Below are 56,086 nucleotides of genomic sequence, written 5' to 3' on the forward strand. Positions count from 1 at the left end.
TGACCCGGCACGTATTCCCTCTTATGTCATTAGTGGTATTGGTTTTTTAGGTGCCGGTACTATTATTGTTAATGGGATGACAATTCGCGGTTTGACAACTGCTGCGTCAATTTGGACAGTTGCAGGTCTAGGGTTAGTTACCGGCGCTGGTATGTACGCACCCGCAGTAGTAACAACATTTATTATTCTTTTGAGTCTTATTTTTTTAAATAACTTGGAACGGTTATTTAAGAAAGGAAAATCATCGTACCTCATTGAAATAGCGGCAATGCCCGGACTGGAACTCAACAATGTAGTAGCAATTTTTGAGTCACACCATTTGACTATAAAGCACGTCGAAGTCAATCGGACAGAGGATAATCTTCGCAACATATTTATAACAATTGTTGCTGATAAGGGGTTGGATCGTGTTTCCCTTTTCGAGGACATAACAAAACTTGATTATGTTAAAAGTGCTGCTGAACGGCAATAAATTTAAACCTTGTATCATACAGGTTTTTTTAAAAGGATCAGAATCTATAAAATTTGGCGATATAACTTTTACTTGCAAGGTAAGCCACGTTCAGCTCCGACGTACAGGACGTGCTAGCTTAGGTGTTGCGACAGGACGTCGCGTTCTTAGTCTGCAAGGGAATTTGCGCCTTTGTTTATACCATTGATAATCTGCTGTGCTTGAATTAGTTTACATTAAGCTGTTTCTTCAAATGTTTCATCTGACCCAGAATTGTCTATAATAGGAATAGATATCCCTTGCATCTCAGTGTGTATATCGTATAATAAAAGTAAAGTCAAAGATAGTCAAAGTCAAATTAAATAAATGATAGGAAAAATATACGAGTTCACTCATATGGTAAGAGGAGGAGGGTTTATGCGGAACATCTCGGACATCATTGAAGAATACTTAAAGCAGATTCTAGAAACCGCCGGTAAAGATGCGATTGATATAAAACGCAGCGAGCTTGCTGATCGGTTTCAATGTGTTCCGTCACAAATCAATTATGTGATTAAAACACGCTTTACTATGGAAAAAGGATATATAGTAGAGAGTAAACGCGGAGGTGGTGGCTACATCCGTATCATCCGGATTAAGCATCAGGATGGGGCGGACTTAATTGATGATATTATAGGTATGATTAACCCAAGCTGTTCACAGCAGGCGGCGTTTGATGTAATGGAGCGATTGCTGGAGGAAGAGCTTGTTACCAAACGTGAGGTAAAAATTATGCTAAGTGCTATTGAAAGGGAAACACTCGCTTTTCAGCTGCCTTTGCGTGATGAAATTCGCGCGCGGATTATGACTTCAATGCTAACCACTTTAAAATATTTGAATAAATGATAAGGGGGGAACAGTCATGGAATGTCAGGAATGTCACCAACGTCCTGCAACGCTTCACTTCACCCAAGTTATTAATGGTGACAAAACCGAGGTGTATGTATGTGAGGTATGTGCTAAAGAAAAAGGCTACATGACTTATCCAGAGGAAGGATACTCATTACACCATTTGTTGTCAGGACTATTTACTTCAACGAATGAAAACCAGCAAAATACGGCACGACAACAGATGAGTAATTTGCAATGTCCACAATGTGAAATGACACTGTCAGAGTTTAAGCGAGTTGGAAAATTTGGCTGTTCACAATGCTATCAGACATTTGAAGACTATCTTGATCCAATCTTTCGCCGTGTACATAGCGGCAACACAACACATCATGGAAAAATTCCTGCCCGTAAAGGTGGGGATATGCGTATCAGAAAACAGGTTGATGCCTATAGGGATGAATTGCAGCGGTTAATAAAAAATGAAGCGTTTGAGGAGGCCGCGACAGTCCGGGATAAAATTAAAGAGCTAGAAAAGGAAATAGGGGGTGACGAGGCATGACACTGCAGCAGTTTATGAATGAGGCAATCAGCCCATGGATGCGAGAGGATGGACCTGATAGCGATATTGTTTTAAGTAGCAGAATTCGACTAGCACGAAACTTTTCCCAATATTCCTTTCCAATCCTGGCTGATGAGTCTGATTTGGAGCACATCAGTTCCTTTATCAGGGAGGAATATGAGCATCAGTCATTCCAGGATTATCAGGAGTTTTCATTTATACCTATTCAAAAACTGTCGCCAGTGGAGAGACGTGTGCTTGTGGAGAAGCATTTAATTAGTCCACACCTAGCAGAGCAGGATCATTCATCAGCCGTATTGATATCGAAAAATGAACAAGTATCGATTATGGTCAATGAGGAAGATCACCTTCGTCTTCAGCTTTATTATCCTGGTTTTCAGCTTACAAAAGCACTTGAAAAAGTCTTTGAATTAGATGATTGGCTGGAAGAAAAGGTGAACTACGCGTTTGATGAAAAGCGTGGTTACTTAACTGGTTGTCCCACAAATGTCGGAACAGGGATGCGTGCGTCCGTTATGATGCACTTGCCTGCACTAGCGTGGACACAGCAGATTAATCGGATGATACCGGCAATCAATCAACTAGGCCTTGTCGTACGTGGTATTTATGGAGAGGGCAGTGAAGCAAAGGGAAATGTCTTCCAGATATCAAACCAGATCACTCTTGGCAAATCAGAAGAAGATATTGTTGAGGACTTGCAAAGTGTTGCCGGTCAGCTTATTGAGCAGGAGCGTAAAGCAAGAAATAGGATAATGGAACAGTCAGCAAAGCGTCTCGAAGACCGGATATACCGCTCGTATGGGATATTGGCTTATAGCCGTATTATTGAGTCTAAAGAAGCGGCATCCTGTTTATCAGACGTAAGACTTGGTATTGACTTGGGTGTTATTGAGAATGTTTCAAGAAGTATATTGAATGAATTAATGGTGTTGACACAGCCGGGATTCCTGCAGCAGTATGCTAAAAAGTCGCTGGCCCCCAATGAACGTGATGTATTAAGAGCATCCCTTATTCGTGAACGTATACAACTGGAAAATTAGTTAGGAGGAGAAATAACTATGATGTTTGGACGTTTTACAGAACGAGCGCAAAAGGTGCTGGCGCTTTCCCAAGAGGAAGCTGTACGCCTCGGACATAATAATATAGGAACCGAACATATCCTGCTCGGCCTTGTCAGTGAAGGTAACGGAATTGCAGCTAAAGCATTGGAATCGCTAGGCTTAGAGGTCGCCAAAATTCAGGAAGAGGTGGAAAAACTGATCGGTTCCGGGAAACAACCGATGCAGACGGTTCATTACACCCCAAGAGCTAAGAAAGTAGTCGAGTTGTCACAGGATGAAGCACGTAAACTGGGGCATTCCTATGTTGGTACCGAGCATATTTTGCTTGGTCTCATACGTGAAGGTGAAGGTGTTGCGGCACGTGTGCTGAATAATCTTGGTGTCAGCCTGAACAAGGCACGCCAACAAGTACTCCAACTGTTGGGAAGTAATGAATCGCAAGCTGGTCGTCAGGGTCGTGGCGCACAGTCATCAAATGCTAACACACCAACACTCGATTCACTGGCTCGTGATTTGACTGAAAGTGCGAAAGAAGGCAATGTTGACCCTGTTATCGGCCGTAGTAAGGAGATTGAGCGGGTGATAGAGGTTCTTAGTCGCCGCACAAAAAACAATCCGGTCTTAATTGGGGAGCCAGGAGTCGGTAAAACGGCCGTTGCGGAAGGTCTGGCACAACAAATCGTCCAAAATGAAGTACCAGAGATACTGCGGGACAAACGGGTGATGACCCTTGACATGGGTACTGTCGTAGCTGGGACGAAATACCGTGGTGAATTCGAGGACCGACTTAAGAAAGTAATGGAGGAGATACGCCAGGCATCCAATATCATATTATTCATTGACGAATTGCATACATTGATTGGAGCGGGCGGCGCAGAAGGTGCGATTGACGCTTCCAATATACTAAAGCCAGCTTTATCTCGTGGTGAACTACAATGCATTGGCGCTACCACGTTAGATGAATACCGTAAATATATCGAAAAGGATGCAGCACTCGAACGCAGGTTCCAGCCGATTCAAGTCGACGAGCCAACATTGGATGAAACGGAGCAGATTTTACAAGGGTTGCGCGACCGTTATGAAGCACACCACCGTGTAACAATCACTGATGAGGCGATTGAAGCGGCCACCTCATTGTCCGATCGTTATATTACAGACCGTTTTCTGCCTGACAAAGCCATTGACTTAATCGACGAGGCGGGATCTAAAGTTCGTTTGCGTTCCTATGCGATTCCCCCGGATTTAAAAGAGTTGGAGCAGAAGCTCGCGGACGTGCGAAAAGAAAAAGATTCTGCCGTACAGAGCCAAGAGTTTGAGAAAGCTGCTTCTTTGCGTGATTCAGAACAACGGCTTCGTGAAGAACTAGACGAAACAAAGACACAATGGAAAGAAAAGCAAGGACAGGAGTCGTCGGAAGTGCTAGTGGAAGACATAGCGAAAGTTGTTTCGACTTGGACGGGTGTGCCTGTTTCCCGGCTGACAAAGGATGAAAGTGAGCGCCTTCTGAATTTGGAAAAGACACTGCATGATCGGGTCATCGGCCAGGAAGAGGCTGTTGATGCTGTTGCTAAAGCTATCCGTAGGGCACGTGCCGGTTTGAAGGATCCAAAGCGCCCAATTGGCTCGTTCATTTTTCTTGGACCAACTGGTGTAGGGAAAACGGAACTAGCACGAGCACTTGCTGAGTCTATGTTTGCTGATGAGGAGGCCATGATTCGCATAGACATGTCCGAGTACATGGAAAAACATGCGACCAGCCGGCTTGTTGGATCACCTCCAGGATATGTCGGGTATGATGAAGGGGGCCAGCTGACGGAAAAAGTCCGTACGAAGCCGTATTCGGTCGTTTTACTAGACGAAGTGGAAAAGGCCCATCCGGAAGTATTCAACATTCTACTGCAAGTGCTGGAAGATGGAAGGCTGACAGATGCCAAAGGGCGTGTCGTTGATTTCCGCAATACTGTCCTAATCATGACATCTAACGTTGGTGCTAATGAACTGAAGCGAAACAAGTATGTTGGATTCACGCTTGATGATGAAGAGCAGGACTACAAAAATATGAAATCAAAAGTAACCGAAGAACTGAAAAAAGCATTCCGGCCAGAATTCTTGAACCGAATCGATGAGACGATTGTTTTCCATTCGCTAGAACGAAAGCATATGAAATATATTGTGCAGTTAATGGTCAAACAACTGCAAACCAGACTGCAAGAACAAGGTATTGAATTTACACTAACGGATAAGGCAGTTGAAAAGATTGCCGACGAAGGCTTCGATCCTGAATATGGTGCCCGGCCGTTACGCAGATCCATTCAGAAAAATATTGAAGATATGCTGTCGGAAGAATTGTTGAAGGAGACAATCACAAAAGGCGAAAAGGTAAAAATCGGCTTAAATAATAAGGGAGCATTTACTATTCTGTCGTAAACTTTTTAGTGTATAGTCATGGTTTTTCAGCATCCACGTAGGCAAATCACCATTAGTAAAAAACTGGAGGGTCCGTCACCTTCCAGTTTTTTTGCTTAAGAAAGATAGACTTAGGTTGCTACGGACAACGTACCAAATCAGCCACGTCAGCCTTGACGCACAGGATATATTAATGCAGTCGTTGCGACAGGACGTCACGTCTTAGCCTGCGAGTGCACTTGTGCCTTTGATCCATCGAGCGGCTTGAACATAAACATGTTATACTTAGAAGTGTGGAACAAATATGGTAATTTTTTATGTGATTGATAGAAATCTGTAACTTTCATGTAGTGTATTTGGTATATAATAGGGATGTAGCAAAGGAGAACGATAACATTGGCAAAACGTAAAACGAAATATGTATGTCAGGACTGCGGCTATGAATCTGCTAAATGGATGGGTAAGTGCCCCGGGTGCGGGAGCTGGAATACGCTAGTTGAGGAATGGGAAGCATCTTCTGTGAATACAAGACATACAATGGGTGGGGGCGCAAAGCCAGCTAGTAAGCCAGAGAGCATTACATCCGTTGAAACAAAAAAAGAACCGCGTATCACAACATCGATGCGTGAATTCAACCGGGTACTTGGCGGTGGAGTTGTGCCTGGATCATTGGTACTTATTGGTGGGGATCCCGGTATAGGCAAGTCAACATTATTGCTGCAAGTGTCATCCCAGCTCGCAGACAAGCAGTTACCCGTCCTTTATATTTCAGGCGAGGAATCTATGCGACAGACGAAACTACGTGCCGACCGTCTTGACGTCACATCCGATTTACTTTACGTATTATCCGAAACTAATTTATTTGATATTGTCAGTCAAATTGAACAAATCAAGCCCGCTTTTGTTGTGATTGATTCAATTCAAACAGTTTACCGAGAAGAAGTAACAAGTGCACCTGGCAGTGTTTCTCAGGTACGTGAAAGCACGAACGAATTAATGAAGACGGCTAAATCACACGGCATTCCTATTTTTATTGTCGGGCATGTCACGAAGGAAGGGGCAATCGCCGGACCACGGATGCTGGAGCATATGGTCGATGCAGTTCTTTATTTTGAAGGTGAACGGCATCACACCTATCGAATATTGCGCAGTGTTAAAAATCGCTTTGGAAGCACACATGAAATGGGTATTTTTGAGATGAAGGAAGAAGGCCTGCGAGAAGTTATGAATCCTTCTGAAATTTTCCTGGAAGAACGACCTCAAGGTGCGGCTGGTTCTACCGTCGTGGCGTCTATGGAAGGAACCAGACCTGTTCTTGTTGAGATCCAGGCCCTCATTTCTCCAACTAGTTTTGGTAATCCAAGACGGATGGCAACTGGGTTTGATACGAATCGTGTTCCACTTTTGATGGCGGTTTTGGAAAAGCGTGTCGGTCTTTTACTGCAAAATCAGGATGCATATATTAAGGTTGCCGGAGGTGTGAAACTTGATGAGCCCGCCATTGACCTTGCAGTGGCTGTCAGTATTGCATCCAGTTTCCGGAATAAGCCGACAAGGCCGGAAGATATTTTCATTGGAGAAGTTGGACTGACCGGTGAAATAAGGCATGTCTCTCGAATCGAGCAGCGCGTTCAGGAGGCGGCTAAACTTGGGTTTGAGCGTGTCTTCTGTCCTAAGAAAAACCTGGAAGGATGGACCCCTCCTTTATCTATTAAGGCAATTGGGGTAAGTACTGTCAAAGAGGCATTAGAAGAGGGTTTGATGGATTGAATAGCGGGATACAATTGATTGACATTCAACCTATTAAGTGTTAAAATAATACGTTTAAAAATTGACTTGTTTTCACGATTATGCTAGGATTTATCTGAGAATATATATTTTATCCGAACTTATAGCGGTTATTTTATGGAAAATGGGTAATAATAGACAATAGGAGGTGACAGTGGTGCTAAATAAAATCGTTCATTTATTTTTTATTATTAGTGGAGGTACCATTGGATTTTTGTACATCCCGGATATTGTCAATTTGCTGGAATTTACTGATGTGAGCTGGGCAGAATCTCGTTATTTAGGCATGGTTTTAGGTGCAATTATATTATTCGGCCTTTCCTATTTTGTCACGGACTATATTGTTGGCTTTTTAAGATGGATTGAGGAAGCATTGATTAAGATTCCGGTCGGTGACTTGTTGTTTGGTAGTCTTGGGCTGATTGGCGGTTTAGTCATTGCTTATTTGGCTAATATTCCGTTGACGGATATTGACATTTATCTCGTATCACAGGTTTTGCCGCTCTTTATTACAATTTTACTAGGGTATTTTGGTTTTCAGGTTGGATTTAGAAGGCGTGATGAATTAATGAACCTGCTTAACTTCAACCGGAAAGAACGGGAAAAGAAGCAGCCTACAGAAGAAGTGGCTTCCGAGCGAAAACAGCCGAAATCCAAAATTCTTGATACAAGTGTTATTATTGACGGGCGTATTGCGGATATCTGCCAGACGAATTTTTTGGAAGGTACGATTGTTATTCCGCAATTTGTGCTTGGTGAATTGCAGCATATTGCGGATTCATCCGATGTGCTCAAACGAAATCGCGGGCGCCGGGGCCTTGATGTTCTGAACCGGATACAGAAAGAGTTGCCGGTTAACGTAGAAATCTATGAAGGTGATTTTGATGATATTCCAGAGGTTGACAGCAAACTGATCAAATTGGCTAAAGTAATGGACGGAATTGTTGTGACAAATGACTTTAATTTAAATAAAGTCTGTGATTTGCAAGGGGTACCAGTCTTAAATATTAATGACCTGGCAAATGCCGTCAAACCAGTTGTTTTACCGGGTGAGGAATTAAATGTACAAGTGATTAAGGATGGTAAGGAACACAATCAGGGTGTTGCGTATTTGGATGACGGTACAATGATTGTTGTAGAAGAAGGTCACGACTATATTGGAAAGAAAGTAGAAGTGCTAATTACAAGCGTTCTGCAGACATCTGCCGGTCGAATGATCTTTGCTAAACCGAAATTACTTGAAAAAGCACAATAAAAACGGTATAACATAGGGAGAAGAAAAAGTGATAACGAAGAAAGTTATCACTTTTTGTTACGTTTTAACGGCCGAGGTAGTTTGTATATAAAGAAAGGAGTTTCACCATGACAAATCAGGTTCGTGTACGCTATGCACCAAGTCCGACGGGTAATCTACACATTGGTAACGCTCGTACGGCATTGTTTAATTATTTATATGCCAGACATTTTGATGGGGAATTTATTATTCGAATTGAAGATACGGATGCTAAACGAAATGTTGCTGGCGGTGAAGAAAGCCAAATGAAATATTTGCAATGGCTTGGCATCGACTGGGATGAAGGCGCGGATGTCGGCGGTGATTATGGTCCATACCGCCAAATGGAGCGGCTGGACATTTATCAGAAATATGTCGATGAATTGCTGGAAAAAGGTTTAGCTTATAAATGCTACATGACCGAAGAGGAATTAGAGAAAGAACGGGAAGAACAGCGCGCGAAAGGACAAGTCCCGAAATATTCCGGTGCCCATCGCAATCTGACGCAAGAGCAGATAGAACGGTTTGAAAGTGAAGGACGTAAGCCAAGTATTCGCATGCGTGTCCCGGCTAACCAAACGTATACGTTTCGTGACATTGTCCGGGGCAATATCACGTTTGAATCGAGTGACTTTGGTGATTGGGTTATTGTGAAGAAAAATGGTGCACCAACCTATAACTTTGCTGTTGCTATTGATGATCACTTGATGGCGATTACGGATGTCCTGCGCGGTGAGGAGCACATTTCCAACACCCCGAAACAAATGATGGTCTATGAAGCGTTTGGCTGGCAACCGCCAAGATTTGGCCATATGACACTCATCTTGAATGAGGAACGTAAAAAACTAAGTAAGCGTGATGAACATATCATGCAGTTTATCGAGCAGTACCATAACTCGGGGTACCTGCCTGAAGCACTGTTTAACTTCATTACGCTACTTGGCTGGTCCCCGGTCGGTGAAGAAGAAATCTTTAGCAAAGAAAAATTGATTGAGATATTTGACCCTGACCGGTTGTCTACATCCGCGGCTATATTCGACCGCCATAAATTGAAATGGATGAATAACGAATATATAAAATTAGCTGACCTTGACAGGGTTATTGGTCTAGCCATGCCACATTTGATAGAAGCCGGTAAATTGCCGGAAGATATGGATTCACCAACAAGAGAGTGGGCGGAAAAGGTGATAGCCTTGTACCAGGAACAGCTGCATTATGGTGCTGAAATCGTCGAACTGACGGAACTGTTTTTCAGAGAAACGATTAACTATGATGAAACGGCCATGGATGTATTGAAACAGGAGCAGGTTCCGGAAGTGCTGCAAGTATTTACGGACAAGCTCATTCACTTGGATGAATTCGAAAAAGATGCAATCAAGCAGCAAATTAAAGCAACCCAAAAGGAAACCGGTCATCGTGGGAAAAAACTGTTTATGCCAATCCGGGTAGCAACTACTGGACAGGCGCACGGTCCTGAACTACCACTTGCCATCGAGCTATTAGGCAAAGATACCGTTCTGAAGCGTCTTGATCATTTGCTGAAGCAGCTTGGAGCTTAATCGGTTCACAACTGCGTGTAAATGTAATATAGTAATAATACAATTAGAAAAATTCGAGCGTTGACAAGGAGAAGTAAAAAACACCATGCTTGTCCAGAGAGAATCACCACCGGCTGCAAGTGATTCGAAGCATCGTTTTTGAAATGCACCTTGGAGCCCGCTATGGAAATGGTAGTATATAGCGGCGGCTCTCTGCCGTTACCGGAGCCAAGCTGGAAGAATATGGTACTCTTCAAACAGAGTGGGACCGCGCGAACAAGCGTCTCTGTGTCATGATTACACTGGGACGCTTGTTTTTATTTTGTTAAAAACTTGCGGAACAACGCTTTTTAAATATAGACAACGGGAGGAGGAAACAGGACGATGGGGTTGTTTAAGCGGATCAAAGAGGATATGGATGTTGTGTTTGAACAGGATCCAGCCGCGCGCTCATATACGGAAGTGGTGTTGACATATTCGGGTCTACACGCCATCTGGGCACATCGCCTGGCTCATTTCTTTTTTAAACGCCGTTTGTTTTTCATTGCCCGGGCCATATCGCAAATTAGTCGCTTTTTTACCGGTATTGAAATTCATCCCGGTGCCAATATTGGCCGAAAATTTTTTATTGACCATGGAATGGGTGTTGTCATCGGTGAAACATGTGAAATTGGGAATAATGTTACCCTTTTTCAAGGGGTAACGCTCGGAGGCACAGGTAAAGAAAAGGGGAAACGGCATCCTACCATTAAGGATAACGCCATGGTTGCAACTGGTGCCAAAGTGCTCGGCAACATAACTATTGGCAACAGTTCTAAGGTGGGAGCTGGATCGGTCGTGCTGAAGGATGTTCCTGATCATTCCACTGTTGTCGGTGTACCGGGCCGGGTTGTTGTACAAAATGGGGAAAAAGTGAAGAAAAACCTTGATCATCATAAACTGCCGGACCCGGTAGCAGACCGCTGTGAACAACTGCAGAAAGAAATTGATACATTGCGTGAAGAAATAGCAAAGCTAAAGGAAGTGAAACAGTATGACGATAACTATTTATAATACGTTGACAAGGGAAAAGGAAGTATTCAAGCCAATTGAAGAAAACAAGGTGCGCATGTATGTTTGTGGTCCAACAGTCTATAACTATATTCATATTGGAAACGCACGACCTGCTATCGTCTTTGATACGGTCAGACGGTATTTTGAATACAAAGGCTTCCAAGTTGATTACGTTTTAAATTTCACCGATGTTGATGACAAAATTATTAACGCGGCTAATGAACTCGGTGAAGCGGTTCCTGACGTTGCTAACCGTTTCATTGAGGCCTATTTGAATGATGTCGAGGCGTTGGGTGTTAAACAGGCAACTTGGAATCCGCGCGTAACGGAGACAATGGATGATATTATCACGTTTATTCAAAGCTTAATAGATAAAGGGTATGCTTATGAAGTGGATGGTGATGTTTATTTTAAACCACGTTCGTTTGCCGACTACGGTAAGCTGTCTCATCAATCAATTGATGAATTGCGGTCCGGGGCACGCATTCAAGTGGGTGAGAAAAAAGAGGATCCGCTTGATTTTGCCTTGTGGAAAAAGGCGAAGGACGGAGAAATTGCGTGGGATTCTCCATGGGGACAGGGACGCCCTGGCTGGCATATTGAGTGCTCGGCTATGGCGAAGAAATACCTTGGGGAGACCATAGACATTCATGCCGGTGGCCAAGACCTTACTTTCCCGCACCATGAAAATGAAATTGCTCAGTCAGAGTCAATGAACGAAAAGAGTTTTGCCAATTACTGGATGCATAATGGGTATATAAATATTGACAATGAAAAAATGTCCAAATCACTTGGCAACTTTGTTTTAACGAAAGATATTATTGCACAGCACGACCCGCAAGTAATCCGGTTCTTTATGCTGAGTGTTCACTATCGTCACCCAATCAATTTCACCGAAGAGTTGCTGCAAGGGGCGAAGAACAGCCTGGACCGAGTTAAGAATGCATACAGCAATCTGGAGCACCGCAAGCAGGCCAGCATGAACGCCGATAAAATGGCCTCCGATTGGATGGAAACCATCGCTGGACTAAAACAACAGTTTGAAGAAGCAATGGACGATGATTTTAATACGGCAAATGCCGTCGCTGTGTTATTTGATATGACAAAAGAGGCTAATCGCTACCTTGAACAGGAGCATACCTCTGTTCACGTGATCGAAGCATTTCAAGAAAACATGGAAGCACTGCTTGACGTACTGGGTATTCAACTGGAACAGGAAGAAGAGCTGCTAGATGCAGATATTGAAGCACTGTTAGAGGAGCGGAGAGAAGCAAGGAAAAATCGTAACTTTACTCGGGCTGATGAAATACGTGACAATCTTAGAGAGAAAAATATCATTCTGGAAGACACACCACAGGGAACGAGATGGAAGCGGGCAGACAATGAATCTTGATGTGAAACAAATGAAAAGTTTGGCGCTTGCCTATATGGGGGATGCTGTTTATGAAGTTCATGTCAGAAACCATTTGCTAAAAAGCGGTACAATAAAGCCGAATCAGCTCCACAAAGAAGCCGTCACGTTCGTATCTGCCAAAGCCCAAGCGCTGTTGTCCTGTATTGGATTGAGGCTAGTGTGCTTACTGATGAAGAGGAGCGGGTGGTTGCCCGGGGAAGAAACGCCAAGTCCGGGACCATCCCCAAAAATGCCAGTGTGCAGACGTACCGGTATAGTACAGCGTTTGAGGCGCTTATTGGTTATCATTATTTACTTAACAATGAAGACAGGCTAAACGAACTGATGACTGCAGCTGTAGCACATGTAGAAGGGAGTAAAAATCGACAATGAATCAGGAAATGATTATTGGCAAAAATCCTGTTATGGAAGCGCTGAAGGTAGGAAGACCGGTCAACAAAATACTTATCTCGGATCAACTGAACAAATCGCTAGCTAGTAAAATTAACCATCTCGCCAAAGAGGCTGGAACCATTGTACAGAAAGCGCCCAGAACGAAGCTTGACCAGTTGGCTACCGGAACTCACCAAGGTGTTGTCGCTTATGTTGCCTCTTATGCCTATGCCTCACTGGAAGATTTGTTTACTAAGGCAACAGAAAAACATGAAGCACCGTTTTTTATTATTTTGGATCAGTTGGAAGACCCTCATAATCTTGGTTCAATCTTGCGTACGGCTGATGCTGTTGGTGCGCACGGGGTAATCATTCCTAAACGCCGCTCTGTTGGTCTTACCCAGACAGTTGCCAAAACGGCTGCCGGAGCATTGGAACATGTACCGGTCACACGCGTTGTGAATATCGCAAATACGATTGAAGAATTAAAAGAACGGCAGGTTTGGGTTGTTGGAACTGCAGCGGACGGCACGGAGGATTACCGGAAGCTTGATGGGGATCTGCCCATTGCTATTGTGGTAGGAAATGAAGGAAAAGGGATGAGCCGATTGGTGAAGGAAAAATGTGATTGGACCATCAGCCTTCCTATGCACGGACATGTTTCTTCGCTTAATGCTTCAGTTGCCTGTAGTTTGTTATTGTACGAGGTATACCGCAAAAGGTTCCCAGTTGGTGATGATTGATGAATGTGTTAGTTGTTGACGGCTACAATATCATAGGTTCCTGGGGAGAACTAAAACAGTTAAAGCTAAATGATATTGGACAAGCGCGTGACCGGCTAATTGAACTGTTGGCTGACTATCAAGCATTTACCGGCATGCGCGTCATTGTCGTTTTTGATGCCTATTATGTTAAAGGGATTGAGAATAGATATAAAGAATACCAGGTTGAAGTCATCTATACCAAGGAAAATGAGACCGCAGATGAGTGTATCGAGCGGTTAGTGAAAGACCTGAAGAACGTTTTGAATCAAGTTTATGTGGCAACATCCGATTTTGCAGAACAGCGTACCATTTTTGGGCAAGGTGCATTGCGTAAATCAGCACGGGAACTGTATATTGAATTGAATGACATTGACAAAGAAATAACTGAAAAAATAGAAGATAGTAAAAATGAAGGTCGACCGCTTAAAATTCCACTGAAAAAAGATGTTTTGGAGAAATTCGAAAAGTGGCGGCGCGGAAACACGTAGTTGCCCGGACTTGCTGCTTAATTACTGCGGATAACTAAAGTAGTAAATCAGCCAAAACCAGTACTCCGGCGTATAGGACGTACTATTGCCGGCGCCCGAACAGGACGTAGCGTGTTTAGCCTGCAAAGATGCTTGTGCTCTTATGTTCTATGTTGACTATTAGGAAACGCTTACTGTATAATACGTTTAAATTGACCAAAGTGTTGATGGGGGGTTATACTAGGTGAGTGCCGAGCTGATAGAGACAGAAGAAGAAAGCCTGGAAATACTTGAAGATGATGAAATAATTCGTTTGATACACCGTGGGAACAGCCAGGCACTGGATTTTCTTATACATAAATACATTAATTTTGTTCGGGCAAAAGCACGCACTTATTTTATCATCGGTGCAGACAAAGAAGATATCGTTCAAGAAGGCATGATTGGTCTCTATAAGGCCATTCGTGACTTTGATGGGGACAAGCTATCCTCTTTTAAGGCATTTGCCGAACTGTGTGTCACCCGTCAAATCATTACCGCAATCAAAACAGCCACAAGACAAAAGCACACCCCGCTTAACTCATATGTATCGCTTGATAAGCCAATCTATGACGAGGAATCAGATCGGACCTTGCTTGATGTCATCGGAGGAAATGAAGCTATCGATCCACAGGAATTACTAGTGAACAGGGAAGATTTTTTCGATATGGAAGGAAAGCTGTCTGAATTGCTGAGTGCGTTGGAGAAAGAGGTGCTGCACTTGTATTTGGATGGTTGCACTTATCAGGAAATTTCAATTAAGCTAAAACGGCATGTGAAGTCGATTGATAATGCGTTGCAGCGGATCAAAAGGAAACTGGAACAGCTACTGGAGTCAAATGGGACTGGCAGCCATTAAGTCCATTGACACCAGTTCGTGGCCATGCTACATTGATATAGGTGAAAACCCTCCAATGAGGTGAATATAAATGAAACGAAAAGTGGCATTGGCATGTGCCATTTGTTCAAATAGAAATTATACAACAAGCAAGAATGCATCAATCAGTAAACGCCTGGAAATGCAGAAATACTGCAAAACATGCGACAAACATACGCTGCACCGTGAAACAAAATAACGGCGCATTTTTCGGTGGGGTTCTGAATCCGGGGAGGGAAAAGCTGTGAATATCATGAAGTTTTTTAAGAATGTTTCCAGAGAAATGAAAAAAGTAAGCTGGCCAAAGGGTCGTGAATTGACAAGTTATACAATTACGGTTATATCAACCGTTGCCTTTGTGGCTGTATTCTTCGCAATTGTTGACATGGGTATTTCGCAATTTTTGAATTTATTATTTTAACAGATTTGAATAAACAGACTATCATTATGTAATAATGTATATAAAATTTTGATTTTAAAACCCGGCTTGTTGCGGGTTTTTTAATATTGACTGTTTTTAAGCTGAAAGCGGTTCGAAAAAGGACATGAAAACTGATGATAAGGGAGGGAAGGGCAGACTGAATCGCCCTGTATACATGGAAAAAAACTGGTATGTTGTCCACACCTATTCCGGTTATGAGAATAAGGTGAAAACGAATTTGCAAAAACGTGTGGAAACAATGGGCATGGAGGATAAAATCTTTCGTGTGGTTGTACCCGAGGATGAAGAAACAGAAATAAAAAATGGGAAGAAAAAGGTAGTCAAAAAGAAGGTTTTCCCAGGATACGTCTTAACGGAAATGGTTATGACCGACGATTCCTGGTATGTTGTCCGGAACACTCCTGGTGTGACCGGCTTTGTTGGTTCCAGTGGCCACGGAACAAAACCGACACCGATTCTGCCCGATGAGGTAGAAACGCTACTGAAGCGCATGGGTATGAAAGAGACCACTCCGCAGGTAGACTTTGAAATCAAGGAGAATGTTCACATTACTGATGGCCCTTTCACTGATTTCACAGGCACTATTGAACATATTGATACCGACAAACAGAAGGTAAGAGTCCATGTGAACATGTTCGGGCGTGAAACCCCGGTTGAATTGGACTTCACCCAGATTGAAAAGTTGCAGTGACAAAATGGTAACCTATTCTTATAAAATAAATGCATAGAAAATGTTGCATTATTTTATGATTCGTGCTAGAATTTTTTTGTTATCGACGTCCCTCGTATCAGAGCGGATAGGTAATGTTGAGTGGGAGGGGAATCACCCTATTACCACATCACGGACTTTAAGGAGGTGTGTCTCGTGGCTAAAAAAGTAATCAAATTAGTGAAACTGCAAATCGAGGCCGGCAAGGCAAACCCAGCACCACCGGTAGGACCGGCGTTGGGACAGGCCGGAGTAAATATCATGGGATTCTGTAAGGAATTCAACGCGCGTACACAAGACCAGGCCGGTATGATTATCCCGGTAGAAATCACTGTTTTTGAGGACCGTTCGTTTACATTTATTACGAAAACCCCACCTGCAGCTGTATTGCTTAAAAAAGCAGCTGGGATTGAATCCGGATCAGGTGAACCGAACCGTAATCAAGTTGCTTCGGTCAAGCGCGACCAAGTGAAAGAAATTGCAGAAACAAAAATGCCTGATTTGAATGCGGCTGACTTTGAAGCTGCTATCCGTATGGTTGAAGGAACCGCACGTAGTATGGGCATTGCAATTGAAGATTAATTCCGGTACAAACATGAATAGGTACAGGTTGCGATAATAGACATCCATATTCTCGCAACTTTTTTCATGAAGAATGCATGAGCGTGTGTTTGAAAGAAGGGTCGAAGCGGGGTTGGTCAACTTTGTCAACAAACGCTTGAGTGATGGCAAAAGGCTAAGGTCCTCTATTTAAAAATGCCATTTCGGCCTATTTTTGAGCAACTGCTGTCTGCATTTAAGTGGGAGGTCTTACCGCTATAAACCACAACCTGAGGAGGAAGAAATAATGGCAAAAAGAAGTAGAAAGTATCAAGAAGTTGCTGAACTTGTTGATCGTTCAAAAGCATATAACGCAGAAGAAGCTGTTGCATTGCTGAAAGAAACAGCGAAAGCAAATTTTGATGAAACGGTGGAAGCTGCGTTCCGTTTAGGTGTAGACCCTAGAAAAGCCGACCAACAAATCCGTGGCGCTATGGTACTTCCGCATGGAACTGGGAAAACCCAACGCGTATTGGTATTCGCTAAAGGTGAGAAAGCGACTGAAGCTGAGAATGCCGGTGCTGATTACGTTGGTGAGCAAGACTTAATCAGTAGAATTAACCAAGGTTGGTTCGACTTTGATGTAGTTGTCGCTACACCTGATATGATGGCAGAAGTCGGTAAACTTGGACGGGTTCTAGGACCAAAAGGGCTTATGCCAAACCCTAAGACAGGTACAGTCACATTTGAAATCGAAAAAGCAGTTAATGAAATCAAAGCTGGTAAAGTTGAGTACCGCGTTGATAAATCTGCAAACATCCACGTTCCATTTGGAAAGATTTCATTTGATAATGACAAATTGGTTGAGAACTTCGAGGCTATAGCTGATACACTTGCAAAAGCAAAGCCACAGGCATCAAAAGGTATATATATGCGTAACGCTTCCGTCACATCCACGATGGGACCTGGAATCAGAGTCGACGTTGCACCATACCGCTAAAGAGTAACACGAAACGCGATTTAATTTCGTATCGATTAGTTAGGCTATTGACTTTTTATAAGTGGTCAGATATACTATGGTTCGTCATTAATAGAATACGTTGTACCGTAGACAGCAGGTGCGTTTATCGCTTAATTCCCTGCCGAGGTGTTTTGTGAACAAATAGTCTGCTTTAGTCAGGCTGCCATTTGTTATAACGAAGCCTCCATGTCTACATGGGGGCTTTTTTGGTTGGTTCAGGATCGAACGTCTCTATTCCGGATATAAACGGTCGGATGCGGTATAATGAACATTTAATAGGAGGTGGAACGATGTCTAATAGCAATATTATCGAGCAAAAGAAACAGGTTGTGCAGGAAATTGCCGACAAATTTCGTGACAGCCAGTCTACTTTACTAGTGGATTACCGTGGCCTTGATGTTGCTGAGGTAACGGAATTGCGTAAACAGCTGCGTGAAGCAAATGTTGACTTTAAAGTATATAAAAACTCAATGGCACGCCGTGCGGCTGATGCTGTGGAATTGAGTGAGCTGAACGATACGTTTGTTGGACCGACGGCGATTGCATTCAGTAATGATGATGTAGTTGCCCCTGCCAAGATTCTAAATAACTTTGCCAAAGAGCATGAGGCTTTAGAAATCAAAGGTGGCGTCATCGAGGGTGAAATTGCATCCATCGAACAAATTCAAGAGCTTGCAGAACTGCCAAACTACGACGGTATGGTATCCATGCTGCTTAGTGTACTTCAGGCACCGGTACGCAACTTTGCTTATGCAGCAAAAGCTATCGCGGATCAAAGAGAAGAGCAAGGTGCGTAAACAGTTACTGTTAAGTACAGCTATATGACGATAGAAATTATTAAATTAAAATGGAGGAATAACAATGGATAATCAGCAAATTATTGATGCGATTAAAGAAATGTCTGTTTTAGAATTAAACGATCTTGTTAAAGCAATTGAGGAAGAATTCGGCGTAACGGCTGCAGCACCGGTTGCTGTTGCAGGCGGAGATGGCGGCGGAGAAGCTGCTGAAGAACAAACAGAATTCAATGTAGAATTGACCGACGCCGGCGATTCAAAAATCAAAGTTGTTAAAGCAGTCCGTGAAATTACCGGACTTGGTCTTAAAGATGCAAAAGATCTTGTAGACAATGCTCCTAAAGCTGTTAAAGAAGGTGCTTCTAAAGAAGAAGCCGAAGAAATTAAGAGCCAGCTTGAAGAAACAGGTGCAACAATAGAACTTAAGTAATAGTCCCATAAAGAAGCTCGTCGGAGTCACGGCGGGCTTTCTACATATTCATCTCATCTGGTAAATATCACAAAAAGCAGGTGCCCAAATGGCTGATCATTACTTTTCCCACAATCCTCAATCCAAAAGTTCACCGAAGAAATGGAATTACCTATTACGAGGCAAGAATTACACGTTTATAAGCGACCACGGCGTTTTTTCAAGAAATGAAGTTGATTATGGTTCGAAATTATTGCTGGAACATTTTGAAGAGCCGGATATTGCGGGTGATTTTCTCGACTTGGGATGCGGGTATGGCCCAATCGGTATCGCGGTTGCCGACAGCTTTCGAGACAGACATGTTGTTATGTCAGATGTCAACGAACGGGCTATCACACTTGCGAGAAAAAACGCAGCCTGTAACCATATGGAAAACGTAGAAATTGTACTGAGTGATCGACTTGGCAATTTATCTAATCGGCAATTTGCTTCCATTCTGACAAACCCACCGATTCGTGCGGGTAAAAAGGTAGTCCATCAAATGTTTGAAGATAGCAGGAATGCCCTGTTACAGAACGGCAGGCTCTGGGTGGTCATCCAAAAAAAACAAGGCGCTCCATCCGCAATGCAAAGGCTTGAGGACCTTTTTGAGGATGTGAAAGTGGCTACCCGTAGTAAAGGGTATTACGTACTGGTCGCCACAAATGGTTGACCCTAAATGGCATGTGTGGTAAGATAGTAAAATGCTAATATGGGACTTCCTTTGTCAAGTTGTCAAGAGGAATTTTATTTAAAAATTAGACGTATAATTTATCGGTAATCGGAGACAATAATGGAATCGATTATTATTATAGTGGCTGCGGCAATCAATGCGGGTCTCTACTTGCCGATTAGAAGAAGTTTGACACTAGGCAGTTGGTTTAAGTTATTGTCAATACTAATTAAACAGTAGTACGCGTGCTATTGTTATTTTTAGCTATGTGGCAATCATTCGTATTTTAGACAGAAAGTGTTAGGGAGACTTCGTGGAGTCTACAAATAGGTTAAGGTCGGAAGCTGACTGACGCTTTCTTAAAACCGTATTAAAAATGACTGATGGACAAATCAGTTGTTTTTTCAAATATTATAGTCATTTTTCAAGTTATAAGGTAAGAAATCTATGAAAGAAAAATGCTTGATTTGAGGGGTGAAGCAGTTGACAGGTCAACTAGTTCAGTATGGACGGCACCGCCAGCGTAGAAGTTATGCACGCATTAGCGAGGTGTTGGAGCTACCGAATCTAATCGAAATCCAAACCGCTTCCTATCAGTGGTTTTTGGAAGAAGGGATTCGGGAAATGTTTCAGGATATTTCTCCGATAGAGGACTTTGCGGGTAATTTATCACTTGAATTTGTCGATTACAGTCTCGGAGAACCGAAGTATCCTGTGGACGAATCAAAAGAACGGGATGTCACATATAATGCTCCGCTTCGTGTCAAAGTCCGGCTAATCAATAATGAGACCGGTGAAGTGAAAGAACAGGAAGTGTTTATGGGTGACTTTCCGTTGATGACAGATACCGGTACATTTATCATTAATGGAGCTGAACGTGTTATCGTCTCCCAGCTTGTCCGGTCACCGAGTGTCTATTATAGTGAAAAGTATGATAAAAATGGCAAACGTGGTGCGGCTGCGACCGTTATTCCAAATCGAGGAGCATGGCTTGAGTTTGAAACAGATGCTAAAGATGTCGTTTATGTAAGGATAGACCGTACGCGTAAACTACCGATTACGGTGCTTTTGCGTGCGCTAGGCTTTGGTACGGACCAGGAAATTATTGACCTTATTGGTGATAATGAATACCTCAAAAATACGTTGGAAAAAGACAATACGGAAACGACGGAAAAGGCCTTGCTTGAAATCTATGAACGCTTGCGTCCTGGAGAGCCGCCAACAGTTGAAAATGCCAGAAGCCTGCTTGTTTCGCGCTTTTTTGATCCGAAGCGATATGACCTGGCTCATGTTGGCCGCTATAAGGTCAATAAAAAATTGGACATTAAAAACCGTTTGTTCAATCAAGTATTGGCTCAGCCAATCGTCGATCCTGAAACCGGCGAAGTCATTGCACAAAAGGGAGATAAACTTGAACGGCGGTTGCTTGATAAAATCACACCTTATTTGGAAAATGTGGAACATATGACAGGTGAAAAAATCGTTGAACCAAATGAAGGAGTTCTTGACGATTCGATTCGCCTGCAATCGATTAAAATCGTTGACCCGACAGACCCTGATGGTGAACGCCAGTTGGAGGTTATCGGTAATGCGAATGTTGATGACAGCACGAAACATATTACACCGGCAGACATTTTATCAGCAATTAGTTACTTCTTTAACCTGTTGCATCGCGTCGGCGGTACAGATGATATTGACCATTTGGGTAATCGTCGTCTTCGTTCAGTTGGAGAGTTGCTGCAAAATCAGTTTCGGATTGGACTGTCACGGATGGAACGGGTTGTGCGTGAAAGGATGTCCATTCAAGATACATCAAGTATAACGCCGCAGCAGCTAATTAATATCCGGCCTGTCATTGCGTCTATCAAAGAGTTTTTCGGCAGCTCGCAGCTTTCACAGTTTATGGATCAGACAAACCCGTTAGGAGAATTGACTCACAAACGACGTCTGTCTGCTCTTGGTCCCGGCGGATTAACGCGTGAACGTGCCGGGTTCGAGGTACGTGACGTTCACTACTCCCATTACGGTCGTATGTGCCCGATTGAAACGCCGGAAGGACCGAACATCGGTCTGATCAACTCGTTATCCAGTTATGCGAAGGTTAATCAGTTTGGTTTCATTGAGACACCTTATCGTCGCGTTGATCAGGAAACAGGGCAAGTGACAAACGAAACGGACTACCTCACAGCAGATGAGGAAGATAACTATATTGTCGCACAAGCGAACGCCCGATTAAATGATGACGGAACCTTTACTGAAGATGAAGTTATTGCTCGTTTCCGAGGTGAGAACACGGTTGTTCCCCGTGAAAAAATTGATTATATGGACGTTTCACCAAAACAGGTTGTTTCAGCTGCAACAGCATGTGTACCCTTTCTGGAGAACGATGACTCTAACCGAGCTTTGATGGGTGCGAACATGCAGCGTCAAGCAGTACCACTGATGGAACCTGAAGCACCAATTGTAGGGACTGGAATGGAGTATGTTTCCGGCAAGGACTCTGGTGCCGCTATCATTTGCCGTAATGAAGGCATTGTTGAACATGTCGAGGCAAAAGAAGTACGTGTGCGTCGTATTTCGGAAGTCGATGGCAAGGAAGTGAAAGGCGACCTGGACGTTTACCGGATGCAGAAATATATTCGCTCTAACCAAGGAACATGCTACAATCAACGCCCTATTGTCAGTAAAGGTGATCGGGTGACGAAAGGTGAAATTCTTGCTGACGGCCCTTCGATGGAAAACGGCGAATTAGCACTGGGCCGAAATGCACTCGTTGGGTTCATGACATGGGAAGGCTATAACTATGAAGATGCGGTCATTATGAGTGAGCGACTTGTTAAAGACGATGTGTACACATCGATTCATATTGAAGAATATGAATCAGAAGCCCGTGACACAAAACTTGGACCGGAAGAAATAACTCGGGATATCCCGAACGTTGGCGAAGATGCACTAAAAGATCTTAATGAGGATGGGATCATCCGTGTAGGTGCAGAAGTTTCCGATGGGGACATTCTTGTTGGTAAAGTAACACCTAAAGGGGTAACCGAACTATCTGCGGAAGAACGTTTGCTACACGCCATTTTTGGTGAAAAGGCACGCGAGGTCCGCGACACATCATTACGTGTGCCGCACGGAGCAGGTGGTATTGTACTCGATGTAAAGATCTTTAACCGTGAAGATGGAGATGAGTTATCTCCAGGTGTCAACCACCTCGTTCGTGTGTATATCGTTCAAAAGCGGAAGATATCAGAAGGGGATAAGATGGCAGGACGACACGGCAACAAGGGTGTTATCTCAAAAATTCTGCCAGAGGAAGATATGCCGTATCTGCCAGATGGCACCCCGCTTGATATTATGCTGAATCCGCTTGGTGTTCCTTCGCGGATGAACATCGGACAGGTGTTCGAGCTGCATTTGGGAATGGCAGCACGACAGCTTGGTCTGCATATGGCTACACCGGTTTTTGACGGAGCAACCGAGGAAGATGTATGGGAAACGATGGAAGAGGCAGGATTACCGAAGGATGCGAAAACAATCCTTTACGATGGAAGAACGGGCGAGCCGCTTGACAACCGTATTTCAGTGGGTGTTATGTACATGATTAAACTGGCCCACATGGTTGATGACAAATTGCATGCCCGCTCCACTGGCCCATATTCCCTTGTTACCCAGCAGCCATTGGGCGGTAAGGCTCAATTCGGCGGTCAGCGCTTTGGCGAAATGGAAGTCTGGGCACTTGAGGCTTATGGTGCTGCTTACACATTACAAGAAATTCTAACGGTTAAATCTGACGATGTTGTTGGACGTGTTAAAGCATACGAATCAATCGTTAAAGGTGATAACGTAAGCGAACCAGGAGTGCCGGAATCTTTCAAAGTACTCATTAAGGAACTGCAAAGCCTCGGAATGGACGTGAAAATGCTATCCAGTGATGAGTCTGAAATCGAAATGCGCGAACTGGAAGAAGAGGATTCACAGGCAGCAAGCAAATTAAACCTGGAAACTGAAGAAGTAGACAGCTGAGACGAACAGTTATGTGAGGTGAACATTGCCAGTTGGTGAAATTGGAATATTTAACCAACTGGCCTCCATCTTGCTTTTCAGGTTGACTGGAAAATCGGACACTAAAAGGGAGGTAGACCCTTGCTGGATGTAAATAATTTTGAGTATATGAAAATAGGGTTGGCTTCATCGGAAAAAATTCGCTCATGGTCATACGGTGAAGTGAAAAAACCAGAGACAATCAATTATCGCACACTAAAGCCGGAAAAAGACGGGTTATTTTGCGAACGAATTTTTGGACCGCAAAAAGATTGGGAATGCCATTGCGGTAAATATAAACGTGTGCGCTATAAAGGGGTTGTGTGTGATCGATGCGGTGTGGAAGTCACCAAAGCCAAGGTGCGCCGCGAACGTATGGGTCATATTGAATTGGCTGCCCCCGTTTCTCATATTTGGTATTTTAAAGGAATCCCTAGCCGCATGGGACTTGTATTAGACATGTCTCCCCGTGCGCTGGAAGAAGTCATTTACTTTGCTGCATACATTGTTACAGAACCGGGCGACACCCCTTTAGAGAAGAAACAACTATTATCTGAAAAGGAATATCGAGCTTATTATGATAAGTATGGTGCCTCGTTCAAAGCGCAAATAGGGGCAGAGGCCATTCGTAAACTCCTAGAGGATATTGACCTTGACAAAGAAGCTGAAACACTTAAAGAGGAATTGAAAACAGCGCAAGGGCAACGCAGAACCCGTGCAATCAAACGTCTGGAAGTAATTGAGTCATTCCGCAATTCTGGTAATGACGCATCGTGGATGGTCCTTGATGTGTTACCAATCATCCCGCCGGAAATCCGCCCAATGGTTCAACTTGATGGCGGACGTTTCGCAACATCGGATTTAAACGATTTGTATCGTCGGGTCATCAACCGTAATAACCGGCTGAAGCGATTGCTTGACCTTGGTGCTCCGAGCATCATTGTACAGAACGAAAAGCGCATGCTACAGGAGTCGGTTGATGCATTGATTGACAATGGACGCCGTGGACGCCCTGTTACAGGTCCTGGGAATCGTCCGCTAAAGTCTCTTTCCCATATGCTAAAAGGAAAGCAAGGGCGATTTCGCCAAAACTTGCTCGGCAAACGTGTAGACTATTCGGGTCGTTCTGTCATTGTTGTAGGTCCTAGTTTGAAAATGTATCAATGCGGCCTGCCGAAAGAAATGGCACTGGAACTGTTTAAGCCATTTATCATGAAGGAATTGGTTGAAAAAGGCTATTCGCATAACATTAAATCGGCAAAACGCAAGATTGAACGAGTGCATCCGGAAGTATGGGATGTATTGGAAGAAGTCATTAAAGAACACCCGGTACTATTGAACCGTGCACCAACATTGCACCGTCTCGGTATCCAAGCATTTGAACCTGTATTAGTGGAAGGTCGGGCTATTCGCCTGCACCCGCTAGTCTGTACGGCTTATAATGCTGACTTTGACGGAGATCAGATGGCTGTACACGTGCCGCTTTCTGCTGAGGCGCAAGCAGAGGCACGCGTTCTGATGCTTGCTGCGCAGAACATCCTGAACCCGAAAGACGGTAAACCAGTTGTTACGCCATCACAGGATATGGTTTTAGGTAACTATTATTTAACACTTGAACGTGCAGGTGCGGTTGGAGAAGGAAGCCGATTTAAAGATACGGACGAAGCGCTGCTAGCCTACCAAAATGGTTATGTTCACTTACATTCAAGAATTGCAATTAAAGCATCTAGCCTGAACAAAAAATCATTTACTGCAGAACAGCAAGAACAGATGCTATTGACGACCGTTGGTAAACTTATATTCAATGAAATATTGCCAGAGTCCTTCCCGTTCATTAACGAACCGACTAAACACAACTTAGAAATCGAGACGCCGGAAAAATACTTTGTTGAACAGGGAACTGACATAGTGGAGGAAATTAAGAGCCGTGATCTCATATCGCCGTTCAAAAAAGGTATATTAGGCGATGTTATTGCGGAAGTATTTAAAAGGTTTAAGATTACAGAAACATCCAGAATGCTTGACCGTATGAAGGATCTTGGTTTCAGTTACTCAACTAGGGCAGGTATGACAGTCGGTGTATCTGATATTGTTGTACTTGGCGAAAAAGAAGAGATTCTTGATGAGGCACAGAATAATGTTGATAAGGTACTTAAGCAATTTAGACGTGGTCTAATCACGGATGATGAACGATATGATCGTGTTATTGCAATTTGGTCAAAAGCGAAGGACGACATCCAGGAAAGGCTGATGGAATCACTTGATAACCGTAACCCAATCTTTATGATGAGTGATTCAGGAGCCAGGGGTAATGCGTCCAACTTCACACAGCTTGCAGGTATGCGTGGTCTTATGGCCAACCCATCAGGGAAGATCATTGAATTACCGATTAAATCCAGCTTCCGTGAAGGTCTGACAGTACTGGAATACTTTATTTCAACACACGGTGCTCGTAAAGGTTTGGCTGATACGGCGTTAAAAACAGCTGACTCTGGATATTTAACACGACGCCTTGTGGACGTGGCGCAGGATGTCATTATACGTGAAGATAACTGTGGAACGGACCGCGGTCTAACAGTTGCTGCACTGAAAGACGGAACCGAGGTGATCGAGCCACTTATTGACCGTCTGGTTGGACGTACGGCATTTGAAAATGTGCGCCACCCGGAAACAGGTGAGATCTTAGTTGAGAAAAATGAGGTAATGACGGAAGATCAGGCCAAGCAAGTAACTGAAGCTGGCATTGAAGAAGTTATTATCCGTTCGGTATTCACGTGCAATACAAAACATGGTGTCTGCAAGAAATGTTATGGACGCAACCTCGCCACGGGTAATGAAGTAGAAGTTGGCGAAGCAGTTGGTATTATTGCTGCACAATCCATTGGTGAACCTGGTACACAGTTAACCATGCGTACATTCCACACAGGTGGTGTAGCGGGAGATGACATCACACAGGGTCTGCCGCGTATCCAGGAGCTGTTTGAAGCGCGTAATCCGAAAGGGCAGGCAGTCATCAGTGAGGTCTATGGTACTGTTGAGGAAATCAAAGAAGGAAAAGACAAACAGGAAATTGTTGTCCAGGGTGAAGTGGAACAGCGCACATATCCGGTTCCGTATAATGCTCGTATGAAGGTTACCGCCGGTGATGAAGTGATTGCTGGACAAGAACTCACAGAAGGTTCAGTCGATCCGAAAGAGCTGCTAAAAGTGCAAGGTTTCGAAGGCGTGCAGCAGTATCTATTGCGTGAAGTGCAAAAAGTATATCGCATGCAAGGTGTCGAAATTGGTGACAAACACGTAGAAGTAATGGTTCGTCAGATGATGCGTAAGATCCGTGTTGTTGACTCTGGTGACACAAGTGAACTCCCAGGATCATTACTGGAGATTCACCAGTTCAAAGAGGCAAACCGTACAGCACTGCAGGAAGGTGCACAACCAGCTATTGGTAAACCGGTTCTGCTCGGAATTACGAAGGCATCCTTAGAGACAGACTCCTTCTTATCAGCTGCATCCTTCCAGGAAACAACACGTGTACTGACTGATGCCGCCATAAAAGGTAAGCGTGACGAGTTGTTGGGTCTAAAAGAAAATGTCATCATTGGTAAACTGGTTCCTGCGGGTACTGGTATTAACCGTTACCGCAATTTGGAAGCAGAAACAGATGACCCAGAAGAAAATATAGAAGAAAACGAAGAGACAGAAACAGTACGATAATTAATTTGTAAAAAAACCGGAAGCACCCAAAATAAATGGAAAATAACATTGACAATAAAAAAAGAGAATGGTAATATATCCAGGGTGCTTCCGATTACATTGTTGCTTTGGAGGATATGCAAAATGTCTTATGAAAAAGTAACCCGGTTCCAGAAAAACCTGGTGATCGGAACGAAACAAACACTTAAGGCAATTAGAAATGGTGCTGCAAGTGAAGTGTTTATTGCTGATGATGCTGATTGGGAAGTCACACAGAAGGTAGAAAAACTGGCTGAAGAGCTAGAAGTTCCGTACCGTCGTGTCGATTCGAAAAAAAGACTAGGTTCCGCATGCGGAATTGACGTAGATGCATCAGCTGTGGCAGTAAAACAATAGAAGTTTTGGCGACTTTTCGCGAAAGCTTTGTTTTTTGCAAAAAGATGAACCACCTGGATATGTGGTATTACAAACCGCATTTTGGTGGCAATCTGCAAATCATTACTACTTACGTTTGAAAGGAGGAAAACAAGGATGCCTACAATAAATCAACTTGTACGTAAAGGTCGTGTGAATAAACCAAAAAAGTATGACTCACCAGCATTAAACTGGGGGTACAACAGTTTTAAAAAGGGATTCACACAACTTAATTCACCGCAAAAGCGTGGTGTCTGTACACGTGTCGGCACACTCACACCAAAGAAACCAAACTCAGCACTTCGTAAATATGCACGTGTGCGTCTCTCCAATAGTATGGAAGTGACGGCATATATTCCAGGAATTGGTCACAACCTGCAGGAGCACAGTGTTGTCCTTATTCGTGGTGGTCGTGTGAAAGACTTGCCAGGTGTGCGTTATCATATTGTTCGTGGTGCGCTTGATACTGCTGGTGTTGAAGGACGTGCTAAAGGTCGTTCGAAATACGGCACGAAGAAGCCAAAAGCGAAGAAAAAATAGATTGTTAATACAAAAACGGGAAAGGAGGGGGACATATGCCACGTAAAGGACCAGTACCAAAACGCGATGTCTTGCCAGATCCGCTATATAACTCTAAGCTAGTAACTCGTCTGATTAACCAAATTATGATAGACGGTAAGCGAGGTAAAGCACAAAAAATACTATATAAAGCATTTGAGATAGTTTCAGAACGAAGCGGTCAAAATGCAATGGAAATTTTCGAGCAGGCCATGAAGAATGTTATGCCTGTACTGGAGGTTCGTGCACGTCGTGTAGGCGGGTCGAACTATCAGGTGCCAATGGAAGTGCGTCCGGAACGCCGTCAGGCACTAGGACTTCGCTACATTGTTAACTACTCACGTCTCCGTGGAGAAAAGACCATGGAAGAACGTCTAGCAAACGAAGTTCTTGATGCCTCCAACAATACAGGAGCATCTGTTAAACGCCGTGAGGAAATGCATAAAATGGCTGAAGCCAATAAAGCATTTGCACACTACCGCTGGTAATAAAAACTTGATAAAGCTTACAACAGAAAGGAGAAGAATACATGGCCAGAGAGTTCTCCTTGGAAAAGACGCGTAATATCGGTATTATGGCGCATATTGATGCGGGAAAAACCACTACTACCGAGCGTATTCTTTTCTATACAGGACGTATTCACAAAATCGGTGAGACCCACGAAGGCGCATCACAGATGGACTGGATGGAACAAGAGCAGGAACGTGGAATTACAATCACATCTGCTGCTACAACAGCCCAGTGGAAAAACCACCGTATAAATATTATTGATACGCCAGGTCACGTGGACTTCACCGTCGAAGTTGAACGTTCACTGCGTGTGCTTGATGGGGCGGTCACTGTACTTGACGCCCAATCAGGTGTTGAACCCCAGACCGAAACAGTGTGGCGGCAGGCGACAACTTATGGTGTGCCACGAGTTGTCTTTGTTAATAAGATGGACAAAGTTGGCGCGGACTTCATGTACTCAACAAATACACTTAAAGAACGCCTAGGTGCCAATGCGCGTGCGGTGCAACTACCTATCGGTGCTGAAGATAATTTCGAGGGTATTATTGACTTGGTGACGATGCAGGCGTTCTACTACGAGGATGAATTGGGAACACGTGCAGAGGCTCGTGAAATTCCTGATGACTACAAAGAAAAAGCTAAAGAATTACGCGCAGAGCTGGTGGAATCTGTAGCAGAACTTGACGAAGATTTAATGATGCAATACCTTGAAGGTGAAGAAATCTCCAACGAGCAGCTTAAACAAGCTATTCGTACTGCGACGTTGAACGTTGAATTCTATCCTGTTTACTGCGGTTCAGCATTTAAGAATAAAGGTGTTCAACTGGTGTTGGACGGTGTGATTGATTATCTTCCTGCACCAACGGATGTGCCTCCAATTGAAGGTTTTGATCCTGAAACTGAGGAAGAGACAACACGCCCATCAGACGACAGTGCACCTTTCTCTGCACTTGCATTTAAGGTCATGTCAGATCCGTATGTAGGTAAGTTGACATTCTTCAGAGTATATTCAGGTACACTTGATTCCGGCTCATACGTTAAAAACTCCGTGAAGGATAAGCGTGAACGTGTCGGTCGAATTTTGCAAATGCACGCAAATTCGCGTAAAGAAATCAAAACGGTTTATGCAGGTGAAATTGCTGCAGGAGTTGGACTTAAGGATACCGCTACAGGTGAAACACTTTGTGATGAAAAAGATCTTGTTGTCCTTGAGTCAATGGAATTTCCAGATCCGGTTATTTCCGTTGCTATCGAGCCAAAAACAAAGGCAGACCAAGATAAAATGGCGATTGCACTCGGCAAGCTAGCTGAGGAAGACCCGACGTTCAAAACGGAAACTGACGTAGAAACAGGTCAGACAATTATATCTGGCATGGGTGAATTACATCTTGACGTTATCGTTAATCGACTGAAGGTTGAGTTTAAAGTGGAAGCACAAGTTGGTGCACCGCAAGTGGCCTATCGTGAAACATTCCGCTCTTCAGCAGAAGTTGAAGGGAAATTCATCCGTCAGTCCGGTGGTAGAGGTCAGTACGGCCACGTATTGGTCGAATTCGAACCGAACGAAGAAGGCGCAGGATTTGAATTCGAAAATAAAATCGTTGGCGGTGTTATACCACGGGAATACATCCCATCTGTTGAAGCGGGGATCCGTGAAGCTATGGAAAATGGCGTCCTAGCTGGTTACCCAATGATTGACATCAAGGCAAGATTGTTTGATGGTAGCTACCATGACGTCGACTCGAATGAAATGGCATTTAAGATTGCGGGATCCATGGCACTTAAGGAAGCTAAGAGTAAGTGTAAGCCAGTTTTACTTGAGCCAATGATGAAGGTAGAAGTGGTTATCCCTGAGGAATATATGGGAGACATTATGGGTGATGTAACATCCCGCCGCGGACGTGTGGAAGGAATGGAGCCACGCGGACCTGCGCAGCTTGTTAGAGGGTTTGTACCGCTCGCTGAAATGTTCGGGTATGCAACATCTCTACGTTCCAACACACAAGGTCGAGGAACATTTACCATGCACTTTGACCATTACGAGGAAGTACCGAAGAGCATTTCCGAAGAGATTATTAAGAAAAACATGGGAGAATAATTGATTTTTCCTGTCAACTGACGTATAACATTTATAGAAGGCTAAGGGCGAGCGTGATCGCTTCCCCTTGCTTGATATAAATTATAATAATTATTTTTATTTATTAAAGGAGGAACTATACATGTCTAAAGAAAAATTTGACCGCTCAAAAAGTCACGTTAATATTGGAACGATTGGCCACGTTGACCATGGTAAAACAACACTGACTGCAGCCATTACAACAACAATGCATCAAAAATCAGGTAAAGGCGCAGCAATGGCATTTGACCAAATTGACCATGCTCCAGAAGAAAAAGAACGTGGAATTACAATCGCTACATCCCACGTTGAATATGAAACAGAAGGTCGTCACTATGCTCACGTTGACTGCCCGGGCCACGCTGACTATGTTAAAAATATGATCACTGGTGCTGCGCAAATGGACGGAGCTATCCTGGTAGTATCTGCTGCTGATGGTCCAATGCCACAAACGCGTGAACATATTCTGCTTTCACGTAACGTTGGTGTTCCGGCGATTGTTGTATTCCTTAACAAAGTTGATATGGTTGACGACGAGGAACTTCTTGAACTTGTTGAAATGGAAGTACGTGACCTGTTAACAGAATATGACTTCCCTGGAGACGATATTCCAGTAGTTAAAGGTTCAGCTTTGAAAGCTCTTGAAGGTGATGAAGAGCATCAGGAAAAAATCATGGAACTGATGTCAGCGATTGATGAGTACATCCCAACACCAGAGCGTGACCATGATAAGGCGTTTATGATGCCAGTTGAGGACGTATTCTCCATCACTGGACGCGGTACTGTTGCTACTGGTCGTGTTGAACGCGGTACAGTTAAAGTAGGGGACGATGTTGAAATTGTAGGCCTTGCTGAAGAATCAAGAAAAACAACAGTTACAGGTGTGGAAATGTTCCGTAAGCTTCTTGACTATGCTGAAGCAGGTGACAATATTGGTGCGCTTCTGCGCGGTGTATCACGTGAAGACATCAACCGCGGTCAAGTTTTGGCTAAACCGGGTTCCATCACACCACATACAAAGTTTAAAGCAGAAGTTTATGTACTGTCCAAAGATGAAGGTGGCCGTCATACACCGTTCTTTGCTAACTATCGTCCGCAGTTTTACTTCCGTACGACGGACGTAACTGGTGTTATCCAACTTCCAGAAGGAGTAGAAATGGTAATGCCTGGTGACAACGTTGAAATGCAGGTTGAGCTGATTTCTCCAATTGCCATTGAAGACGGTACACGTTTCTCCATCCGTGAAGGTGGACGTACGGTAGGATCTGGTGTTGTTACAACAATCCAGGAGTAATTAAATAAGAAGAAAACAGGCAGCGAGGCGCCGCGCTGTCTGTTTTTTGATATCAAGGATTTTATAGATTTAGGTTGCACAGGAAACTAAGGTACCCAATCAACCACGCCTAGTTCCGTCATACAGGGCGTTGCGTCCTTATCCTGCAAGCATGCTTGCGTTCTCGTTATAAAGGCCAAAAAGAATCATGGATCTGTATGATTTTATTAACATAGAAGACTTAGCGTTGTGACACATACTTTTTAAGGAAATCCATATAAAACCCTTGCAAATGGACTACTAAGTTTGTATAATACATAGATGTGCGCAATTAATTGATGGAGAAATCAATGGTTGCTAAACTCATCACTATTTATTATAATACTAATGTTCGTCAAAAAGTGATGAAGTGGAAGGTTGTTGATACACCCGGCCCCTTTGCCATGGCGGGTGGTCAAGAAATTTTCATGGAGCTTGTCTATTTAAAATGGACGTAAAGGAGGGAAAATAATGGCAAAAGAAAAGATTCGAATTCGGTTAAAAGCTTATGATCATCGCATTTTAGATCAATCCGCTGAAAAGATCGTGGATACTGCAAAGCGATCAGGGGCGAATGTTTCCGGGCCAATACCATTACCTACAGAAAGATCTGTTTACACGGTATTGCGCGCAACACATAAGTTTAAAGATGCTCGTGAACAGTTTGAAATGCGTACGCATAAACGTTTAATCGACATCGTGAGCCCAACACCACAGACAGTTGACTCACTTATGCGACTCGACTTACCGTCTGGTGTTGATATTGAAATTAAATTATAATTAATTGACTTATTATAGGAGGTGTAACGGATGACGAAAGGAATCTTAGGCCGCAAAATCGGCATGACTCAGCTCTTCTCAGAAGAAGGTGAACTGACACCGGTGACGGTCATTCAAGCAGAGCCAAACGTAGTTCTTCAAAAACGTACAATGGAAAACGATGGCTACGAAGCAGTACAACTCGGTTTTGCCGACAAAAAGGAATCACGTTCAACGAAGGCGGAGAAAGGTCATGCTGAAAAAGCAAGTACAACTCCTAAGCGCTACGTTCGTGAAATCCGTAACGCAAACCCTGATGAATATGACGTTGGTCAGGAGCTTGGCGTTGATATTTTTGCTGCGGGAGACATGATTGATGTAACTGGTATCACGAAAGGGAAAGGGTTCCAAGGTGCAATTAAGCGACATGGACAACAACGTGGTCCGGAAACGCACGGTTCCCATTATCATAGAGGTCCAGGTACATTGGGTGATATCAACTCCATGCACGTGTTTAAAGGTAAGAAACTTCCTGGTCAGATGGGTGGAAAGCAAGTGACTATCCAGAACCTTGAAGTGGTAAACGTGGATACTGAACGTAACCTTCTGCTGGTTAAAGGCAACATTCCAGGTGCAAAAAAGTCATTCGTAAAAGTAACGAATGCATTGAAGGCTAATTAATCATAGAAACGAAAGGAGGATATGTCATGCCTAAAGTAGCACTATTAAAACAAGATGGGTCTCAAGCCGGAGACATCAATTTGAACGACGCCGTTTTCGGTATTGAGCCAAACACACATGTGTTGCACGAGGCGGTTGTGATGCAGCGTGCGTCAATGCGTCAAGGAACACACAAGGTAAAGAATCGCTCGGAAGTACGAGGCGGAGGTAGCAAACCATGGCGCCAAAAAGGTACGGGCCGTGCACGTCAAGGTTCAATTCGCTCACCACAATGGGTAGGCGGAGGAACAGTATTTGGTCCGACCCCACGTAGCTACAGTTATAAATTGCCGAAAAAAGTACGTCGTTTAGCACTAAGGTCAGCACTGTCATCGAAGGTGAAAGAAGACAATTTGTTTGTTTTAGATAACATTGCCATCGATGCACCGAAGACTAAAGAGGTTAAGAATATGCTTGCTGCACTTGATGCGGACACAAAAGCGCTAATTGTAACAGAGGAAGAAGACGTTAACGTTGCCCGCTCGGCAAATAATCTTCCAAATGTCCATGTGCTTACGGTGAAAGAAGTGAATGTATTAGATTTACTGCAGCATGATAAGCTGATTATAACGAAGGATGCAGCTGAAAAAGCAGGGGAGGTGCTTGCACAATGAAAGATTCACGTGATATTATAAAGCGCCCTGTCATCACAGAAGAATCTGCTGATTTAATGTCGGAAAAGAAATACACATTCGAAGTGAATTCGAAGGCTAATAAAACGGAGATTAAAGAAGCTGTTGAATCTATTTTTAACGTCAAAGTAGATAAAATAAATACAATGAATGTTAAAGGTAAATTCAAACGGATGGGCCGTTATGGTGGCTATCGTCCGGACCGTAAAAAAGCTATTGTGCAGCTTTCAGAAGACAGTGAAGAACTGGACTTCTTTGAAGGCTAAATAACAAACAAGTGAAGGAGGGAAAAAGATGGCGATTAAAAAGTTTAAACCAACTTCAAACGGCAGGCGGAATATGTCTGCATCTGATTTTTCGGAAATAACGACTGACACTCCGGAAAAAACCCTGTTAAGCCCATTGTATAAACGCGGCGGACGTAACAACCAGGGGAAAATGACAGTTCGTCATCAAGGCGGCGGCCACAAGCGCCAATACCGTATCATTGACTTCAAACGTGATAAAGATGGCATTCAAGGACGAGTTGCCACGGTTGAATATGACCCGAACCGTTCAGCTAATATAGCATTGATTCATTATGCAGACGGTGAAAAGCGCTATATCTTGGCACCGAAAGGTATTAAAGTTGGACAGGAGATCATATCCGGTCAAGATGCTGACATTAAACTAGGCAACGCACTGCCATTAGCTAATATCCCTGTCGGTACGATTATTCATAACATTGAATTGAAGCCAGGCCGCGGAGGCCAATTGGTACGCTCTGCTGGAGCGGATGCACAAGTACTCGGTCGCGAAGGTAAATATACACTAGTACGCCTGGCATCGGCTGAAGTTCGTTTGGTATTGTCCACTTGCCGTGCTACAATCGGTCAAGTAGGAAATATTGAAAATGAACTTGTTCGTGTTGGTAAAGCAGGACGCTCACGCTGGCTTGGTAAACGCCCTACCGTCCGAGGATCTGTTATGAACCCGAACGATCACCCACACGGCGGTGGTGAAGGACGTGCACCAATCGGTTTGAAATCACCAGTATCACCTTGGGGCAAACCAACAATCGGTTATAAGACACGTAAGCGTAATAAGCCTTCAGATAAGTATATTGTTCGCAAACGCAAAAAATAACCGGAACTTGAGACGGCAATAGAAAGTACTGCCATCTATCCGTGAAAGGAGGTTTATCCATGGGTCGTAGCTTGAAGAAAGGACCTTTTGCAGATGACCATCTCTTGAAAAAAGTCGAGAATTTAAATGAATCTAATAAAAAACAAGTCATTAAGACTTGGTCCCGTCGTTCCACTATTTTCCCACATTTTGTAGGGCATACGATTGCTGTATACGACGGTCGTAAACATGTGCCTGTCTATGTTACAGAAGACATGGTCGGTCATAAACTGGGTGAATTCGCGCCAAGCCGTACGTTTAAAGGGCATTCTGGCGATGATAGGAAAACAAAACGCTAATGAGAGGAGGCACTCTACATGCAAGCAAAAGCCGTAGCGAAATCTGTTCGTATTGCTCCTCGTAAAGTTCGTTTAGTCATAGATTTGATTCGAGGAAAAGAAATCGGCGAAGCAATTGCTATTTTGCGTCACACACAACGTGGAGCTTCACCGGTTGTGGAGAAGGTTTTGAACTCTGCAGTTGCAAATGCGGAGCATAATTACGAAATGGAAGCCGATAATTTGATGATATCTGAAGCTTTTGTTGATGAAGGTGTCACATTGAAAAGATTCCGTCCGCGTGCACAGGGACGCGCAAGCCAAATCAATAAACGCACTAGCCACGTTACAATCGTGGTAACAGAAAAGAAGGAGGGGTAGTCAGTGGGTCAAAAAGTTAATCCAAATGGCCTTCGCGTTGGCGTCATCCGTGACTGGGAGTCAAAATGGTATGCCGGCAGCGAATATGCAGACTTACTTCACGAAGATATTAAAATCAGAGAATATCTTGAAAACCGTCTGAGAACAGCTGCTGTTTCCCATATTGATATTGAACGTGCAGCAAATCGCGTGAATGTAACAATTCACACCGGGAAGCCTGGAATGGTTATCGGAAAAGGCGGTTCTGAAGTTGAAGCTTTGCGTAAATCTTTGAACAGCCTGACAGGCAAACGTGTTCACATTAATATCGTTGAAATCAAAAAGGTTGACTTAAATGCAACGCTTGTTGCCGAAAATATTGCTCGTCAACTTGAGAACCGTATTTCGTTCCGTCGTGCGCAGAAGCAAACGATTCAGCGCGCTATGCGTGGCGGAGCAAAAGGTATAAAAACACAAGTGTCCGGACGTCTCGGCGGAGCTGATATTGCCCGCGCGGAACATTATAGTGAAGGAACGGTTCCATTGCACACACTGCGTGCCGACATAGATTATGGTACAGCGGAAGCAGACACCACTTACGGTAAATTGGGTGTTAAAGTGTGGATCTATCGTGGAGAAGTCCTTCCAACGAAAACAGAAAACTAAGGAAGGGGGACATGCATAATGTTAATGCCTAAACGTGTTAAATACCGCAAACAGCACCGTGGCCGTATGAAAGGTCAAGCAAAGGGTGGGAAGACAGTAGCCTTTGGTGAATATGGCCTGCAGGCTGTTGAACCGACTTGGATTACTAGCCGTCAAATCGAAGCTGCTCGTATCGCGATGACTCGCTACATGAAACGTGGCGGTAAAGTATGGATTAAAATATTTCCTGATAAGCCATATACTGCAAAGCCCCTTGAGGTACGTATGGGTTCCGGTAAAGGTGCTCCCGAAGGCTGGGTAGCAGTAGTGAAGCCTGGGAAAATTATGTTTGAAATAGCAGGTGTATCCGAAGAGGTTGCGCGTGAAGCGTTGCGGCTTGCTTCTCATAAACTGCCGATTAAAACTAAATTCGTAAAACGTGAAGAAATTGGTGGTGAATCAAATGAAAGCTAATGAAATTAGGGAACTAACCACTGCCGAAATTGAACAAAAAGTAAAGTCGTTAAAAGAAGAACTCTTTAATTTACGCTTTCAGCTCGCAACAGGTCAACTAGAAAACACTGCGCGCATTCGTCAAGTGAAGAAGTCAATTGCCCGCATGAAAACTGTTGTACGCCAGCGTGAACTAAGCATCAATAATTAACCTGAGAGGAGGTTGCCTTGATATGAGTGAGCGTAATAACCGGAAAGTTTACACAGGCCGTGTCGTATCCGATAAGATGGACAAAACTATCACTGTGTTAGTTGAGACTTACAAGTTCCATCAGCTCTATGGCAAACGTGTTAAGTATTCCAAAAAGTTTAAAACACATGATGAAAATAACCAAGCTAAAAATGGCGACGTTGTTCAGATCATGGAAACCCGTCCGCTGTCAGCTACGAAACGTTTCCGTCTGGTTGAAATCGTTGAAGAAGCGGTCATTATATAAATAAGTTCGCTCGGAAGGTATCCGAAGGGAGGTCACAGCGATATGATTCAACAAGAAACTAATTTAAAAGTTGCAGATAACTCTGGTGCTCGCGAAGTAAAAGCCATCAAAGTTTTGGGCGGATCGGGCCGCAAGACAGCCAACATTGGTGATGTAATTGTTTGCACGGTGAAACACGCTACACCAGGAGGCGTTGTCAAAAAAGGCGAAATTGTTAAAGCAGTTATCGTTCGTTCAAAGTCCGGAGTGCGCCGTAATGATGGATCTTATATTCGTTTTGATGAAAATGCTGCCGTAATTGTGCGTGATGACAAGGGCCCTCGAGGCACTCGTATTTTTGGACCGGTTGCGCGCGAATTGCGCGAGGCAAAATTCATGAAAATCGTATCTCTTGCTCCGGAAGTATTGTAAGAAAAAGAAAAGCCTTGCCAAGGAGGTGCGTAAAGCATGCATGTGAAAAAAGGTGACAAAGTAAAAGTTATTTCCGGCAAAGACAGTGGAAAAGAAGGAACGATATTAGAAGCGTATCCGAAAAAAGAACGTGTACTGGTGGAAGGTATTAACATGATTAAGAAACATGCAAAACCTTCACAGGATAACCCACAGGGCGGGATTCTGAACCAGGAAGCTGCTATCCATGTTTCCAATGTAATGCCAATCGATCCAAAAACCGGCGAGCCAACACGGGTTGGTTATGAATCACGTGATGGGAAAAAGGTTCGTATCGCTAAAAAGTCCGGTGAAGCATTAGATAAATAGATCGCAGGTGAAAGGAGGGCTCTCGTGATGAATGAATTAAAACGACAATATCAGGATGAAATTATGCCATCTTTGATGAATAAATTTGAATATGATTCCGTAATGGAAGTACCTCAGATCGAAAAGATTGTTGTCAACATGGGTGTTGGCGATGCTGTTCAAAACACGAAAGTATTGGACAATGCTGTAGAGGAACTTGCGCTCATTTCCGGTCAAAAACCGGTAGTTACACGTGCTAGAAAATCAATAGCTGGCTTCCGTTTACGTGAGGGAATGCCGATTGGTGCAAAAGTTACGTTAAGAGGCGAACGGATGTATGAATTTCTGCAAAAACTAATTGCGGTTTCACTTCCACGCGTTCGCGACTTTCGCGGAATATCCAAAAAAGCTTTTGATGGCCGTGGCAACTACACGCTTGGTATTAAAGAACAGCTGATTTTCCCGGAAATCAATTACGATAAAGTAAGCAAAGTACGTGGTATGGATGTTGTTATTGTAACTACATCCAATACGGATGAAGAGGCACGTGAATTGCTGACTCAGCTCGGCATGCCTTTCCAGAAATAAGCCAAGGGCTAATCTTAAGGAGGGAAAATTGTGGCTAAAAAATCAATGATTGCGAAACAAAAGCGTCCACAAAAGTTTAAAGTACGTGAATATACTCGTTGTGAACGCTGTGGCCGCCCACATTCAGTAATTCGCAAATTTAAACTATGCCGTATATGTTTCCGTGAACTTGCCTATAAAGGCCAAATTCCAGGCGTCAAAAAAGCAAGCTGGTAAACCCGATTTGGGAAGGAGGTAATGTAGTAATGGTTATGACAGATCCAATCGCAGATATGCTGACCCGCGTCCGTAACGCCAATATGGTGCGGCATGAAAAATTAGAGCTTCCGGCTTCTAAAATCAAACAGGAGATTGCTGATATCCTTAAGCGTGAGGGCTTTGTTCGTGATTACGAGTTCGTTGAAGACAATAAGCAAGGTATCCTTCGTATTTTCCTAAAATACGGTGCTAAAGATGAACGAGTGATTACCGGCCTCAAACGGATAAGTAAACCAGGTCTGCGTGTTTACGCAAAAGCTGATGAGGTACCTCGTGTACTTAATGGCCTTGGTGTCGCAATCGTATCAACATCAAACGGAGTATTGACAGACAAAGAAGCACGCACACAGGCTGTCGGTGGAGAAGTGCTTGCATATGTCTGGTAACATTGACTTTTAAGACAGGAGGTGTATGGAATGTCTCGTATAGGACTGAAACCACTCGAAATCCCAGAGGGTGTCGAAGTGAATCTTGATGGAAACACTGTTACAGTAAAAGGCCCCAAAGGTGAATTAACAAGAAATATTCACTCGGACATGAAAGTTGTTATTAACGATAATGTACTAACTGTTGAACGTCCAAGTGAGCACAAAGAACACCGTGCATTGCATGGTACGACTCGCAGCCTGATCGCCAATATGGTTGCTGGTGTTCACCAAGGCTTTGAGAAGGCGTTGGAGATCAATGGTGTCGGTTATCGTGCTCAAAAACAGGGCGATAAGATAATTGTCAACGCTGGGTATTCACACCCGGTTGAAGTTGAGCCAGTGGAAGGCATTGAAGTTGATGTGCCGCAAAACACAAGAGTTGTTATCAAAGGCATTGACAAGGAACTCGTTGGCGCTGTTGCCGCAAAAATCAGAGCGATCCGACCGCCTGAACCATATAAAGGCAAAGGTATTCGCTATGAAGGCGAATATGTACGCCAAAAAGAAGGTAAAACTGCTAAGTAAGGTTAGTTAGGGAGCAGAAAGGAGTGACCCGGATGATCACAAAACCTGACAAAAACGATTTGCGCAAAAAGAGGCATGCGCGTGTCCGAAAGAATGTTTCTGGTACAGATGAGCGCCCTCGTCTTAATGTGTACCGTTCAAATAAGCATATTTATGCACAGTTGATTGATGATACTGCAGGCATCACAGTAGCAAGTGCTTCCACTAATGATAACAATCTGAATCTGGAAGCTACTAGCAACGTTGAAGCGGCTAAAGAAGTAGGTAAATTGGTTGCTAAACGTGCTCAGGATAAAGGCTATCACTCTGTAGTTTTTGACCGTGGTGGATACCTTTATCATGGTCGTGTAAAAGCATTGGCTGATGCTGCCCGTGAAACTGGGCTTGAATTTTAATCGTGTAATAAAGGAGGGACATGAATGAATACTAGCATCGATCCAAACAAATTAGATCTTGAAGAGCGTGTTGTTACGATAAACCGTGTAGCAAAAGTAGTAAAAGGTGGACGTAACTTCCGTTTTGCAGCACTTGTTGTTGTTGGAGATAAAAATGGTCATGTAGGCTTTGGAACAGGAAAAGCTAAAGAAGTTCCGGAAGCAATTAAAAAAGCAGTAGATGATGCCAAAAAGAATCTAATTGAGGTGCCAATCGTCGGTACAACTATTCCACACCAGATTCATGGAATATATGGGTCCGGTAATGTGTTAATGAAACCAGCTGCGGAAGGTACGGGAGTTATCTCAGGTGGTCCAGTGCGTGCGATTCTGGAGCTTGCAGGTGTAGGTGATATCTTGACAAAATCACTCGGTTCCAACACACCTATTAATATGATTCGCGCAACGCTCAATGGTTTATCAAATCTAAAAACAGCAGAAAATGTAGCTAAACTTCGCGGTAAATCTGTAGAAGAACTGTTAGGGTAAGGAGGGAGAAGCTATGTCCAAACAATTAGAAATTACCCTCATGCGCAGTGTTATTGGCCGGACGGAAGCACAGCGCCAGACGGTCAATTCCTTAGGTCTGAAGAAAATCCGCCAATCCGTGGTACGTGAAGATACACCAGCCGTACGTGGTATGATTGATAAAGTATCTCACTTAGTAACTGTTAAAGAAGTTTAAAATCATAAGCGTAAGAGGAGGTGCACATATGAAACTTCATGAATTAAAGTCATCAGAAGGAGCTCGTAAAAGGCGAAACCGCGTCGGACGAGGAATGTCCTCCGGTAACGGAAAGACCTCCGGCAGAGGCCATAAAGGGCAAAAAGCGCGGGAAGGAAGCAGCACCCGTCCTGGCTTCGAGGGTGGTCAAATGCCTTTGTTCCAGCGTCTGCCTAAACGTGGTTTCACGAATATCCACCGTAAGGAATTCGCGATTGTAAACCTAGATGCTTTAAATCGTTTTGAAGAGGGCACAGAGATTACACCTGAGCTGTTACTTGAAGAAGGTGTCGTCAGCAAACCGAAATCTGGCATTAAAGTGCTTGGAAAAGGTAATGTTGAAAAGCAATTCACTGTAAAAGCTCATAAGTTCTCTGCTTCAGCGAAAGAAGCAATCGAGGCAGCGGGCGGTAAAACAGAGGTGGTTTAATGTTCCGTACAATCTCCAACTTTATGCGCATTGGTGATATCAGACGGAAAATCATATTCACATTGCTGATGCTGATTGTTTTCCGCCTTGGTACATTTATTCCGGTGCCGTATACGGATAAAGAAGCTATCGACTTCATGAATCAGCAGAATGTTTTCGGCTTTTTGAACACATTCGGTGGTGGAGCATTAAAGAACTTTTCCATTTTTGCGATGGGAATTATGCCTTATATTACCGCTTCGATCATCATGCAGCTGTTACAGATGGATGTTGTGCCAAAGTTTACGGAGTGGAAGAAGCAAGGAGAAATGGGACGTAAAAAGTTGGCTCAGATCACTCGCTACGGTACTGTAGCGTTGGCATTTGTTCAAGCAATTGCCATGTCTATTGGTTTCAACGCAATGGCAGGTGGGATGTTGATTAGCAATCCAAGTATATGGAAGTTTCTTATCATCGCCATCGTATTGACAAGTGGAACAACCTTTTTGATGTGGCTTGGTGAACAGATCACAGCAAATGGAGTTGGAAACGGGATTTCCATTTTGATTTTTGCCGGTATTGTGGCAGCTGTTCCAAATGGCGTGAACCAGTTGTATAGTCAGTATTTCGTTGATGCAGGTGATGAATTATTTATTAATATAGTAATTGTTGCGCTAATAGCATTAGTAGTGGTGGCAGTTACTGTAGGGGTAATTTTCATTCAACAGGCTTTGCGTAAAATACCGATTCAATACGCCAAAAAACTTGTTAACCGTTCACCTGTGGGTGGTCACTCGACACATTTGCCATTGAAAGTGAATGCCGCTGGAGTTATTCCGGTTATCTTCTCCATTGCATTTATTGTTGCGCCACGAACGGTTGCCGGCCTTTTTGAGGGTAATGATATTGCTGCAACCGTAGAATCTATTTTTGATTACACGCAGCCAATTGGTATGGTCATTTATATTGCCTTGATCATCGCGTTTACGTATTTTTACACATTTGTTCAAGTCAATCCTGAGCAGATGGCAGAGAACCTGCAGAAACAAGGTGGATATATACCGGGGATACGCCCTGGCAAGAACACGGAGACTTATCTTACACGTGTCATGTATCGCTTAACATTTGTTGGTTCCATTTTCTTGGCTGCTGTTGCTGTATTGCCAATCGTTTTGGGCGGGCTTGCTAATTTGCCGCAAGCCGTACGAATTGGTGGCACAAGCTTATTGATTGTTGTAGGTGTTGCTCTGCAGACAATGAAACAACTGGAAAGCCAACTAGTGAAGCGGCATTACAAAGGTTTCATTAAGTGATGCTGCAAATGAGAGCGAGGGGAAATTGATGAATTTAATACTGATGGGTTTGCCCGGTGCTGGAAAAGGTACACAGGCAGAAAAGATAAACGAACGGTATAACATCCCTCATATTTCAACAGGAGATATGTTCCGCTTAGCGATTAAAGAAGGAACGGAATTAGGTCAGAAGGCGAAAGCATATATGGATCAAGGTGAACTTGTTCCTGATGACGTAACAATAGGAATTGTCAAAGAGCGTTTGCAGAAAGATGACTGTAAAGATGGTTTCTTGCTGGATGGTTTTCCTAGAACGATTGCACAAGCGGAAGGATTGGAATCTCTGTTATCGGATATGAAGGAATCCATTGACTATGTGTTGCATGTTAGCGTTCCGGAAGAAAAACTGATAGAGCGACTCACAGGCCGCAGAATCTGTCCGGAATGCGGTACAACTTATCATGTCATCTACAACCCTCCTGAACAGGAAGGCCTGTGTGACAAGGATGGTTCCCAATTAATACAGCGTGAAGATGATCAGGCTGAAACAGTCAAGAACCGTCTGAAAGTAAACATGGAACAGGCGAAACCGTTACTGGACTATTATGAGGCAAAAGGATATCTTGTAGGCATTAACGGTGACCAGGATATCAATCAAGTATTCAGCGATATTCAAGCAGCGATAGAAAAGAGATAAGTATTTCTGCCGGTTTCCAGCATATGTTGGATATGTTTTACGATAGACGTTATAATGAATCCTGTAGTATAGACAGCGATAATTATACCGCTATTGCCGGATAGTTTATCATAATAAAACCTAAACGAAGGTGATCGTTGTTGAACGAAGATGGTTCGATTCCGCGAATAGGTCAAGTTGTTCGTATTGTGCAAGGACGTGAGGCAGGTCAATATGCGGTAGTATTGAAACTGATTGATGACCGTTTTGTCTTGCTGGCAGACGGAGAAAAACGCAAATATGATCGGCCAAAGAAAAAGAATTTGTATCATATTGAAGCAATGGATTATATTTCTCCGGAAGTCCAAAACAGCCTTCTAGAAACCGGTCGTGTCACAAATGGTAAATTGCGATTTGCCATAACGAAATTTATCAATGAAGTGACTGATTTGAAGAAGGGAGACAAGCACGATGGCTAAAGACGATGTTATTGAAGTGGAAGGTACCGTAACAGAAACATTGCCAAATGCGATGTTTAATGTGGAACTTGAAAACGGTCATACGGTGTTAGCCCATGTTTCTGGGAAAATCCGTATGCATTTCATCCGCATCTTACCTGGTGATAAGGTAACGGTAGAACTTTCACCGTATGATTTAACTAAAGGACGAATTACGTACCGTTATAAATAGGCGACATGAGCTCCGTTATTAAAGGAGGTAAAGCTGATGAAAGTAAGAGCATCTGTAAAGCCGATTTGCGAAAAATGTAAGATTATTAAACGAAAAGGCAAAGTAATGGTGATTTGCGATAATCCGAAACACAAACAGAAACAAGGCTAAATAATAAGGAGGTGCAAAACTTATGGCACGTATTGCAGGTATTGATATTCCACGTGATAAACGTGTTGTCATTTCACTGACATATATTCACGGAGTCGGTAAAAGTACTGCACAGGAAATCCTGAAAGAAGCAGGTGTATCCGAAAACACACGCGTTCGTGACCTGACAGAAGATGAACTGTCGAGCATTCGTCAAGTAATCGGTGACTACACTGTTGAGGGTGATCTTCGCCGTGAAACATCGCTGAATATAAAACGTCTCATCGAAATTGGTTCCTACAGAGGCGTTAGACATCGCCGTGGGTTGCCATTGCGCGGGCAGAAAACGAAAAATAATTCCCGTACACGCAAAGGACCACGCCGTACGATGGCCAATAAGAAAAAGTAACGTAAAGGAGGTTTATAATTATGGCTCGCAAACCAACTACACGCAAACGTCGTGTGAAAAAGAATATTGACACTGGTGTAGCACATATCCGTTCGACATTCAATAATACCATTGTAACGATTACGGATATCAAAGGTAATTCTATCGGATGGAGTTCTGCCGGTGCACTAGGCTTTAAAGGTTCCCGTAAATCAACCCCATTTGCTGCACAGATGGCTGCAGAAACAGCTGCAAAAACGGCAGTAGAAAATGGCATGAAGTCACTGGAAGTAACCGTTAAAGGTCAGGTGCAGGCCGTGAAGCTGCAATCCGTTCATTACAGGCAGCCGGATTGGAAGTTACAGCAATTCGTGATGTAACACCCGTTCCCCATAATGGCTGCCGCCCGCCAAAACGTCGTCGTGTATAATTATACCGTATAGAATTTGTCACACTGTCTATAATGGGTTATGATAGCTAAAAGTGTATCGTCGGGAATTTATTTTCTTGATTAATCCTAGTACTGCAAGACAGAGACAAACATGTACGAAAAGTCTTTAGCGCAGAAACGCCAACTGCCTATTTGGGGAATTTCGGTTAGGCAATGTCACCTGTCTAACCGGGGTTTCGACGTTTTAAAGGAGGGTTTTATAGAATGATCGAAATAGAAAAACCGGGTATAGAAACGGTAGAGATCGCCGATGATGCTACATTTGGGAAGTTCGTCGCCGAACCGCTTGAACGTGGATATGGTACTACTCTAGGAAACTCCTTGCGTCGTATCCTGCTATCCTCACTTCCGGGTGCTGCTGTTACATCGGTTCAGATTGATGGCGCTCAGCATGAATTTTCCACTGTTCATGGAGTTGTGGAAGATGTGACATCGATTATTTTGAACTTGAAAAAGCTTGCACTGAAAATATACTCTGATGATGAAAAAACATTAGAGATTGATGTGCAGGGTGAAGGGAAAGTTACGGCTGCAGACTTAACTTACGACAGTGATGTAGAAGTGTTGAATCCTGATCTGCATATCGCAACGATCAACGGTAATGAATCGCTGCATATGAAAATTACAGCGGAACGTGGCCGCGGTTATCGCCCGGCTGAGGCAAACAAATATGACGAACAGCCAATTGGTGTCATCCCAGTAGATTCTATATTTACGCCGGTATCACGCGTAACCTATCAGGTCGAGAACACCCGTGTAGGGCAAGTAACAAACTATGATAAACTGACGCTGGATGTATGGACGGATGGAAGCATTCGCCCTGAAGAAGCCGTCTCTTTAGGTGCGAAGGTCTTCAACGAACATTTAAACATCTTTATCGGACTGACTGATGAAGCACAAAAGGCAGAAATCATGGTTGAGAAAGAAGAAGACCAAAAAGAAAAAGTCATGGAAATGACAATAGAAGAACTTGATTTGTCCGTAAGATCCTACAACTGTCTGAAACGCGCCGGAATAAATACGGTTCAGGAACTTGCGAATAAATCTGAAGAAGACATGATGAAAGTCCGCAACCTAGGTCGTAAATCACTGGAAGAAGTAAAAGTGAAATTGACCGATTTAGGCTTGGGTTTACGTGATGATGACTGATTAGCATAAGACATCTTAAGACTTTCAGTGATAAGGAGGGATACCATGGCCAGAAAATTAGGTCGCACAACAGATCATCGGATGGCAATGCTGCGCAATCTAGCATCTGATTTAATCATCCATGAACGTATTGAAACAACGGAAGCTAGAGCAAAAGATTTAAGGTCAGCCGTGGAAAAAATGATTACACTTGGTAAGCGCGGTGATCTTCATGCACGTCGTCAGGCAGCAGCTTTTCTGTATGATCAGGAAGCAAATGAAGACGAAAAGGTTATTCAAAAACTTTTTAATGACGTCGCTGCACGCTATGAAGACAGACAGGGCGGCTATACACGAGTGCTTAAGCTAGGTCCTCGTCAAGGTGATGGAGCTAAGATGGCAATCATCGAACTAGTTTAATGAAGCTGTACGCTAAGGGCAGGACAGAATCTCTTCCAAGAGGTGAATCCAAGCCCTTTTTTTGTAGGGACATATGGGAAATACCTGTCCCACTAGAGGGCATTGATCATCGGGGTAGAGGAGGCGTGGCAATATGCGAAAAAGATTAGTTGAGTTTAGAAATGTATCGTTCAGGTACGGAGATGAGCAGCCTTGGGTACTGAAGAACTGTTCGTTTGTCATTTATGAAAATGAGTCAGTTGCCATCATCGGCCATAATGGGTCGGGAAAGTCAACCATTGCGAAACTGATGAATGGTCTGCTTTTTCCACAAGAAGGGGAAATTATCATTAATGGACAGCATGTGAATAATGAGACGGTTTGGGAAGTTCGCAAAGATGTTGGTATGGTCTTTCAAAATCCAGACAACCAATTTGTTGGGACAACCGTTCAGGATGATGTGGCTTTTGGCATGGAAAATCGGGGCATTCCACGTGCTGAAATGGCAAAACGGATAGATGATACTTTAATAGCTGTTGGTATGCAGCAACACCGAATGACCGAGCCACATAAATTATCCGGCGGACAAAAACAACGAGTGGCCATTGCTGGCGTTTTGGCTATTTTTCCTAGTGTTCTTATCATGGATGAAGCCACCGCAATGCTTGATCCCAAGGGTCGAAAAGAGATCATGCAAACAGTTTCAGATGTGCAAAAAGAGCGCCATCTTTCCCTAATCACGATTACCCATGACTTGGAGGAAGTCGTGCAAACAGAGCGTGTCATCGTGATGAATGAGGGAGAAGTTTGGGACGAGTCAACACCGAGGGGGATTTTTGCCAAGAAAGAGAAACTGCAGCGCATTGGTCTGGACGTTCCATTTGTTGCGACCCTGTCTGATGAACTTCGTAAAGCAGGTGTCCCGATTGAGAATGAACCACTAAACCACGACGAACTGCTGGAGGAACTATGGATATTACATTCAACCATGTGAGCTACATTTATCAAGCGAATACCCCTTTTGCCCATAAGGCAGTTGACAATTTATCCTTTCATATCCCATCAGGTTCATTCACAGCAGTCATCGGGCATACAGGTTCAGGTAAGTCAACGCTGATTCAGCATTTAAACGGTTTAATCCGTCCTAGTCAGGGAGAAGTAACAATCGGTTCTTACCGACTGACGCATAGTGAAAAGCCAAGTCACATGAAAGAATTGCGCAGCCGCGTAGGTGTTGTATTTCAATATCCTGAACATCAACTGTTTGAGGAAACGGTCAAAAAGGATATTGCATTCGGACCGGAAAATTTCGGTGTACAAAAAGATGAAATTGAGAAACGAATCCGCGCGATCACACCGGGAGTAGGGCTCTCGGATGAGTTACTGGAGCGCTCACCGTTTGACTTGAGTGGCGGACAAATGCGTCGGGTGGCAATCGCCGGTGTACTAGCAACAAAACCGGAAGTACTCGTATTGGATGAGCCGACAGCAGGACTTGACCCACGCGGGCAACGAGAGATGATGGATATGTTCTATGACCTGCACAAGCAACAGGGACTGACAACCATCCTTGTAACCCATAGTATGGAAGATGCCGTTAAATATGCCGACCAGGTGATTATTTTAAATAAGGGCAGCAAATATATGGAAGGAAGTCCGGTAGATGTGCTGACAAAGAAAGAGGCGCTCTACCAAGTCGGGCTTGATGTACCGGAAATGGTGCAATTTTTGAACGCATTTGCAGCGAAGTTCGGTGAAAACATACCATTCAACCGCCAGTCAGTTACTGCTATTGCTGGCGAAATCATAAAAAGTCTGAAGGGGGATGACCGGAATGAGTAATGGATTGATTATCGGTCAGTATGTTCCCGGTAAATCCCTTGTTCACCGGCTTGACCCCCGGACGAAAATTACGGTCATTTTCTTTTTTGTGTTTATTGTATTTCTTGCTAATTCGGTTATAAGTTATGGTTTACTGACGATTTTTGCATTAACAAGTATGTTTGTAACAAGCATTCCTATTCGGTTTATTTTAAAAGGGTTGACACCGGTATGGTTTTTAATTGTGTTTACGTTCATTTTGCACCTTATTGTCACCAATGAAGGAACCGTTCTTATAGATGTTCTTGGGTTTAAGATTTATTCTGGCGCACTTATACAAGGTTTTGCAATCTCTATGCGGTTTTTTCTCCTGATTCTAGTCACTTCTCTGCTGACACTGACAACGACACCGATTGAAATAACGGACGCAATCGAGGATATGCTGCACCCCTTGAAAAAGTTGCGCTTCCCGGTTCATGAGCTGGCTTTGATGATGTCGATTTCACTGCGGTTTATTCCAACGCTCATGCAGGAAACGGAAAAAATATCAAAGGCACAGGCGTCGCGCGGTGTCGACTTCCGTACCGGTCCAATTAAAGAACGGATCAAAGCGGTAGTTCCGCTGTTGGTTCCACTGTTTGTCAGTGCGTTTAAACGGGCGGAAGAGTTGGCAATGGCGATGGAAGCTCGCGGATATCAGGGCGGAGAAGGAAGAACGAAACTGCGAGAATTGAAATTGGAGAAAAAGGACTTTATTATATTTGTCTTATTTATCGCAGTTGTCGTCGCGTTATTTGCAACAAGGAATTAGAACAAAGGTGCTTGCGTCTTTGTTCTAAAAGTCTTCCCAAAGTTTATACTTTCTGATGCTACTAGGAAAAGGGGCTGGAACGAACATGACGAAAATTCTTTGTGAAATCAGCTATGATGGAACACGCTTCTCAGGCTATCAAATACAGCCCCGGGTCCGAACGGTTCAAGGTGAACTAGAGAAGGCTCTAATGAAAATTCATAAGGGAACACACATTGAAATCCATGGCTCGGGTCGTACCGATAAAGGGGTTCATGCCAAGGCACAGATGGCTCACTTTGAATCCCCGTACAACTTGACACCAACTGAATGGAAACGAGCCATTAACTCATTGATGCCTTCTGATATACATGTGAATGAGACAGCGGAAGTACCGGATGCCTTTCATGCCCGATTTGACGTGATAGAAAAAGAATATCGCTATTATATATACAATGAACGGGAGAAAGATGTGTTTAAACAAAACTATGTATACCAGTTTCCCTTTGCTTTAGATATCAGAGCGATGCAGCAGGCCGGAAAACAATTTGTCGGCTCGCATGATTTCACCACGTTTTCCTCTGCTAAAGCAGCGGTAAAAGGGAGTAAAGTCCGGACGTTATATGAGGTATCCTGCCACCGGGATGGAAGTCAGATTGAGATTGTTTTGCGGGGGGATGGATTCTTATATAATATGGTCCGAATTATAGCCGGCACGCTTTTAGAAGTCGGTCGCAGCAAAATGGAACCCGGTGACATAGACTGTCTGTTTGCCAAGAAAGACCGGCAGCTGGCAGGCGATACACTACCGCCACAAGGTTTGTATTTGTGGAATGTAAGATATAATGAAAAAATAATAGGAGATAAGATGAATACAGTATTACCCAGGTAATAACATGTTGCTTTCATGGATAATATGTCTTTTAAAAGACTGCGTTCAAACCTTGACTTTTATGCAGTTCTGGTATATCATGATTTGTGGCATTTTATTTTGAACCACGATTAGCCCCGGAAACTAATTGTGATGAAATATAAAAACGTACGACTGAAACAAATGTTTACAATGGAGGGAAACGACCATGCGGACAACTTTCATGGCGAATGAACAAACACTCGAACGCAAATGGCTTGTTGTGGATGCTGAAGGCAAGCGTCTCGGCCGTTTGGCAAGTGAAGTTGCTTCTATCCTGCGCGGAAAGCATAAGCCAACTTATACACCACACGCTGACACTGGTGACCATGTCATCATTATTAATGCAGAAAAAATTGAATTGACCGGTAAAAAATTGACGGATAAAATGTATTACCGTCACTCTAACCATCCAGGCGGATTAAAGGCACGTTCAGCAAACGTAATGCGTACAAGCTACCCTGAGAGGATGCTGGAGACAACGATTAAAGGCATGCTTCCAAAAGGTCCATTGGGTCGTAGAATGGGCAAAAAATTGCACGTATACAGAGGTTCTGAACATAAACATCAAGCACAACAACCGGAAGCTTACGAACTTCGCGGATAATTAAGAGGAGGTAAAATAAATGGCACAAGTACAATATTACGGCACTGGCCGTCGTAAGAAATCAACTGCACGTGTGCGCCTGGTTCCTGGGAATGGTCGGGTTGTCATTAACAAACGTGATGCAGATGATTATTTTCCATATGAAACACAACGTCTTATTTTAAAACAGCCTTTAGCAGCTACAGAAACAGAAGGTACGTATGATGTCTTGGTAAATGTTAACGGTGGCGGCTTCACCGGCCAAGCTGGAGCGATTCGCCATGGCGTTGCCCGTGCCCTTCTGCAAGCGGACCCGGAATACCGTGCAACATTGAAGCGAGAAGGTTACCTTACACGTGATGCACGTGCGACAGAACGTAAGAAATACGGTCTTAGAGGCGCTCGTCGTTCACCACAGTTCTCGAAGCGTTAATGTTAATATGATTGTTTACGAAACTCTCTTTTCATTATTTCGAAAAGAGAGTTTTTTAATGGTTTCCTACTAAAAACGTATCTGAAAACTATTTTCTTTTCGTGAATTTGCCTGTATCATAAAATTAGCTGAAAATATAACGGAAAGGAGATGCATAAACAATGATTAAACAATTATCCACAACCAAAGATGCTGATGCCATTTTTGCGCTGTCACAATTTGCTTTTCAGTATACGCTATCAGCAGAAGCATTTGAACATAAGAAACAAGAAGCCGAACGGCACATCATTTGGGGGTGGATGTCAGATGATGAATTAGCGGCAAAAGTGCATCTCATTCCACTATCCTGCTATATTAATGGTAAACCATTTGCCATGGGAGGTGTTAGTTCAGTTGCGACGTGGCCGGAATATCGTAGGCAAGGATTGGTAAGAAAGTTACTGCACCACGCATTAACCTATATGCGTCAAAATGGGCAGACATTGTCTTTTCTCCACCCATTTTCGTATGCCTTCTACAGGAAATATGGCTGGGAGCATGCCTTCTCACAAAAGCAGTATAGTCTCCCTGTAACAAGCTTGAAACGGAAGTGGGACACAACCGGTTGCGTGCGTCGTATTGATTGGGATATCCATCTCTTACACGACATTTATACAGAATATGCTAAGTGTTTTAACGGAACGCTCGTCCGAGATGCGAAATGGTGGGAGGAGCGGGTGCTGCAGGATAATTGGCATAAGGCAGTTGCTTATAGTGCAGATGGGACGGCTGAAGGATACATACTTTATAAAGCAACAGATAAGAAATTAATAGTGCATGAAATGGTATACAACACCCTGAATGCGCGTATGTTGCTACTTCAATTTATTGCTAACCACGATTCCATGGCGGAAACGGTGGAAATGATTGTTCCCGAAAATGATAACCTGGCACTGCTGTTAGACGAACCAAGTTTTGAGCAAAAGATTAGCCCTTATTTTATGGCGCGGATTATTGATGTTTCCGCCTTTTTAAAGCATTATCCATTTCAGCAAGGCAGACAGGTGTCAATTGCATTACATATTGACGATGAGTTTCTCCCGGAAAACGATGGCGTGTATCAGTTAAGGCAAACTGGCTCGGAAATAAATGTGACTCGCTTACAATCGGATACGCAAAGTCAAAAGGCTATTTATTGCAATGTACAGTACCTTACCTCTATGATGCTTGGTTTTAAACGTCCGAATGAACTGTATGATGCAGGCCTTATTCATGGGGAACAAGATGCTGTTAAGCAGCTGGATATCATAATTCCTGGGCGGCAGACCTTTTTTCCGGACTTCTTTTAACCAACTTGTGCCTTTTCCAGCTAAGGAACAACACAGTAAAGATACATAGAGACAGACAAAACGAATGACGTACTAGGGGAAGGATAAATGTGACGTACAACGTAAAGTTAATAAAGTTTTTCTTTGCAATGGATGATAACCTGATCAGAGTGAAAAAGGCGGAAACAGTTAAAGGATTGTGGTGGAAAGGCTTGTTGTTAATTTTACTCAGTATGGGTATCTATCTTTGGATGGCAGTTTTGGGAGTGGGGACAAGCTATATTTCTGAAGATGCAGTAGCGCTAGGATCACTTGGATATGAAGTGGGCAAGCTCTGGTTCATTATAGGTAGGATTGGTTTTGCGGTCCTATTTGCATTCCTAATACTATTTATTCCATCAATAATTTTTAACCTCATTACAAAAATTGAATACCGTAAATTAATCATTATGCAGCAGGTCGTCCTCGCTGTAATGCTGGTGGAGCGGCTTATGTGGATACCACTGGCTGTTTATGCTGGCTTGGATTGGTTCACATCACCATTGTCGTTCGGTATCATTGCTTCGTATGCATTCGATATTCCGTGGGTTATCTTCTTTTTTGGTGCTATCTCGGCTTTCCAGCTGTGGATTATTTGGTTTCAGGTTAATTTCCTGACCTATTTGTCGCCGGTAAGAAAGGGCTGGGTCTGGGCCGGTGTCGTGTTAATGCATATGCTATTTTGGGCTGGTACTGCTACCATTGCTAGTATGGATCAACATTTCATAAGTGGGTGGTTTGCATGAATCGAGGAAAGCTGTTCCTGGCCTTTACAGGAATTCTAATCGTTGTGAATAGTCTTTTCATCTTTTTTGATGAAGAGGGGAAAGTTTCACGTTTATCCTATGTGGAAGACTGGTCGCAAATTACTAAGAAGGACATGGTGGAAAAAACGAACACATCTGGTGTACTGACTGCTAAAAATGTAAACCATATCTACTTTGGTAAAGATAGCGGTCGTTTTCAGAAGTTTTTGGTGGAGGAAGGCACGGCTGTAAGTGTAGGTGATCCACTGTATAAGTACCATGTTGATAATTATGCAGCATTACACGCGGATTTGGAACGGAAGCGGCAGCAATTAACAAATGAAATACAAGCGATTGAGACAGCCATAACTTCTATAGCGAACTATCGGATTCCGGAGAAAGATATGACTGCTTTTGAAGGGGAAAAACGAACCAGTAAATCGCTAGAGACGGATTATTTAAAAGAGGAATACGTAACTGAAAAAGAGACTGAGCTTACGAATAAACAGGCACAACTAAAAAGTGTCCGGAAACAATTATCGGAATTGGAATCAACCGGGGAGACGCTGACGGTAATGAGTCCGTATCAAGGTGAAGTCACCTCCTTATCGGAATCATTGGATAATCCAGTCGTCACCATCCGTGGTACAGAATTGCAGGCAACAGGCCAGTTGACTGAGGCGCAGCGGATGCAGACTGCACCTGGCATGCCTGCAACAGTCACTATACGCGAAAATGGCACTGTTTTACGGGGGAAACTTGATGATATCGCTGAAGTTCCTGAATCAATCAGTCAGGAAGGAGCAAGTGCTTATCCTTTTAACGTGCTGTTTACTGAAGAGGCGGAAACAGAAGGGCTGTTTCCCGGTTATCATGTTAATCTGCAAATAACGACTGATGAATCACCAGGTGCTGCCGCTGTTAGTCAAGGACAACTGTTTGGAAAAAACATATGGAAGATGACACCTGAAGGGAAACTAGCAAGACAAACCGTGCATACAGGCATTTCTATGGATGACTTGATTGAAATAACAAGTGGGGCCTCTGTTGGTGAATGGATTGCGACAAAAGACCATGGTCAATTTCGTGAAGATACGGGTTTTATCACCCCGCTTAAAATGGGTGACATAGAATGGAAACAGTTAGGGAAATATGATAATGTAAATTGGAGACGGTATATTGTGACAGGGTTGCTGGCCAGATAATGTTTTAGAAGGGAAATAATGTGGTATTGTTTTTATCAATTGTTCATCGGCAGCAAGCACCAACTAATTTCTAAGGGCTGCTTTTCTGCCGGGATGAAACGGGTTATATCATGCTGAGAAGGGGGTACATACAGGATGGAACTCATTTATATAGGGATTTTCTTGTTCGCTGTGGCATTCGCTGTTGTTGCTATCTTTGCTTCGGTTGCATTAAAACGTGCCGCGAACACCATGGAAACCCTCGGTGAAACATTGAGTGATGTGGAAAAGAAAATGAACCACATTACGCCGGAGTTACAAAAAATGCTGGAAGAGACAGGCAGAACAGCAGATGATATAAATGATAAGGTCGCTGCTGCGGATGGCGTGTTTGACTCACTTAACCATATGGGAACGTCGATAAGTGCGTGTAATCAAATGTTACATTCGAAAACAACGAAGCTTCCTGCATTCATGTCACCACGATTCATGGACAGGCTTACAGATACCTTGAAGTGGGGGGAAGTGGCCAATCAGGTTTATCGTAAGTGGAAGAAAGATGGATTGAAGGAAAATGTTAATCCGAGCACAAGTAAAAAAATAACAAGAGATGAGGGATAATTATGAGTTTAACGGGAATAGGTGTAATCCTGATAGGGGCAGCATTTCTTGTAATCGCGGTGTATGCTGCCTGGACACTAAATAATTTAGCCAATTTGCTTCGTGGCATGGAAAAAACAGTGGAGAAGCTTCCTGACCAGCTTGATGATCTTTTTAGAGAAACCGGTACCGCGCTTAGTCAGACAAACCAGACCATTTCAGAAGTGAATGACAAGCTGCACACGCTGAGCCCGCTGTTTTACATGGTTCGTGATGTTGGGGAGGCTTCTAGAAAGTTAACCTCCCCACTGGCACGGTTTAGTGCATCCATGAGTAAGAAAATGGAACGGAATGAAAAGCAAGACTAATGAACTTGGGGTACCAGCCATCTTGTGGTTGGTACCCCGTTATTTATCCCGCATGATTGGAAGTCTTTGACAAAAGGTTTGTTTACTTTTTACGCTGCCATATGCAATAGCCTAACGCGGCAATGCCATATACCCACTCAAGATTGTATCGTTCCATGATACGGTTATCCGTTTTGGCACGCATTTCCTGATTAATCGCTGTTGCAGACGCCGACAGTTTTTTGATTGCACTACCAATGTCACCGGCAACCTGAATAGCGGGGTTAAGTTTGCTGAGCTGCCGATTCACGTCATTAATGGCAGCAGT

Annotated in this window: 70 protein-coding genes, 2 pseudogenes and 2 other annotated features (2 of these 74 cut by a window edge); of the genes and pseudogenes, 71 read left to right on the top strand and 1 reads right to left on the bottom strand. The window is 43.5% G+C overall.

From position 1 onward, the window contains the following. From FFL34_RS09635 to FFL34_RS09980, 71 genes and pseudogenes are all read left to right on the top strand, one after another. On the top strand, positions 1 to 472 hold the 3' portion of the coding sequence (locus tag FFL34_RS09635; protein ID WP_138603261.1) for an MgtC/SapB family protein. The gene continues 227 nt to the left of window position 1, outside the view; the window shows 472 of its 699 coding nt (coding positions 228-699); its start codon lies off the left edge, out of view; the stop codon is at positions 470 to 472. A 396-nt stretch (positions 473 to 868) separates the two neighbouring features. Further along, entirely contained in the window at positions 869 to 1,336 is a 468-nt protein-coding gene (locus tag FFL34_RS09640; RefSeq protein ID WP_138603262.1) for a CtsR family transcriptional regulator, read from the top strand. Positions 1,337 to 1,352: 16 nt separating this feature from the next. Then, the gene (locus FFL34_RS09645) at positions 1,353 to 1,880 is read left to right on the top strand and encodes a UvrB/UvrC motif-containing protein (RefSeq protein WP_138603263.1); all 528 of its coding nucleotides are present in this window, start codon (positions 1,353 to 1,355) and stop codon (positions 1,878 to 1,880) included. After that, positions 1,877 to 2,941, top strand: a complete 1,065-nt coding sequence (locus FFL34_RS09650) for a protein arginine kinase (protein WP_138603264.1) — start codon at positions 1,877 to 1,879, stop codon at positions 2,939 to 2,941. Before FFL34_RS09645 ends, FFL34_RS09650 begins: the two co-directional genes overlap by 4 nt. Before the next feature lie 18 nt (positions 2,942 to 2,959). Then, positions 2,960 to 5,389 (top strand): ATP-dependent protease ATP-binding subunit ClpC, encoded by a 2,430-nt coding sequence (gene clpC / locus FFL34_RS09655; protein ID WP_138603265.1) that lies wholly within the window; start codon positions 2,960 to 2,962, stop codon positions 5,387 to 5,389. 375 nt (positions 5,390 to 5,764) lie between these two features. Continuing rightward, positions 5,765 to 7,138, top strand: coding sequence for a DNA repair protein RadA (gene radA, locus FFL34_RS09660; protein ID WP_138603266.1), 1,374 nt, complete (start codon positions 5,765 to 5,767; stop codon positions 7,136 to 7,138). A gap of 175 nt (positions 7,139 to 7,313) precedes the next feature. Next, complete coding sequence (locus FFL34_RS09665) at positions 7,314 to 8,411, top strand: PIN/TRAM domain-containing protein (protein WP_138603267.1); 1,098 nt, start codon at positions 7,314 to 7,316, stop codon at positions 8,409 to 8,411. A gap of 107 nt (positions 8,412 to 8,518) precedes the next feature. Continuing rightward, entirely contained in the window at positions 8,519 to 9,988 is a 1,470-nt protein-coding gene (gene gltX / locus FFL34_RS09670; protein ID WP_138603268.1) for a glutamate--tRNA ligase, read from the top strand. A gap of 51 nt (positions 9,989 to 10,039) precedes the next feature. Beyond that, positions 10,040 to 10,258: a binding site (T-box leader), on the top strand. Positions 10,259 to 10,351: 93 nt separating this feature from the next. Further along, positions 10,352 to 11,020 (top strand): serine O-acetyltransferase, encoded by a 669-nt coding sequence (gene cysE / locus FFL34_RS09675; protein ID WP_138603269.1) that lies wholly within the window; start codon positions 10,352 to 10,354, stop codon positions 11,018 to 11,020. After that, positions 11,001 to 12,413 (top strand): cysteine--tRNA ligase, encoded by a 1,413-nt coding sequence (gene cysS, locus FFL34_RS09680; RefSeq protein WP_138603270.1) that lies wholly within the window; start codon positions 11,001 to 11,003, stop codon positions 12,411 to 12,413. The genes cysE and cysS overlap by 20 nt, the downstream gene beginning before the upstream one ends. Further along, a pseudogene (locus tag FFL34_RS09685) lies at positions 12,403 to 12,806 on the top strand (Mini-ribonuclease 3). The gene cysS and the pseudogene FFL34_RS09685 overlap by 11 nt, the downstream one beginning before the upstream one ends. Continuing rightward, entirely contained in the window at positions 12,803 to 13,549 is a 747-nt protein-coding gene (gene rlmB, locus FFL34_RS09690) for a 23S rRNA (guanosine(2251)-2'-O)-methyltransferase RlmB (RefSeq protein ID WP_138603271.1), read from the top strand. The pseudogene FFL34_RS09685 and the gene rlmB overlap by 4 nt, the downstream one beginning before the upstream one ends. Next, positions 13,549 to 14,058: an NYN domain-containing protein gene (locus FFL34_RS09695; RefSeq protein WP_138603272.1), complete on the top strand. Its 510-nt coding sequence runs from the start codon at positions 13,549 to 13,551 to the stop codon at positions 14,056 to 14,058. Before rlmB ends, FFL34_RS09695 begins: the two co-directional genes overlap by 1 nt. A gap of 259 nt (positions 14,059 to 14,317) precedes the next feature. After that, a complete protein-coding gene (gene sigH, locus FFL34_RS09700; protein ID WP_411712858.1) occupies positions 14,318 to 14,935 on the top strand; it encodes an RNA polymerase sporulation sigma factor SigH in 618 nt (205 codons plus the stop codon). A 70-nt stretch (positions 14,936 to 15,005) separates the two neighbouring features. Then, positions 15,006 to 15,152: a 50S ribosomal protein L33 gene (rpmG, locus tag FFL34_RS09705; protein WP_138603274.1), complete on the top strand. Its 147-nt coding sequence runs from the start codon at positions 15,006 to 15,008 to the stop codon at positions 15,150 to 15,152. 51 nt (positions 15,153 to 15,203) lie between these two features. After that, positions 15,204 to 15,374 (top strand): preprotein translocase subunit SecE, encoded by a 171-nt coding sequence (gene secE, locus FFL34_RS09710; protein WP_138604713.1) that lies wholly within the window; start codon positions 15,204 to 15,206, stop codon positions 15,372 to 15,374. Positions 15,375 to 15,549: 175 nt separating this feature from the next. Next, on the top strand, positions 15,550 to 16,086 hold the full coding sequence (gene nusG / locus FFL34_RS09715; protein ID WP_138604714.1) for a transcription termination/antitermination protein NusG: 537 nt from the start codon (positions 15,550 to 15,552) through the stop codon (positions 16,084 to 16,086). 174 nt (positions 16,087 to 16,260) lie between these two features. Then, positions 16,261 to 16,686, top strand: coding sequence for a 50S ribosomal protein L11 (gene rplK, locus FFL34_RS09720; RefSeq protein ID WP_138603275.1), 426 nt, complete (start codon positions 16,261 to 16,263; stop codon positions 16,684 to 16,686). Between the two features lie 265 nt (positions 16,687 to 16,951). Next, entirely contained in the window at positions 16,952 to 17,644 is a 693-nt protein-coding gene (gene rplA, locus FFL34_RS09725) for a 50S ribosomal protein L1 (protein WP_138603276.1), read from the top strand. 87 nt (positions 17,645 to 17,731) lie between these two features. After that, positions 17,732 to 17,882, top strand: a sequence feature (ribosomal protein L10 leader region). Positions 17,883 to 17,955: 73 nt separating this feature from the next. Then, a complete protein-coding gene (gene rplJ / locus FFL34_RS09730; protein ID WP_138603277.1) occupies positions 17,956 to 18,462 on the top strand; it encodes a 50S ribosomal protein L10 in 507 nt (168 codons plus the stop codon). A 64-nt stretch (positions 18,463 to 18,526) separates the two neighbouring features. Continuing rightward, positions 18,527 to 18,892: a 50S ribosomal protein L7/L12 gene (rplL, locus tag FFL34_RS09735; RefSeq protein WP_138603278.1), complete on the top strand. Its 366-nt coding sequence runs from the start codon at positions 18,527 to 18,529 to the stop codon at positions 18,890 to 18,892. 88 nt (positions 18,893 to 18,980) lie between these two features. Next, positions 18,981 to 19,583 carry a class I SAM-dependent methyltransferase gene (locus FFL34_RS09740; protein WP_138603279.1) on the top strand — a complete coding sequence of 201 codons (603 nt, stop codon included), beginning with the start codon at positions 18,981 to 18,983 and terminating at the stop codon, positions 19,581 to 19,583. Between the two features lie 483 nt (positions 19,584 to 20,066). After that, positions 20,067 to 23,609, top strand: a complete 3,543-nt coding sequence (rpoB, locus tag FFL34_RS09745) for a DNA-directed RNA polymerase subunit beta (protein ID WP_138603280.1) — start codon at positions 20,067 to 20,069, stop codon at positions 23,607 to 23,609. Positions 23,610 to 23,729: 120 nt separating this feature from the next. Continuing rightward, positions 23,730 to 27,341: a DNA-directed RNA polymerase subunit beta' gene (gene rpoC / locus FFL34_RS09750; protein WP_138603281.1), complete on the top strand. Its 3,612-nt coding sequence runs from the start codon at positions 23,730 to 23,732 to the stop codon at positions 27,339 to 27,341. 123 nt (positions 27,342 to 27,464) lie between these two features. Continuing rightward, positions 27,465 to 27,716, top strand: a complete 252-nt coding sequence (locus FFL34_RS09755; protein WP_138603282.1) for a ribosomal L7Ae/L30e/S12e/Gadd45 family protein — start codon at positions 27,465 to 27,467, stop codon at positions 27,714 to 27,716. A 135-nt stretch (positions 27,717 to 27,851) separates the two neighbouring features. Continuing rightward, on the top strand, positions 27,852 to 28,274 hold the full coding sequence (rpsL, locus tag FFL34_RS09760) for a 30S ribosomal protein S12 (protein ID WP_138603283.1): 423 nt from the start codon (positions 27,852 to 27,854) through the stop codon (positions 28,272 to 28,274). A gap of 35 nt (positions 28,275 to 28,309) precedes the next feature. Next, on the top strand, positions 28,310 to 28,780 hold the full coding sequence (gene rpsG / locus FFL34_RS09765; protein WP_138603284.1) for a 30S ribosomal protein S7: 471 nt from the start codon (positions 28,310 to 28,312) through the stop codon (positions 28,778 to 28,780). A 41-nt stretch (positions 28,781 to 28,821) separates the two neighbouring features. Further along, on the top strand, positions 28,822 to 30,900 hold the full coding sequence (gene fusA, locus FFL34_RS09770) for an elongation factor G (protein ID WP_138603285.1): 2,079 nt from the start codon (positions 28,822 to 28,824) through the stop codon (positions 30,898 to 30,900). Between the two features lie 121 nt (positions 30,901 to 31,021). Beyond that, on the top strand, positions 31,022 to 32,212 hold the full coding sequence (gene tuf, locus FFL34_RS09775) for an elongation factor Tu (RefSeq protein ID WP_138603286.1): 1,191 nt from the start codon (positions 31,022 to 31,024) through the stop codon (positions 32,210 to 32,212). Between the two features lie 329 nt (positions 32,213 to 32,541). After that, positions 32,542 to 32,688 carry a hypothetical protein gene (locus FFL34_RS18255; RefSeq protein ID WP_171046339.1) on the top strand — a complete coding sequence of 49 codons (147 nt, stop codon included), beginning with the start codon at positions 32,542 to 32,544 and terminating at the stop codon, positions 32,686 to 32,688. A gap of 13 nt (positions 32,689 to 32,701) precedes the next feature. Beyond that, a complete protein-coding gene (gene rpsJ, locus FFL34_RS09780; RefSeq protein WP_138603287.1) occupies positions 32,702 to 33,010 on the top strand; it encodes a 30S ribosomal protein S10 in 309 nt (102 codons plus the stop codon). A 30-nt stretch (positions 33,011 to 33,040) separates the two neighbouring features. Further along, positions 33,041 to 33,670 (top strand): 50S ribosomal protein L3, encoded by a 630-nt coding sequence (gene rplC / locus FFL34_RS09785; RefSeq protein ID WP_138603288.1) that lies wholly within the window; start codon positions 33,041 to 33,043, stop codon positions 33,668 to 33,670. A gap of 26 nt (positions 33,671 to 33,696) precedes the next feature. Next, on the top strand, positions 33,697 to 34,323 hold the full coding sequence (gene rplD, locus FFL34_RS09790) for a 50S ribosomal protein L4 (protein ID WP_138603289.1): 627 nt from the start codon (positions 33,697 to 33,699) through the stop codon (positions 34,321 to 34,323). Beyond that, positions 34,320 to 34,607: a 50S ribosomal protein L23 gene (gene rplW, locus FFL34_RS09795; protein WP_138603290.1), complete on the top strand. Its 288-nt coding sequence runs from the start codon at positions 34,320 to 34,322 to the stop codon at positions 34,605 to 34,607. Before rplD ends, rplW begins: the two co-directional genes overlap by 4 nt. A gap of 28 nt (positions 34,608 to 34,635) precedes the next feature. Next, positions 34,636 to 35,466, top strand: a complete 831-nt coding sequence (gene rplB / locus FFL34_RS09800; protein WP_138603291.1) for a 50S ribosomal protein L2 — start codon at positions 34,636 to 34,638, stop codon at positions 35,464 to 35,466. 59 nt (positions 35,467 to 35,525) lie between these two features. Continuing rightward, positions 35,526 to 35,804 (top strand): 30S ribosomal protein S19, encoded by a 279-nt coding sequence (gene rpsS, locus FFL34_RS09805; RefSeq protein WP_138603292.1) that lies wholly within the window; start codon positions 35,526 to 35,528, stop codon positions 35,802 to 35,804. An 18-nt stretch (positions 35,805 to 35,822) separates the two neighbouring features. Continuing rightward, entirely contained in the window at positions 35,823 to 36,164 is a 342-nt protein-coding gene (gene rplV, locus FFL34_RS09810) for a 50S ribosomal protein L22 (protein WP_138603293.1), read from the top strand. Positions 36,165 to 36,167: 3 nt separating this feature from the next. After that, on the top strand, positions 36,168 to 36,809 hold the full coding sequence (gene rpsC / locus FFL34_RS09815; RefSeq protein WP_138603294.1) for a 30S ribosomal protein S3: 642 nt from the start codon (positions 36,168 to 36,170) through the stop codon (positions 36,807 to 36,809). 18 nt (positions 36,810 to 36,827) lie between these two features. Beyond that, positions 36,828 to 37,262, top strand: a complete 435-nt coding sequence (gene rplP / locus FFL34_RS09820) for a 50S ribosomal protein L16 (RefSeq protein WP_138603295.1) — start codon at positions 36,828 to 36,830, stop codon at positions 37,260 to 37,262. Further along, complete coding sequence (gene rpmC / locus FFL34_RS09825; protein ID WP_138603296.1) at positions 37,252 to 37,452, top strand: 50S ribosomal protein L29; 201 nt, start codon at positions 37,252 to 37,254, stop codon at positions 37,450 to 37,452. The genes rplP and rpmC overlap by 11 nt, the downstream gene beginning before the upstream one ends. A 22-nt stretch (positions 37,453 to 37,474) precedes the next feature. Next, positions 37,475 to 37,738, top strand: coding sequence for a 30S ribosomal protein S17 (gene rpsQ, locus FFL34_RS09830; protein ID WP_138603297.1), 264 nt, complete (start codon positions 37,475 to 37,477; stop codon positions 37,736 to 37,738). Between the two features lie 42 nt (positions 37,739 to 37,780). Further along, positions 37,781 to 38,149: a 50S ribosomal protein L14 gene (gene rplN / locus FFL34_RS09835; protein ID WP_138603298.1), complete on the top strand. Its 369-nt coding sequence runs from the start codon at positions 37,781 to 37,783 to the stop codon at positions 38,147 to 38,149. Positions 38,150 to 38,185: 36 nt separating this feature from the next. Next, the gene (gene rplX / locus FFL34_RS09840; protein WP_138603299.1) at positions 38,186 to 38,497 is read left to right on the top strand and encodes a 50S ribosomal protein L24; all 312 of its coding nucleotides are present in this window, start codon (positions 38,186 to 38,188) and stop codon (positions 38,495 to 38,497) included. A gap of 27 nt (positions 38,498 to 38,524) precedes the next feature. Continuing rightward, a complete protein-coding gene (gene rplE / locus FFL34_RS09845) occupies positions 38,525 to 39,064 on the top strand; it encodes a 50S ribosomal protein L5 (protein ID WP_138603300.1) in 540 nt (179 codons plus the stop codon). 30 nt (positions 39,065 to 39,094) lie between these two features. Beyond that, positions 39,095 to 39,280, top strand: a complete 186-nt coding sequence (locus FFL34_RS09850) for a type Z 30S ribosomal protein S14 (protein WP_077324032.1) — start codon at positions 39,095 to 39,097, stop codon at positions 39,278 to 39,280. Between the two features lie 29 nt (positions 39,281 to 39,309). Continuing rightward, complete coding sequence (gene rpsH / locus FFL34_RS09855; RefSeq protein ID WP_138603301.1) at positions 39,310 to 39,708, top strand: 30S ribosomal protein S8; 399 nt, start codon at positions 39,310 to 39,312, stop codon at positions 39,706 to 39,708. A gap of 30 nt (positions 39,709 to 39,738) precedes the next feature. Further along, positions 39,739 to 40,275: a 50S ribosomal protein L6 gene (gene rplF / locus FFL34_RS09860; protein WP_138603302.1), complete on the top strand. Its 537-nt coding sequence runs from the start codon at positions 39,739 to 39,741 to the stop codon at positions 40,273 to 40,275. A gap of 32 nt (positions 40,276 to 40,307) precedes the next feature. Next, on the top strand, positions 40,308 to 40,670 hold the full coding sequence (gene rplR, locus FFL34_RS09865) for a 50S ribosomal protein L18 (RefSeq protein WP_138603303.1): 363 nt from the start codon (positions 40,308 to 40,310) through the stop codon (positions 40,668 to 40,670). A 24-nt stretch (positions 40,671 to 40,694) separates the two neighbouring features. Next, the gene (gene rpsE, locus FFL34_RS09870; protein WP_138603304.1) at positions 40,695 to 41,198 is read left to right on the top strand and encodes a 30S ribosomal protein S5; all 504 of its coding nucleotides are present in this window, start codon (positions 40,695 to 40,697) and stop codon (positions 41,196 to 41,198) included. 13 nt (positions 41,199 to 41,211) lie between these two features. Further along, positions 41,212 to 41,394, top strand: a complete 183-nt coding sequence (gene rpmD / locus FFL34_RS09875) for a 50S ribosomal protein L30 (RefSeq protein WP_138603305.1) — start codon at positions 41,212 to 41,214, stop codon at positions 41,392 to 41,394. 28 nt (positions 41,395 to 41,422) lie between these two features. Continuing rightward, positions 41,423 to 41,863, top strand: a complete 441-nt coding sequence (gene rplO, locus FFL34_RS09880; protein WP_138603306.1) for a 50S ribosomal protein L15 — start codon at positions 41,423 to 41,425, stop codon at positions 41,861 to 41,863. After that, the gene (gene secY / locus FFL34_RS09885) at positions 41,863 to 43,155 is read left to right on the top strand and encodes a preprotein translocase subunit SecY (protein WP_138603307.1); all 1,293 of its coding nucleotides are present in this window, start codon (positions 41,863 to 41,865) and stop codon (positions 43,153 to 43,155) included. Before rplO ends, secY begins: the two co-directional genes overlap by 1 nt. Positions 43,156 to 43,183: 28 nt before the next feature. Continuing rightward, complete coding sequence (locus FFL34_RS09890; RefSeq protein WP_138603308.1) at positions 43,184 to 43,831, top strand: adenylate kinase; 648 nt, start codon at positions 43,184 to 43,186, stop codon at positions 43,829 to 43,831. 140 nt (positions 43,832 to 43,971) lie between these two features. Next, positions 43,972 to 44,289, top strand: a complete 318-nt coding sequence (locus tag FFL34_RS09895) for a KOW domain-containing RNA-binding protein (RefSeq protein WP_138603309.1) — start codon at positions 43,972 to 43,974, stop codon at positions 44,287 to 44,289. Then, entirely contained in the window at positions 44,282 to 44,500 is a 219-nt protein-coding gene (gene infA / locus FFL34_RS09900) for a translation initiation factor IF-1 (protein WP_010529010.1), read from the top strand. The genes FFL34_RS09895 and infA overlap by 8 nt, the downstream gene beginning before the upstream one ends. Positions 44,501 to 44,536: 36 nt before the next feature. Further along, entirely contained in the window at positions 44,537 to 44,650 is a 114-nt protein-coding gene (gene rpmJ, locus FFL34_RS09905) for a 50S ribosomal protein L36 (protein ID WP_138603310.1), read from the top strand. Positions 44,651 to 44,672: 22 nt separating this feature from the next. Continuing rightward, entirely contained in the window at positions 44,673 to 45,038 is a 366-nt protein-coding gene (gene rpsM / locus FFL34_RS09910) for a 30S ribosomal protein S13 (RefSeq protein WP_138603311.1), read from the top strand. A gap of 20 nt (positions 45,039 to 45,058) precedes the next feature. Continuing rightward, positions 45,059 to 45,447, top strand: a pseudogene (rpsK, locus tag FFL34_RS09915) (30S ribosomal protein S11). Positions 45,448 to 45,672: 225 nt separating this feature from the next. Beyond that, positions 45,673 to 46,617, top strand: a complete 945-nt coding sequence (locus FFL34_RS09920; RefSeq protein WP_138603312.1) for a DNA-directed RNA polymerase subunit alpha — start codon at positions 45,673 to 45,675, stop codon at positions 46,615 to 46,617. Positions 46,618 to 46,662: 45 nt separating this feature from the next. Beyond that, complete coding sequence (rplQ, locus tag FFL34_RS09925; protein ID WP_138603313.1) at positions 46,663 to 47,016, top strand: 50S ribosomal protein L17; 354 nt, start codon at positions 46,663 to 46,665, stop codon at positions 47,014 to 47,016. A gap of 133 nt (positions 47,017 to 47,149) precedes the next feature. After that, positions 47,150 to 47,989, top strand: coding sequence for an energy-coupling factor ABC transporter ATP-binding protein (locus FFL34_RS09930; protein WP_138603314.1), 840 nt, complete (start codon positions 47,150 to 47,152; stop codon positions 47,987 to 47,989). Further along, on the top strand, positions 47,965 to 48,837 hold the full coding sequence (locus tag FFL34_RS09935) for an energy-coupling factor ABC transporter ATP-binding protein (RefSeq protein WP_138603315.1): 873 nt from the start codon (positions 47,965 to 47,967) through the stop codon (positions 48,835 to 48,837). Before FFL34_RS09930 ends, FFL34_RS09935 begins: the two co-directional genes overlap by 25 nt. Beyond that, positions 48,830 to 49,627 (top strand): energy-coupling factor transporter transmembrane component T family protein, encoded by a 798-nt coding sequence (locus FFL34_RS09940; protein ID WP_138603316.1) that lies wholly within the window; start codon positions 48,830 to 48,832, stop codon positions 49,625 to 49,627. Before FFL34_RS09935 ends, FFL34_RS09940 begins: the two co-directional genes overlap by 8 nt. Before the next feature lie 85 nt (positions 49,628 to 49,712). Beyond that, positions 49,713 to 50,498, top strand: coding sequence for a tRNA pseudouridine(38-40) synthase TruA (gene truA, locus FFL34_RS09945; RefSeq protein ID WP_138603317.1), 786 nt, complete (start codon positions 49,713 to 49,715; stop codon positions 50,496 to 50,498). Positions 50,499 to 50,685: 187 nt separating this feature from the next. After that, positions 50,686 to 51,123, top strand: coding sequence for a 50S ribosomal protein L13 (gene rplM, locus FFL34_RS09950; RefSeq protein WP_138603318.1), 438 nt, complete (start codon positions 50,686 to 50,688; stop codon positions 51,121 to 51,123). Positions 51,124 to 51,142: 19 nt separating this feature from the next. Next, positions 51,143 to 51,535 (top strand): 30S ribosomal protein S9, encoded by a 393-nt coding sequence (gene rpsI / locus FFL34_RS09955; protein ID WP_138603319.1) that lies wholly within the window; start codon positions 51,143 to 51,145, stop codon positions 51,533 to 51,535. A gap of 161 nt (positions 51,536 to 51,696) precedes the next feature. Then, on the top strand, positions 51,697 to 52,863 hold the full coding sequence (locus FFL34_RS09960; RefSeq protein WP_138603320.1) for a GNAT family N-acetyltransferase: 1,167 nt from the start codon (positions 51,697 to 51,699) through the stop codon (positions 52,861 to 52,863). Positions 52,864 to 52,952: 89 nt separating this feature from the next. Beyond that, a complete protein-coding gene (locus FFL34_RS09965; RefSeq protein ID WP_138603321.1) occupies positions 52,953 to 53,627 on the top strand; it encodes a hypothetical protein in 675 nt (224 codons plus the stop codon). Then, complete coding sequence (locus tag FFL34_RS09970) at positions 53,624 to 54,832, top strand: efflux RND transporter periplasmic adaptor subunit (protein WP_138603322.1); 1,209 nt, start codon at positions 53,624 to 53,626, stop codon at positions 54,830 to 54,832. The genes FFL34_RS09965 and FFL34_RS09970 overlap by 4 nt, the downstream gene beginning before the upstream one ends. Positions 54,833 to 54,967: 135 nt before the next feature. Next, positions 54,968 to 55,432: a DUF948 domain-containing protein gene (locus tag FFL34_RS09975; protein WP_138603323.1), complete on the top strand. Its 465-nt coding sequence runs from the start codon at positions 54,968 to 54,970 to the stop codon at positions 55,430 to 55,432. A gap of 2 nt (positions 55,433 to 55,434) precedes the next feature. Further along, positions 55,435 to 55,779, top strand: coding sequence for a DUF948 domain-containing protein (locus tag FFL34_RS09980; RefSeq protein WP_138603324.1), 345 nt, complete (start codon positions 55,435 to 55,437; stop codon positions 55,777 to 55,779). A gap of 82 nt (positions 55,780 to 55,861) precedes the next feature. Here FFL34_RS09980 and FFL34_RS09985 read toward each other — a convergent pair whose 3' ends face one another. Further along, positions 55,862 to 56,086, bottom strand: the 3' portion of a protein-coding gene (locus tag FFL34_RS09985) for a DUF948 domain-containing protein (protein WP_138603325.1). Its footprint extends 183 nt past the window's final position; the window shows 225 of its 408 coding nt (coding positions 184-408); its start codon lies off the right edge, out of view; its stop codon occupies positions 55,862 to 55,864.

Origin of the sequence: Lentibacillus cibarius, assembly GCF_005887555.1 — a bacterium.
GTDB lineage: Bacteria > Bacillota > Bacilli > Bacillales > Amphibacillaceae > Lentibacillus > Lentibacillus cibarius.

Excerpts from the sequence above, each read along its gene's own strand:
- tuf (WP_138603286.1), top strand. The coding sequence starts at position 31,022 with ATGTCTAAAGAAAAATTTGACCGCTCAAAAAGTCACGTTAATATTGGA.
- rplC (WP_138603288.1), top strand. The coding sequence starts at position 33,041 with ATGACGAAAGGAATCTTAGGCCGCAAAATCGGCATGACTCAGCTCTTC.
- FFL34_RS09695 (WP_138603272.1), top strand. The coding sequence starts at position 13,549 with ATGAATGTGTTAGTTGTTGACGGCTACAATATCATAGGTTCCTGGGGA.
- rpsI (WP_138603319.1), top strand. The coding sequence starts at position 51,143 with ATGGCACAAGTACAATATTACGGCACTGGCCGTCGTAAGAAATCAACT.
- clpC (WP_138603265.1), top strand. The coding sequence starts at position 2,960 with ATGATGTTTGGACGTTTTACAGAACGAGCGCAAAAGGTGCTGGCGCTT.
- FFL34_RS09930 (WP_138603314.1), top strand. The coding sequence starts at position 47,150 with ATGCGAAAAAGATTAGTTGAGTTTAGAAATGTATCGTTCAGGTACGGA.
- rpsM (WP_138603311.1), top strand. The coding sequence starts at position 44,673 with ATGGCACGTATTGCAGGTATTGATATTCCACGTGATAAACGTGTTGTC.
- rplQ (WP_138603313.1), top strand. The coding sequence starts at position 46,663 with ATGGCCAGAAAATTAGGTCGCACAACAGATCATCGGATGGCAATGCTG.
- cysE (WP_138603269.1), top strand. The coding sequence starts at position 10,352 with ATGGGGTTGTTTAAGCGGATCAAAGAGGATATGGATGTTGTGTTTGAA.
- rplW (WP_138603290.1), top strand. The coding sequence starts at position 34,320 with ATGAAAGATTCACGTGATATTATAAAGCGCCCTGTCATCACAGAAGAA.
- rplJ (WP_138603277.1), top strand. The coding sequence starts at position 17,956 with ATGTCTAATAGCAATATTATCGAGCAAAAGAAACAGGTTGTGCAGGAA.
- rplB (WP_138603291.1), top strand. The coding sequence starts at position 34,636 with ATGGCGATTAAAAAGTTTAAACCAACTTCAAACGGCAGGCGGAATATG.
- FFL34_RS09935 (WP_138603315.1), top strand. The coding sequence starts at position 47,965 with ATGGATATTACATTCAACCATGTGAGCTACATTTATCAAGCGAATACC.
- rpsJ (WP_138603287.1), top strand. The coding sequence starts at position 32,702 with ATGGCAAAAGAAAAGATTCGAATTCGGTTAAAAGCTTATGATCATCGC.
- FFL34_RS09890 (WP_138603308.1), top strand. The coding sequence starts at position 43,184 with ATGAATTTAATACTGATGGGTTTGCCCGGTGCTGGAAAAGGTACACAG.
- FFL34_RS09650 (WP_138603264.1), top strand. The coding sequence starts at position 1,877 with ATGACACTGCAGCAGTTTATGAATGAGGCAATCAGCCCATGGATGCGA.
- FFL34_RS09640 (WP_138603262.1), top strand. The coding sequence starts at position 869 with ATGCGGAACATCTCGGACATCATTGAAGAATACTTAAAGCAGATTCTA.
- rpmD (WP_138603305.1), top strand. The coding sequence starts at position 41,212 with ATGTCCAAACAATTAGAAATTACCCTCATGCGCAGTGTTATTGGCCGG.
- FFL34_RS09975 (WP_138603323.1), top strand. The coding sequence starts at position 54,968 with ATGGAACTCATTTATATAGGGATTTTCTTGTTCGCTGTGGCATTCGCT.
- rpsG (WP_138603284.1), top strand. The coding sequence starts at position 28,310 with ATGCCACGTAAAGGACCAGTACCAAAACGCGATGTCTTGCCAGATCCG.
- cysS (WP_138603270.1), top strand. The coding sequence starts at position 11,001 with ATGACGATAACTATTTATAATACGTTGACAAGGGAAAAGGAAGTATTC.
- FFL34_RS09970 (WP_138603322.1), top strand. The coding sequence starts at position 53,624 with ATGAATCGAGGAAAGCTGTTCCTGGCCTTTACAGGAATTCTAATCGTT.
- rplA (WP_138603276.1), top strand. The coding sequence starts at position 16,952 with ATGGCAAAAAGAAGTAGAAAGTATCAAGAAGTTGCTGAACTTGTTGAT.
- rplR (WP_138603303.1), top strand. The coding sequence starts at position 40,308 with ATGATCACAAAACCTGACAAAAACGATTTGCGCAAAAAGAGGCATGCG.
- infA (WP_010529010.1), top strand. The coding sequence starts at position 44,282 with ATGGCTAAAGACGATGTTATTGAAGTGGAAGGTACCGTAACAGAAACA.
- rplX (WP_138603299.1), top strand. The coding sequence starts at position 38,186 with ATGCATGTGAAAAAAGGTGACAAAGTAAAAGTTATTTCCGGCAAAGAC.
- rplV (WP_138603293.1), top strand. The coding sequence starts at position 35,823 with ATGCAAGCAAAAGCCGTAGCGAAATCTGTTCGTATTGCTCCTCGTAAA.
- rpmG (WP_138603274.1), top strand. The coding sequence starts at position 15,006 with ATGAAACGAAAAGTGGCATTGGCATGTGCCATTTGTTCAAATAGAAAT.
- FFL34_RS09740 (WP_138603279.1), top strand. The coding sequence starts at position 18,981 with ATGGCTGATCATTACTTTTCCCACAATCCTCAATCCAAAAGTTCACCG.
- rplD (WP_138603289.1), top strand. The coding sequence starts at position 33,697 with ATGCCTAAAGTAGCACTATTAAAACAAGATGGGTCTCAAGCCGGAGAC.
- rplF (WP_138603302.1), top strand. The coding sequence starts at position 39,739 with ATGTCTCGTATAGGACTGAAACCACTCGAAATCCCAGAGGGTGTCGAA.
- nusG (WP_138604714.1), top strand. The coding sequence starts at position 15,550 with ATGGAAAAAAACTGGTATGTTGTCCACACCTATTCCGGTTATGAGAAT.
- FFL34_RS18255 (WP_171046339.1), top strand. The coding sequence starts at position 32,542 with ATGGTTGCTAAACTCATCACTATTTATTATAATACTAATGTTCGTCAA.
- gltX (WP_138603268.1), top strand. The coding sequence starts at position 8,519 with ATGACAAATCAGGTTCGTGTACGCTATGCACCAAGTCCGACGGGTAAT.
- rpmC (WP_138603296.1), top strand. The coding sequence starts at position 37,252 with ATGAAAGCTAATGAAATTAGGGAACTAACCACTGCCGAAATTGAACAA.
- secY (WP_138603307.1), top strand. The coding sequence starts at position 41,863 with ATGTTCCGTACAATCTCCAACTTTATGCGCATTGGTGATATCAGACGG.
- rplO (WP_138603306.1), top strand. The coding sequence starts at position 41,423 with ATGAAACTTCATGAATTAAAGTCATCAGAAGGAGCTCGTAAAAGGCGA.
- rpsQ (WP_138603297.1), top strand. The coding sequence starts at position 37,475 with ATGAGTGAGCGTAATAACCGGAAAGTTTACACAGGCCGTGTCGTATCC.
- truA (WP_138603317.1), top strand. The coding sequence starts at position 49,713 with ATGACGAAAATTCTTTGTGAAATCAGCTATGATGGAACACGCTTCTCA.
- FFL34_RS09980 (WP_138603324.1), top strand. The coding sequence starts at position 55,435 with ATGAGTTTAACGGGAATAGGTGTAATCCTGATAGGGGCAGCATTTCTT.
- rplN (WP_138603298.1), top strand. The coding sequence starts at position 37,781 with ATGATTCAACAAGAAACTAATTTAAAAGTTGCAGATAACTCTGGTGCT.
- rpsL (WP_138603283.1), top strand. The coding sequence starts at position 27,852 with ATGCCTACAATAAATCAACTTGTACGTAAAGGTCGTGTGAATAAACCA.
- rplP (WP_138603295.1), top strand. The coding sequence starts at position 36,828 with ATGTTAATGCCTAAACGTGTTAAATACCGCAAACAGCACCGTGGCCGT.
- FFL34_RS09755 (WP_138603282.1), top strand. The coding sequence starts at position 27,465 with ATGTCTTATGAAAAAGTAACCCGGTTCCAGAAAAACCTGGTGATCGGA.
- rplE (WP_138603300.1), top strand. The coding sequence starts at position 38,525 with ATGAATGAATTAAAACGACAATATCAGGATGAAATTATGCCATCTTTG.
- rlmB (WP_138603271.1), top strand. The coding sequence starts at position 12,803 with ATGAATCAGGAAATGATTATTGGCAAAAATCCTGTTATGGAAGCGCTG.
- rplM (WP_138603318.1), top strand. The coding sequence starts at position 50,686 with ATGCGGACAACTTTCATGGCGAATGAACAAACACTCGAACGCAAATGG.
- rpsE (WP_138603304.1), top strand. The coding sequence starts at position 40,695 with ATGAATACTAGCATCGATCCAAACAAATTAGATCTTGAAGAGCGTGTT.
- rpsS (WP_138603292.1), top strand. The coding sequence starts at position 35,526 with ATGGGTCGTAGCTTGAAGAAAGGACCTTTTGCAGATGACCATCTCTTG.
- rpsH (WP_138603301.1), top strand. The coding sequence starts at position 39,310 with ATGGTTATGACAGATCCAATCGCAGATATGCTGACCCGCGTCCGTAAC.
- FFL34_RS09645 (WP_138603263.1), top strand. The coding sequence starts at position 1,353 with ATGGAATGTCAGGAATGTCACCAACGTCCTGCAACGCTTCACTTCACC.
- rplL (WP_138603278.1), top strand. The coding sequence starts at position 18,527 with ATGGATAATCAGCAAATTATTGATGCGATTAAAGAAATGTCTGTTTTA.
- rpmJ (WP_138603310.1), top strand. The coding sequence starts at position 44,537 with ATGAAAGTAAGAGCATCTGTAAAGCCGATTTGCGAAAAATGTAAGATT.
- fusA (WP_138603285.1), top strand. The coding sequence starts at position 28,822 with ATGGCCAGAGAGTTCTCCTTGGAAAAGACGCGTAATATCGGTATTATG.
- FFL34_RS09920 (WP_138603312.1), top strand. The coding sequence starts at position 45,673 with ATGATCGAAATAGAAAAACCGGGTATAGAAACGGTAGAGATCGCCGAT.
- FFL34_RS09940 (WP_138603316.1), top strand. The coding sequence starts at position 48,830 with ATGAGTAATGGATTGATTATCGGTCAGTATGTTCCCGGTAAATCCCTT.
- FFL34_RS09960 (WP_138603320.1), top strand. The coding sequence starts at position 51,697 with ATGATTAAACAATTATCCACAACCAAAGATGCTGATGCCATTTTTGCG.